The 55,271-nt window shown below is 69.5% G+C and carries 55 protein-coding genes (1 of these 55 running past the window's edge); 31 read left to right on the top strand and 24 right to left on the bottom strand.

Annotation, left to right across the window (positions count from 1 at the left end):
* Positions 1–80 precede the first annotated feature (80 nt).
* Positions 81–1,742, bottom strand: coding sequence for an EAL domain-containing protein (locus ACFSOX_RS16355; protein ID WP_378478988.1), 1,662 nt, complete (start codon positions 1,740–1,742; stop codon positions 81–83).
* A gap of 387 nt (positions 1,743–2,129) precedes the next feature.
* Between ACFSOX_RS16355 and ACFSOX_RS16360 the strand changes: the two genes are divergently transcribed.
* Entirely contained in the window at positions 2,130–2,441 is a 312-nt protein-coding gene (locus ACFSOX_RS16360) for a hypothetical protein (protein WP_378478881.1), read from the top strand.
* Positions 2,442–2,650: 209 nt separating this feature from the next.
* On the opposite strand, the gene ACFSOX_RS16365 is transcribed toward ACFSOX_RS16360, so the two are convergent.
* The gene (locus ACFSOX_RS16365) at positions 2,651–2,929 is read right to left on the bottom strand and encodes a hypothetical protein (RefSeq protein WP_378478882.1); all 279 of its coding nucleotides are present in this window, start codon (positions 2,927–2,929) and stop codon (positions 2,651–2,653) included.
* Positions 2,930–3,179: 250 nt separating this feature from the next.
* On the opposite strand from ACFSOX_RS16365, the gene kce reads away from it, so the two are divergent.
* The gene (kce, locus tag ACFSOX_RS16370) at positions 3,180–4,160 is read left to right on the top strand and encodes a 3,5-dioxohexanoate:acetyl-CoA acetone transferase (RefSeq protein ID WP_378478883.1); all 981 of its coding nucleotides are present in this window, start codon (positions 3,180–3,182) and stop codon (positions 4,158–4,160) included.
* A 132-nt stretch (positions 4,161–4,292) separates the two neighbouring features.
* Here kce and ACFSOX_RS16375 read toward each other — a convergent pair whose 3' ends face one another.
* Positions 4,293–6,017: a methyl-accepting chemotaxis protein gene (locus ACFSOX_RS16375; protein ID WP_378478884.1), complete on the bottom strand. Its 1,725-nt coding sequence runs from the start codon at positions 6,015–6,017 to the stop codon at positions 4,293–4,295.
* 116 nt (positions 6,018–6,133) lie between these two features.
* On the opposite strand from ACFSOX_RS16375, the gene gshB reads away from it, so the two are divergent.
* The 3 genes from gshB (at position 6,134) to ACFSOX_RS16390 (ending at position 8,177) form a co-directional block, all read left to right on the top strand.
* A complete protein-coding gene (gene gshB / locus ACFSOX_RS16380) occupies positions 6,134–7,078 on the top strand; it encodes a glutathione synthase (RefSeq protein WP_378478885.1) in 945 nt (314 codons plus the stop codon).
* 96 nt (positions 7,079–7,174) lie between these two features.
* Positions 7,175–7,495, top strand: coding sequence for a hypothetical protein (locus ACFSOX_RS16385; RefSeq protein WP_378478886.1), 321 nt, complete (start codon positions 7,175–7,177; stop codon positions 7,493–7,495).
* A gap of 76 nt (positions 7,496–7,571) precedes the next feature.
* Positions 7,572–8,177, top strand: coding sequence for a nucleotidyl transferase AbiEii/AbiGii toxin family protein (locus ACFSOX_RS16390; RefSeq protein WP_378478887.1), 606 nt, complete (start codon positions 7,572–7,574; stop codon positions 8,175–8,177).
* A 10-nt stretch (positions 8,178–8,187) separates the two neighbouring features.
* On the opposite strand, the gene ACFSOX_RS16395 is transcribed toward ACFSOX_RS16390, so the two are convergent.
* The 3 genes from ACFSOX_RS16395 to ACFSOX_RS16405 form a co-directional block, all read right to left on the bottom strand.
* The gene (locus ACFSOX_RS16395; protein WP_378478888.1) at positions 8,188–8,370 is read right to left on the bottom strand and encodes a hypothetical protein; all 183 of its coding nucleotides are present in this window, start codon (positions 8,368–8,370) and stop codon (positions 8,188–8,190) included.
* A 140-nt stretch (positions 8,371–8,510) separates the two neighbouring features.
* Positions 8,511–9,605 (bottom strand): c-type cytochrome, encoded by a 1,095-nt coding sequence (locus tag ACFSOX_RS16400; RefSeq protein WP_378478989.1) that lies wholly within the window; start codon positions 9,603–9,605, stop codon positions 8,511–8,513.
* A gap of 28 nt (positions 9,606–9,633) precedes the next feature.
* Complete coding sequence (locus tag ACFSOX_RS16405) at positions 9,634–11,250, bottom strand: Na+/H+ antiporter (protein ID WP_378478889.1); 1,617 nt, start codon at positions 11,248–11,250, stop codon at positions 9,634–9,636.
* Between the two features lie 217 nt (positions 11,251–11,467).
* On the opposite strand from ACFSOX_RS16405, the gene ACFSOX_RS16410 reads away from it, so the two are divergent.
* The 3 genes from ACFSOX_RS16410 (at position 11,468) to ACFSOX_RS16420 (ending at position 13,158) form a co-directional block, all read left to right on the top strand.
* On the top strand, positions 11,468–12,187 hold the full coding sequence (locus ACFSOX_RS16410; RefSeq protein ID WP_378478890.1) for a transglycosylase domain-containing protein: 720 nt from the start codon (positions 11,468–11,470) through the stop codon (positions 12,185–12,187).
* Positions 12,188–12,362: 175 nt separating this feature from the next.
* On the top strand, positions 12,363–12,548 hold the full coding sequence (rpmF, locus tag ACFSOX_RS16415) for a 50S ribosomal protein L32 (protein ID WP_111359959.1): 186 nt from the start codon (positions 12,363–12,365) through the stop codon (positions 12,546–12,548).
* A 199-nt stretch (positions 12,549–12,747) separates the two neighbouring features.
* A complete protein-coding gene (locus ACFSOX_RS16420; RefSeq protein WP_378478891.1) occupies positions 12,748–13,158 on the top strand; it encodes a hypothetical protein in 411 nt (136 codons plus the stop codon).
* A 396-nt stretch (positions 13,159–13,554) separates the two neighbouring features.
* On the opposite strand, the gene ACFSOX_RS16425 is transcribed toward ACFSOX_RS16420, so the two are convergent.
* Together ACFSOX_RS16425 and ACFSOX_RS16430 are read right to left on the bottom strand one after the other, a co-directional pair.
* Positions 13,555–15,081: a TAXI family TRAP transporter solute-binding subunit gene (locus ACFSOX_RS16425; protein ID WP_378478892.1), complete on the bottom strand. Its 1,527-nt coding sequence runs from the start codon at positions 15,079–15,081 to the stop codon at positions 13,555–13,557.
* A 412-nt stretch (positions 15,082–15,493) separates the two neighbouring features.
* A complete protein-coding gene (locus ACFSOX_RS16430) occupies positions 15,494–16,612 on the bottom strand; it encodes a site-2 protease family protein (protein WP_378478893.1) in 1,119 nt (372 codons plus the stop codon).
* A gap of 118 nt (positions 16,613–16,730) precedes the next feature.
* Here ACFSOX_RS16430 and ACFSOX_RS16435 point away from each other — a divergent pair, with 118 nt between their 5' ends.
* The 5 genes from ACFSOX_RS16435 (at position 16,731) to ACFSOX_RS16455 (ending at position 19,863) form a co-directional block, all read left to right on the top strand.
* On the top strand, positions 16,731–17,039 hold the full coding sequence (locus ACFSOX_RS16435; protein WP_378478894.1) for a 4a-hydroxytetrahydrobiopterin dehydratase: 309 nt from the start codon (positions 16,731–16,733) through the stop codon (positions 17,037–17,039).
* Between the two features lie 89 nt (positions 17,040–17,128).
* Complete coding sequence (locus tag ACFSOX_RS16440; protein ID WP_378478895.1) at positions 17,129–17,536, top strand: YkvA family protein; 408 nt, start codon at positions 17,129–17,131, stop codon at positions 17,534–17,536.
* 247 nt (positions 17,537–17,783) lie between these two features.
* A complete protein-coding gene (locus ACFSOX_RS16445) occupies positions 17,784–18,440 on the top strand; it encodes an invasion associated locus B family protein (protein ID WP_378478896.1) in 657 nt (218 codons plus the stop codon).
* Positions 18,441–18,704: 264 nt separating this feature from the next.
* Complete coding sequence (locus tag ACFSOX_RS16450; RefSeq protein WP_378478897.1) at positions 18,705–19,241, top strand: hypothetical protein; 537 nt, start codon at positions 18,705–18,707, stop codon at positions 19,239–19,241.
* Between the two features lie 274 nt (positions 19,242–19,515).
* The gene (locus tag ACFSOX_RS16455; protein ID WP_378478898.1) at positions 19,516–19,863 is read left to right on the top strand and encodes a 4-fold beta flower protein; all 348 of its coding nucleotides are present in this window, start codon (positions 19,516–19,518) and stop codon (positions 19,861–19,863) included.
* A 237-nt stretch (positions 19,864–20,100) separates the two neighbouring features.
* Here the strand turns inward: ACFSOX_RS16455 and hslU are convergent, their stop codons facing one another.
* The gene (gene hslU / locus ACFSOX_RS16460) at positions 20,101–21,408 is read right to left on the bottom strand and encodes an ATP-dependent protease ATPase subunit HslU (protein ID WP_378478899.1); all 1,308 of its coding nucleotides are present in this window, start codon (positions 21,406–21,408) and stop codon (positions 20,101–20,103) included.
* Positions 21,409–21,543: 135 nt separating this feature from the next.
* Positions 21,544–22,119 (bottom strand): ATP-dependent protease subunit HslV, encoded by a 576-nt coding sequence (gene hslV / locus ACFSOX_RS16465; RefSeq protein WP_378478900.1) that lies wholly within the window; start codon positions 22,117–22,119, stop codon positions 21,544–21,546.
* A gap of 320 nt (positions 22,120–22,439) precedes the next feature.
* Here hslV and hisB point away from each other — a divergent pair, with 320 nt between their 5' ends.
* From hisB to hisA, 4 genes are all read left to right on the top strand, one after another.
* A complete protein-coding gene (gene hisB, locus ACFSOX_RS16470; RefSeq protein ID WP_378478901.1) occupies positions 22,440–23,033 on the top strand; it encodes an imidazoleglycerol-phosphate dehydratase HisB in 594 nt (197 codons plus the stop codon).
* 65 nt (positions 23,034–23,098) lie between these two features.
* The gene (locus ACFSOX_RS16475; RefSeq protein ID WP_378478902.1) at positions 23,099–23,587 is read left to right on the top strand and encodes a DUF2628 domain-containing protein; all 489 of its coding nucleotides are present in this window, start codon (positions 23,099–23,101) and stop codon (positions 23,585–23,587) included.
* Positions 23,584–24,234, top strand: a complete 651-nt coding sequence (hisH, locus tag ACFSOX_RS16480; protein WP_378478903.1) for an imidazole glycerol phosphate synthase subunit HisH — start codon at positions 23,584–23,586, stop codon at positions 24,232–24,234. Before ACFSOX_RS16475 ends, hisH begins: the two co-directional genes overlap by 4 nt.
* Positions 24,222–24,971 (top strand): 1-(5-phosphoribosyl)-5-[(5-phosphoribosylamino)methylideneamino]imidazole-4-carboxamide isomerase, encoded by a 750-nt coding sequence (gene hisA / locus ACFSOX_RS16485; protein ID WP_378478904.1) that lies wholly within the window; start codon positions 24,222–24,224, stop codon positions 24,969–24,971. Before hisH ends, hisA begins: the two co-directional genes overlap by 13 nt.
* A gap of 209 nt (positions 24,972–25,180) precedes the next feature.
* Here hisA and ACFSOX_RS16490 read toward each other — a convergent pair whose 3' ends face one another.
* The gene (locus ACFSOX_RS16490; RefSeq protein WP_378478905.1) at positions 25,181–25,924 is read right to left on the bottom strand and encodes a DUF3800 domain-containing protein; all 744 of its coding nucleotides are present in this window, start codon (positions 25,922–25,924) and stop codon (positions 25,181–25,183) included.
* 28 nt (positions 25,925–25,952) lie between these two features.
* Between ACFSOX_RS16490 and hisF the strand changes: the two genes are divergently transcribed.
* The 5 genes from hisF to ACFSOX_RS16515 all read left to right on the top strand — a co-directional run bounded on the left by hisF (position 25,953) and on the right by ACFSOX_RS16515 (position 29,982).
* Complete coding sequence (hisF, locus tag ACFSOX_RS16495; RefSeq protein WP_378478906.1) at positions 25,953–26,744, top strand: imidazole glycerol phosphate synthase subunit HisF; 792 nt, start codon at positions 25,953–25,955, stop codon at positions 26,742–26,744.
* Positions 26,745–26,783: 39 nt separating this feature from the next.
* On the top strand, positions 26,784–27,107 hold the full coding sequence (locus tag ACFSOX_RS16500) for a phosphoribosyl-ATP diphosphatase (protein ID WP_111358777.1): 324 nt from the start codon (positions 26,784–26,786) through the stop codon (positions 27,105–27,107).
* Positions 27,108–27,111: 4 nt separating this feature from the next.
* The gene (coaA, locus tag ACFSOX_RS16505; RefSeq protein WP_378478907.1) at positions 27,112–28,077 is read left to right on the top strand and encodes a type I pantothenate kinase; all 966 of its coding nucleotides are present in this window, start codon (positions 27,112–27,114) and stop codon (positions 28,075–28,077) included.
* 313 nt (positions 28,078–28,390) lie between these two features.
* Entirely contained in the window at positions 28,391–29,425 is a 1,035-nt protein-coding gene (locus ACFSOX_RS16510; protein ID WP_378478908.1) for a hypothetical protein, read from the top strand.
* 5 nt (positions 29,426–29,430) lie between these two features.
* Positions 29,431–29,982, top strand: a complete 552-nt coding sequence (locus tag ACFSOX_RS16515) for a hypothetical protein (RefSeq protein WP_378478909.1) — start codon at positions 29,431–29,433, stop codon at positions 29,980–29,982.
* A 200-nt stretch (positions 29,983–30,182) separates the two neighbouring features.
* On the opposite strand, the gene olsB is transcribed toward ACFSOX_RS16515, so the two are convergent.
* The 11 genes from olsB to ACFSOX_RS16570 all read right to left on the bottom strand — a co-directional run bounded on the left by olsB (position 30,183) and on the right by ACFSOX_RS16570 (position 44,998).
* Complete coding sequence (olsB, locus tag ACFSOX_RS16520; RefSeq protein ID WP_378478910.1) at positions 30,183–31,115, bottom strand: l-ornithine N(alpha)-acyltransferase; 933 nt, start codon at positions 31,113–31,115, stop codon at positions 30,183–30,185.
* Positions 31,116–31,369: 254 nt separating this feature from the next.
* Positions 31,370–33,271: an ATP-binding protein gene (locus ACFSOX_RS16525; RefSeq protein ID WP_378478911.1), complete on the bottom strand. Its 1,902-nt coding sequence runs from the start codon at positions 33,269–33,271 to the stop codon at positions 31,370–31,372.
* A 203-nt stretch (positions 33,272–33,474) separates the two neighbouring features.
* Entirely contained in the window at positions 33,475–36,213 is a 2,739-nt protein-coding gene (locus ACFSOX_RS16530; protein ID WP_378478912.1) for a hybrid sensor histidine kinase/response regulator, read from the bottom strand.
* Entirely contained in the window at positions 36,210–36,689 is a 480-nt protein-coding gene (locus ACFSOX_RS16535; protein ID WP_378478913.1) for a response regulator, read from the bottom strand. Before ACFSOX_RS16535 ends, ACFSOX_RS16530 begins: the two co-directional genes overlap by 4 nt.
* Positions 36,690–36,900: 211 nt before the next feature.
* Positions 36,901–38,439, bottom strand: a complete 1,539-nt coding sequence (locus tag ACFSOX_RS16540) for a YifB family Mg chelatase-like AAA ATPase (RefSeq protein WP_378478914.1) — start codon at positions 38,437–38,439, stop codon at positions 36,901–36,903.
* Positions 38,440–38,546: 107 nt separating this feature from the next.
* Positions 38,547–38,747 (bottom strand): hypothetical protein, encoded by a 201-nt coding sequence (locus ACFSOX_RS16545; protein ID WP_378478915.1) that lies wholly within the window; start codon positions 38,745–38,747, stop codon positions 38,547–38,549.
* Positions 38,748–38,924: 177 nt separating this feature from the next.
* The gene (gene glgA, locus ACFSOX_RS16550; protein ID WP_378478916.1) at positions 38,925–40,385 is read right to left on the bottom strand and encodes a glycogen synthase GlgA; all 1,461 of its coding nucleotides are present in this window, start codon (positions 40,383–40,385) and stop codon (positions 38,925–38,927) included.
* A complete protein-coding gene (glgC, locus tag ACFSOX_RS16555; protein WP_378478990.1) occupies positions 40,382–41,599 on the bottom strand; it encodes a glucose-1-phosphate adenylyltransferase in 1,218 nt (405 codons plus the stop codon). Before glgC ends, glgA begins: the two co-directional genes overlap by 4 nt.
* 171 nt (positions 41,600–41,770) lie before the next feature.
* The gene (gene glgP / locus ACFSOX_RS16560) at positions 41,771–43,471 is read right to left on the bottom strand and encodes an alpha-glucan family phosphorylase (RefSeq protein WP_378478917.1); all 1,701 of its coding nucleotides are present in this window, start codon (positions 43,469–43,471) and stop codon (positions 41,771–41,773) included.
* A 490-nt stretch (positions 43,472–43,961) separates the two neighbouring features.
* Positions 43,962–44,324, bottom strand: a complete 363-nt coding sequence (locus ACFSOX_RS16565; RefSeq protein ID WP_378478918.1) for a septal ring lytic transglycosylase RlpA family protein — start codon at positions 44,322–44,324, stop codon at positions 43,962–43,964.
* A 287-nt stretch (positions 44,325–44,611) separates the two neighbouring features.
* Entirely contained in the window at positions 44,612–44,998 is a 387-nt protein-coding gene (locus ACFSOX_RS16570) for a c-type cytochrome (RefSeq protein WP_378478919.1), read from the bottom strand.
* 230 nt (positions 44,999–45,228) lie between these two features.
* Here ACFSOX_RS16570 and ACFSOX_RS16575 point away from each other — a divergent pair, with 230 nt between their 5' ends.
* Positions 45,229–46,416: an NnrS family protein gene (locus ACFSOX_RS16575; RefSeq protein ID WP_378478920.1), complete on the top strand. Its 1,188-nt coding sequence runs from the start codon at positions 45,229–45,231 to the stop codon at positions 46,414–46,416.
* Here the strand turns inward: ACFSOX_RS16575 and ACFSOX_RS16580 are convergent, their stop codons facing one another.
* Positions 46,417–47,763, bottom strand: coding sequence for a glycosyltransferase family 4 protein (locus ACFSOX_RS16580; RefSeq protein WP_378478921.1), 1,347 nt, complete (start codon positions 47,761–47,763; stop codon positions 46,417–46,419). It abuts the gene before it with no gap.
* Between the two features lie 368 nt (positions 47,764–48,131).
* On the opposite strand from ACFSOX_RS16580, the gene ACFSOX_RS16585 reads away from it, so the two are divergent.
* The 8 genes from ACFSOX_RS16585 (at position 48,132) to ACFSOX_RS16620 (ending at position 54,975) form a co-directional block, all read left to right on the top strand.
* On the top strand, positions 48,132–48,692 hold the full coding sequence (locus tag ACFSOX_RS16585) for a F0F1 ATP synthase subunit delta (protein WP_378478922.1): 561 nt from the start codon (positions 48,132–48,134) through the stop codon (positions 48,690–48,692).
* Positions 48,692–50,221, top strand: coding sequence for a F0F1 ATP synthase subunit alpha (gene atpA, locus ACFSOX_RS16590; protein WP_378478923.1), 1,530 nt, complete (start codon positions 48,692–48,694; stop codon positions 50,219–50,221). Before ACFSOX_RS16585 ends, atpA begins: the two co-directional genes overlap by 1 nt.
* Before the next feature lie 133 nt (positions 50,222–50,354).
* Positions 50,355–51,230 (top strand): F0F1 ATP synthase subunit gamma, encoded by an 876-nt coding sequence (locus ACFSOX_RS16595; RefSeq protein WP_378478924.1) that lies wholly within the window; start codon positions 50,355–50,357, stop codon positions 51,228–51,230.
* 17 nt (positions 51,231–51,247) lie between these two features.
* Positions 51,248–51,472, top strand: a complete 225-nt coding sequence (locus tag ACFSOX_RS16600; protein ID WP_378478925.1) for a hypothetical protein — start codon at positions 51,248–51,250, stop codon at positions 51,470–51,472.
* Between the two features lie 42 nt (positions 51,473–51,514).
* On the top strand, positions 51,515–51,919 hold the full coding sequence (locus ACFSOX_RS16605) for an organic hydroperoxide resistance protein (RefSeq protein WP_378478926.1): 405 nt from the start codon (positions 51,515–51,517) through the stop codon (positions 51,917–51,919).
* 61 nt (positions 51,920–51,980) lie between these two features.
* The gene (atpD, locus tag ACFSOX_RS16610) at positions 51,981–53,426 is read left to right on the top strand and encodes a F0F1 ATP synthase subunit beta (RefSeq protein ID WP_378478927.1); all 1,446 of its coding nucleotides are present in this window, start codon (positions 51,981–51,983) and stop codon (positions 53,424–53,426) included.
* A gap of 127 nt (positions 53,427–53,553) precedes the next feature.
* Positions 53,554–53,952 (top strand): F0F1 ATP synthase subunit epsilon, encoded by a 399-nt coding sequence (locus ACFSOX_RS16615; protein ID WP_378478928.1) that lies wholly within the window; start codon positions 53,554–53,556, stop codon positions 53,950–53,952.
* 123 nt (positions 53,953–54,075) lie between these two features.
* The gene (locus ACFSOX_RS16620) at positions 54,076–54,975 is read left to right on the top strand and encodes a radical SAM protein (protein ID WP_378478929.1); all 900 of its coding nucleotides are present in this window, start codon (positions 54,076–54,078) and stop codon (positions 54,973–54,975) included.
* Between the two features lie 115 nt (positions 54,976–55,090).
* Here the strand turns inward: ACFSOX_RS16620 and ACFSOX_RS16625 are convergent, their stop codons facing one another.
* Positions 55,091–55,271, bottom strand: the 3' end of a protein-coding gene (locus ACFSOX_RS16625) for an amidohydrolase family protein (RefSeq protein ID WP_378478930.1). 1,181 nt of this gene lie beyond the right edge of the window; the window shows 181 of its 1,362 coding nt (coding positions 1,182–1,362); its start codon lies beyond the right edge, outside the window — the gene reads right to left on this strand; its stop codon occupies positions 55,091–55,093.

Below are 55,271 nucleotides of genomic sequence, written 5' to 3' on the forward strand. Positions count from 1 at the left end.
TCGCCTGTCCACAAATCCCCAGCTCCTAAACCACTCAAAATCTAATGGTTGCTACTCGCCACGCACTATTCGCGACGTGATCAGCTCGCCGCGGCGCCGCAGTCCGTCACGCTCGGCCACGGGGGCTCGATCGTGGCGAGGCCGGTCAGGCGGCCCTGCAGATAATCGCAGCCCCACGACGCGAGCAGCGCCGCCGCCTCCTCGTCCTGCACCCATTCGGCGACCGTCTGAAGCCCGAGCCGGTGGGCCAGATCCAGGAAGGTCTGCACGAAGGCGCGGTCGTCCTCCGAGCGCGTGAGGTGCTGCACGAAGGCGCCGTCGATCTTGACGATGTCGACGCCGAGCTTGCGCAGGTTGCGGAACGACGTGTAGCCGGCACCGAAGTCGTCGATCGCCACCCGGCAGCCGAGATCCTTCGCCCGCGCGACGAAACCGCGCGTCTCGTCGAGGTCGTGGATCGCCGCCGTCTCGGTGATCTCGATGATCAGCCGCCGCGCGAGGGCGGGCCGGCCGCGCAGCCCGGCGGCGAGCGCCTCCCACCAGTCGGGATCGCTGGTCGAGGCCGGCGACACGTTGACGCTGGCGACGAGCTGCGGCATCCGGCGCAGCGCGTCGAGCACCAGCTCGAGCACGCGATGGTCGAGCAGCCGCATCAGTCCGAGCCGCTCGGCGATCGGCACGATCTCGCCGACCGGGATCAGCTCGCCGTCGGAGCGGCGGATGCGCATCAGGCACTCGTGGAAGGCGGGCGTCCGTGCGCCCGTGTGCATCACCGGCTCGAAGGCGATGTCGACGCGGCGGTCGTTGAGCGCCGTGATGATCTCGTCGGAGGTGCGCACGCTGGCGCGGCGCAGCGCGTCGCGCTCGACGTTCGGCTGGTAGCCGTGGAACGAGCCGTTGCGCTTCGCCTGGGCGGTCTCCAGCGCCTCCTTGGCGCGGGCCAGCACGTCGCGCACCGAGCGGGCGTGGCGCGGCACCGTCACGCCACCGACCGACGCCGTGACGGCGACCGGCCCGGCCTTGGTCTGGACGACACCGTCGCGCACCCCGGCGAGCAGGCGCTCGGCCGCGATCTTGAGGTCGTCGGGCGTGCACTGCTTGAGGATGATGCCGAACTTGTTGCCCGAGAAGCGGCCGAGATGGTCGCCGCCCCGCATGCGGGCGCGCAGGCGCTTGGCGACCGACGCCACCACCTCGTCGGCGACCTCGTAGCCGTAGGCTTCGTTGATGCGGCCGACATTGTCGATGGCGAGCAGCAGGAAGCCGCAGGAGGCGCGATACCGCACCGTCTCCTCGACGGTCGCGGCCAGCACCTCGGTCAAGTGCCAGCGATTCATCTCGCCGGTGAGGTCGTCGAAGCGCGACAGATAGGTGAGCCGCTCCTCGCGGGCGCGCCGTTCGGTGATCACCCGCACGATGCCGTGGACGCGCGACGGCTCGCCGCGCGAGCCCGCGAACCAACGGCCGACATCCTCGACCCACAAGGGCTCGTCCGGCCGGCCGGGTGGCACCAGCGCGTACTGGACCGAGAAGGGGACGCCCTGGCCGGCGTCGGTCGTGCCCGAGCGCATCACCGCGTCGAACCGGCTCTCCGTCGTGTCGGGCGCCAGCAGGCGGGCGAAGCCGCGGCCGGTCGCGATCGAGGCCGCGTCGGTGACGCCCAGCACGTCGGCGGCGTTGCCGCCCCAGCGCAACCGGTCGGTCGCGACGTCCCAGACATAGGGCACGTCGCCGATCGACATCAGGATGCCGCAGGCGTCGAGGGCGCGCGGACAGGCCGGCGACGCGACCGGCACGGCGGTCGACGCCGACAGCGAGCCATCCGCAGCCGGATGTCCCGATTGCGGGCAGACGGGCGTCTCGTTTCGGGTCACGTCGGAATCGCTTCTCGGAGTGTCACTGGCCAATGGACGGACGAGCGGCGTGGGCGTCAGCCTATCGGGAAATGGTTAAGCAAGTGCTAACGTGGGCTCCGAACGGTGAATCGGGACGAACGCCGCGACCGCGGGCGCGGCGCCGAACCCGTCGCCGGCACGGGCGTTGCGCTGTCGAAGGGAGCGACGGAGCCCTGTCCCGTTCCGCAACAGGACCGTTCCGCAACAGGATCGTTTCGCAACAGGACCAAGACGATGCGGCCGATCGAGAGCGTCTCGCATTTCTCCGCCGTGCTGCGCGACAGCCGCCGGCGCGACGCCGAGGTGCCTGCCGCAGAGCCGGAGCTGCCGAGCCGCGCCCTCGTCCCGGTGACCCGCGATCCGCCGCCGCGGCCGGCCGGGCGCAGCCTCGCCGGCTTCGTCGCCCAGCTCATCGCCACCAATCGCGGCCTGCCGCAGACCCGCGAGCTGCGCCGCGCCGCGCCCGACGAGGCGCAGGCCGCCTACGGGGCGACCGGGCGGGCCACCACGACGACGGCGCCGCGACGCCTCGCCGTCTCGGCCTGACGGCGCGCCGTCCCGGTGACGGCCGCCGCCCGTCCACCGTCGACGACGACATCACCCGACGGACAAGGCCCGCCGGCGGGGGAGCCGGGCGGGCCTTCGAGAGAGGCCGGTACCGCGAGGGGCGTGGGGGGAACGCGCCGATCCCCGACCGATCCCGCCGGCCTGTCGTGCGCCGTCACCCGGTCGGTGACGGCGGACGACCGATGGGATCACCAGCAGACCCGCTTCGAGCCGACATACTGGCCGTAGTAGTTGTGCACCGGAACCCAGCGGCAGCCGCCCGGGCCGTAATAGCCGTAGGCGCCGTAGGGGTGGGCGTAGGCCGACGAGGCGGCGGCGAGGCCGATCGCCGTGCCGGCGACGAGGCCGAAGCCGATCGCCGGACCGAACTTCGGCTTGGCGGCGGCTTCGCCGGTCGAGGCGGCGACGGTACCGGCGAGCGTGACGGCAGCGAGGGCGGCAGCGGCGAGCTTGGTCTTGAACGACATCGTGGTCTCTCCTTCGGCTGGACGCGGCGGCCGCCGCGATTGTCCATGTGTCGCCGCCCCGAAACGCCGCGTTCAGGCCGCCCGGGAGGCTGTGTGAGGAACCTCACACCGGATCTGGTCAGGTCGATCGAACCATGTAAGCTCGCCGTCGGGGGACGCGGCCCGCGAGACAAGACGACCAACACGCCGCGTGCGCCGGGGAGACCGGGACGTCGCCGTCCCAGAACGCATCAACCGAGGAAGACACAGAATGTCGGCCAGCACCGCGGCCAGTGGCGCGACCACTCCGAAGAGCCCCGCACCGAAGAACAAGGTGATCATCTCCTGCGCCATCACGGGCGCCATCCACACGCCGTCGATGTCGCCTTACCTGCCGGTGACGCCGGACGAGATCGCCCAGTCGGCGATCGGCGCCGCCAAGGCCGGCGCCGCCATCGTCCACCTGCACGCCCGCAACCCGGAGACCGGGCGGCCCGACCAGTCGCCCGAGGCCTTCGCCAAGTTCCTGCCGACCATCAAGGCGGGCTGCGACGCGATCGTGAACATCACCACGGGCGGCGCGCCGACCATGCTGGTGTCGGAGCGGGTGCGGCCGGCGGCGGTCCATAGCCCCGAGCTCGCCAGCCTCAACATGGGGTCGTTCAACTTCGCCCTCTATCCCATGCTGAACCGCTTCAAGACGTTCAAGCACGACTGGGAGGCGGCCTATCTGGAGGGCACGCGGGATCTGATCTTCCGCAACACCTTCAAGGACATCGAGTTCGTGCTGGCGACCTGCCGCGACAACGGCACCCGCTTCGAGTTCGAGTGCTACGACATCGGCCACCTCTACAATCTCGCCCACTTCCTGGAGCGCGGCCTGGTTCAGCCGCCGCTCTTCGTCCAGTCGGTGTTCGGGATTCTCGGCGGCATGGGCACGCATCCGGAGGACATCGCCATGATGCGCCGGACCGCCGACCGACTGCTCGGCCGCGACACCTATCGCTGGTCCGTGCTCGGCGCCGGCCGCGCCCAGATGCCGACCGCCGCGATCGCCGCGGCGCAGGGCGGCAACGTGCGGGTCGGCCTCGAGGATTCGCTGTGGATCGGCCCCGGCCAGCTGGCCGAGAGCAACGCCCAGCAGGTGACCAAGGTCCGCCAGATCATCGAGGGCCTCGGCCTCGAGATCGCGACCCCGGCCGAGGCCCGGCAGATTCTCGCGCTCAAGGGCGGCGACAAGGTCGGGTTCTGACGAAACGGCCACCGACGGCCCTGAACCGGGGCGTGCGCCGTGAGGCGCACGAACCCGGAATCCATCGGCGAATTCCGCGTTCTCCGCTGGAGTCCGGGTTCGGCGCGGCGCGTCGCCCCGAAATGCCGGGTCTCAAGCCGCGTGCGACGTGATGCCCGATGCCGGGCGACCGGACACCTGCTGACCCGACACCTGCTCCTGCCCGAGGCGCTCGAAGAACTCCTGGATCGACCGCGCGAGCGATTCGGTGTCGCGGGTGAGGCCGCCGATCTTGTCGAGCACGCCGGCGGCGGAGCGGCTGGTCTCGTCGATCGCCCCGGTGACGCCGGCGATGTTGCCGACCAGGCTCGAATTGCCGTGTGCCGCCATCTGGGCGCTCTGCGAGATCTCGCGCGAGGCGATGTCCTGCTGCTCGACCGCCGTGGCGATCGTGCTGGTCACCTCCGAGATCCGGCGCATGGCCGTGCCGATCTCGGCGACGGCGCTCGCGGCGCTGCGGGTCGAGGCCTGGATGGCGCCGACCTGCTCGGAGATCTCGGTGGTCGCCTTGGCGGTCTGCCCGGCGAGGGTCTTGACCTCCTGGGCGACGACCGCGAAGCCCTTGCCGGCCTCGCCGGCCCGCGCCGCCTCGATGGTGGCGTTGAGGGCGAGCAGGTTGGTCTGCGCCGCGATCGCCTGGATCAGCTGGACGACGTCGCCGATGCGCACGCTCGCCGCGGCAAGGCCCTCGATCTCGCCGACCGACCGCTCGGTCCGCTCGGACGCATCGGCCACGATGGCGGTCGCCTGGCCGACCTGGCGGCCGATCTCGCCGACCGAGCTGGACAGCTCCTCGGCGGCGGCCGCGACGGTCTGGATGCTGCCCGACGCCTGCTCGGTCGCCAGCGACGCGGCGGCGGCCTCGCGGGCGGCGTCGGCCGCCATCCCGGTGATGGACTCGGCGGCGGCCCGCATCTGCCCGGCGTCCCGCGTCACCGACTTCAGAATGTGCTCGACCGACCCGCGGAACGCCTCGATCGCCTCCTGGATGCGCCGGTTGCGGCCGGCCACCGCCTCGCCCTGCGCCTTGACCGCGATGCCGAGCTCCTTGTTGCGGGCCATCGCCTTCTCGAACACGGCGACGGCGCGGGCGAGGGCGCCGATCTCGTCGGCGCGGTCGAGATAGGTGATCTCGCCGGTGTGGCGATCCTCGGCGACCGCCTCGATCGTCCGGGTCATGGTCGACAGCGGCCGCGCCACGGCGCGCCAGATCACCAGCATGCCGGCGATCGCGAAGCCGAGCCCGAGCACCGCGATCGCGTCCTGCAGGAGCTGGCTCGCCTTGGTGCTCGCCTCCAGCTCGCGGGCCTTGTCGGCGCGGGCCGCATAGACCTTGGCGATCTCCTCGAGATCCTTGTTGAGCGCCTGGCGGACCGCCCGGTTGGCGTCGTTGTCGCCCCATTCGCGGCCGGCGGCCGGCGAGATCTCGTTCGCTCGGCGCACCAGCTCGGCGCGGAACTCGCGAAACTGCTGGACCCGCTTGGCGAGCGTCTCGAACTGGGCGGTGTCGTCGGCCCGCACGATGCCGCGCCACTCCTTCATCACGCCGTCGATCTGGTCGTTGAAGCGCAGCAGGCCCTCGCCGTAGCGCTTCACCACCTTGGGATCGGTCGACATGTAGATGCCGCGCGACTCCATCACCACGGCGTAGACGAGGCTGTTGACCCGCTCGATGTTGCGGGCGCCGCGCGCCGCGGCGTCCATCTCGGCGGCGAGCTCGGCCTGCAGCGAGGCGCTGCGGTTGCCGACGACGGCGAGCGCCAGGAGCGTGAGGCCGAGAACGGCGAAGATGGTGTAGAGCTTCGCTGCGATGGACACTCGGGAGAACGCGTGCAACACGGAAGGGCCTCCGGCAGGATTTAGGCGAAGTTTCGCGATCATCTCCGGGTGCCGTTAAGTAACCGTTGTGCCAGCTCCAGGATTGGTGCCTCGACATGAAATATCGCGTGGCCGTGCAGATGGATCCGATCGAGCGGATCAATATTCGGGGGGATTCGACTTTCGCCTTGCTGCTCGAAGCCAAGGCGCGGGGTCACGAACTCGCCTACTACACCCCCGAAAGACTTATACTCCGAGACGGTGATATTTACGCGCGGACTAATTCTTTAGACGTAAGGGACGAGCCCGGTAACCATTTCACGCTCGGCGAGGAGCGGCGCGAGGCGCTGTCGTCCTACGACGTGATCCTGATGCGGCAGGATCCGCCCTTCGACCTCGGCTACATCACGGCGACCCATCTGCTCGAGCGGCTGCACCCGAAGACCTTGGTGGTCAACGACCCGGCGCATGTGCGCAACGCCCCCGAGAAGGTGTTCGTCACCGAATTCCCGGACCTGATGCCGCCGACCCTGGTCACCCGCGACCGCGCCGAGATCCAGTCCTTCCGGGCCGAGCACGGCGACATCGTGATGAAGCCCCTCTACGGGCACGGCGGCGGCGCGGTGTTCCGGGTGACGACCGACGACCTCAATTTCGGCTCGCTCTACGACATGTTCTCGGTGACGTATCGCGAGCCGTGGGTGATCCAGAAGTTCCTCCCGGCGGTCGCCAAGGGCGACAAGCGCATCATCCTGGTCGACGGGGTGTTCGCCGGCGCCGTCAACCGCGTGCCGGCGGCCGACGACCTGCGCTCCAACATGGTGCGGGGCGGCGCCGCCCAGGCCACGGATCAGACCCCGCGCGAGCGCGAAATCTGCGAGCGCATCGGGCCGGCGCTGCGGGCGCGCGGCCTCTTGTTCGTCGGCATCGACGTGATCGACGGCTATCTCACCGAGATCAACGTCACCTCGCCGACCGGCATCCGCGCCATCAAGAATCTCGGCGGCCCCGACATCGCGGCCCTGATCTGGGACACGATCGCCCAGAAGCGGGGCGGCTGACGCGCGGCGGAGAGGGGCGGCCGAACATGGCGCCGCAATCGTTCCGAAATCGGCTATGATGGGCTCGGCGTTTCCCGGACCCGTCTCGGCATCATCATGCGCACCACCCCTGCCGTCGACCGCCGCCGCGAGACCCTCGACGATCTCGCGCGCCGCTACGTGTGGTGGTCCGATGACGCCGGGACGGGCGACGACGTGACCGTCGCCCAGGTCATGAGTCTCGGAACCTATGACGACATTCTCCGGCTCGAGGCCGTGATGGCGCCGCAGGATTTGCGCGCCGTGATGCTGCGGGCGCGTGCCGGCTGGATCGACGCCCGGTCGTGGGCGTTCTGGCGTGGCCGCCTGCTAGCGCAGGGCTGCGCCGACATCCCCGAGGCGCCACCGAAACGGGCGTTCCATGCCGAACTGCTTTGAGCCTCGGCTCGAGGTGCTGCCACCGGCCCAGCACCGTCTGTGGCCGTCGCTCGCGCCGGCGTCGGGGCTCGGCTTCGTGCTCTACGGCGGCACGGCCGTGGCGCTCTATCTAGGCCACCGCACCTCGGTCGACTTCGACTTTTTCCGGGCCGAGCCGCTCGACAAGGATGAGATTTACGCAGCCTTCCCGGCCGTCGCCGACGCGGCGCTCCTGCAGGACAGCGTCGACACCCTGGTCGCGTCCGTCTCGATCGCAGACGAGGCCGTGAAGTTGTCGTTCTTCGGCGGTGTCGATATCGGCCGCGTGGCCGACCCGCTTCAGACTGCCGATGGTGTGCTGTTGGCGGCATCACCGCTCGACCTTCTCGGCACCAAGCTCAAAGCCATACTCGACCGTGCCCAGGCCCGCGATTACCAGGATATCGCGGCCCTGCTCCGTGCCGGCGTCTCGCTGGCGAGCGGCGTCGCGGCGTTTCGCGCCCTGTTCGCCGGGGAACCGGCGACCGTGCTAAGGGCGATCGGCTACTTCGCCGACGTGCCGTCTGTCGCGGCGGCCGACCGCGACATCCTGACGTCCGCCCGCGACGCGGTTCGCGCCCTGCCGGCCGTCGGCGCGACACCCGGGAGCCTCGCTGTCCCGATCGGCCCGTGCTACGCCATCGTCGATCCGTTCGGGCAATGAGCCCGTGCCCTCACCCCAGCGAGAACAAGTCCGGCGTCGCCGTGTCGCGGCCGTAGGGGAGGCGGTACCAGGCGCGCTCCGACCCCCTCACGCTGTCGAGCAGGGTCTCGATGTCGCAGGCCGAGGCCTGCGCCTCCAGGCGCGCCTTGCGGGCCTGCTGCAGTTCGAGACGAAGCGTGCCGATGTCCACCATGTCCGGGCTCCGAGAGAGGCGATGCCCGCCACCATAACGTACCCTATCTGTTCCGTAAATGTTCTTTCCGCTCGATTTCGGGTTGTGTCCGGTTGTGATCGGACTGGAATCGTTCTCGTCGGGGGCGACGGTGGCCCGCGCTATCGCGGCGGCGCCGCGGCCTTCTCGGCCTTCAGCTTGTCGATCGCGGCGCGGATCGGGGCGAACGGGCCGTATTTGTGTTGCTCGGCCGTGAAACCGTCGGCATAGGGGCCGTAGGGCGTGTCGACCGGCTTCAGGAGCAGATCGGGAAAATCCTTGTCGAGGCCGGCGCGCTGCGGGCGCGGCTGCGAGACCATGTAGGCGGCGATGTCCCAAGCGTCGGCGACCGCGAGCTGCGGGTCGAGATGGTCGGTGCCGTGCGGCATGTTGAAGTGCAGGAAGTTGGCCGCCGTGATCAGGCGGGCCATGCCGGCGCCGTCGTTGAAGCTGTCCGGCCCCCACAGCGGCGGCACCATGTAGCCGAGATCCGTGGTCGGCAGGCTGCGGCGGATGCCCCGGCCGTCGGCGCCGTGGCAATCGAGGCAAGCCTTGGCATAGAGCGCCTTGCCGCGCACCGGGTCGGCGGCGCGGTCGAGCTCCGGCATGGCGCCGGACCCGAGCCCGGCGACCGGCTGGCCGGGCCGGTAGCCCTCGGACAGGAACTTCACATAGGCCACGAAGGCCGCCATCTCCGGCCCGTCCTTCGGCAGCGGCCGGCCGTTCAGGCTGCGGGTCATGCAGCTCTCGATGCGGTCCTCGATCGTCACCTCGGCGCCGGCCCGGGCGCTGTATTGTGGGAATGTCTCGAACAGGCCGTAGATCGGCAGGCCGAACTTCTTGGTGCCGGCGTGCAGGTGGCAGTTGCCGCAGGCGAGGTTGTTGCCGGCGAAGCGCTTCGCCGGATCGGCGACCTCCGGCCCGATATGCGCGTAGGTGGCGGTGAAGAGATCGCGGCCGCGGCGCACCAGGCGGGCCGGCGGGTCGTCGGGCAGGGCGCCGATCTCCGGTGCGGTCAGGATGCGGTCCGGTCCGGGCGGCGGCGCGGAGGACGACGCAGACGGTGGCGCGGACTGGGCGAGCGCGAGCCCGGCGGCCGTGACGGCGACGAGCGGGAGCGACAGCACGGCGAGACGGCGCATCGGGGGCTCCGGGTTCGGACGGACGGAGGAACGGGACCGGCGCGCCAGTGTGGCCGATCGCGGTGACGAAAGCATCAACACGGCGCGACCCCGAAGGACGGGGCTACAGCGGCGGGTCGTAGGCCTCCGACTTGCAGGCGATGCTCGCCTCCTCGAGATCCAGCTCGCGCTCGATGCGGCGGCGCGACTCGTCGGTGATCTTGCCGTCCCGCTCCAGCTTGTGGAGATGCACGCGCTCCGCCTCGATCAGCTCGAGTCGCAGCTTCGCGCCGAGCTTGGCGGTGGCGAAGTCCTCGTCGTCGAGGCTGCGCGGCACCACCCGGGTCCGCTGTGCGTTGCGCGCCTCGAGCAGGGCCGAGACGTCCCCGTCGATCGTCAGCCCGTCGCGCCCGGCGATCGCCTCGAGCCGCGCGTGGGCGGCCGCCGCGGCGGAATGGCGGGCGTTCAGCTCCTGCTCGCGGATGATGCGGGCCTCGGCCGTGCCGACCGCGGCGAGGCCGAGCCAGCGCATGACGAGCGGCATCATCAGGCCCTGGCCGACGAGCGTGATGACGATGACGCCGAACGTCACCACGACGATGAAGTCGCGATAGGGGAAGGGCGCGCCCGACTGCAGGGCGAAGGGGAGCGCGAGCGCGGCGGCGAGCGAGACGACGCCGCGCACGCCCACGAAAGCGATCATGAACGGGCGCTGCCAGATCGGCGCCGGGTCGCGGGCTTCCAGCGAAGGGATCAGCCAGCGCGGCAGGTAGATGGCCGGGAACACCCAGACGAAGCGAGCGACGATGCAGATCGCGGTCGTCACGAGAATGCCGGCCGCGATCTCGGAGAGCGAATGCGACTGGATGCGCTCGACGAGCGCGCGCGCCTGCATGCCGGTGATCAGGAAGATGAAGCCTTCGAGCAGATAGACGAACAGATCCCAGAAGAACACGCCCTGCAGGCGCGTCGCGGACGAGATCAGGAGCGGCCCGTTCCAGCTCACATAGAGGCCGGCCGCGACGGTGGCGAGCACGCCGGAGCCGCCGAGATGCTCGGGCACCCAGTAGCAGAGATAGGGCGTCATGATCGACAGCGTGATCTCGACGCGCGGGTCGCGCGCCCAGTGGCGCAGCCGTAGGCTGATCCAGCCGACCGCGATTCCCCAGACGATCTCGCCGACCACGATGGCGCCGAAGGTGCCGGCGGCCTGCGGAAACGAGAAGACGCCGGTGCTCACCGCGGCGACCGCGAAACGGTAGAGGATCAGGGCGGTCGCGTCGTTGGCCAGCCCCTCGCCCTCCAGCACGACGAGGACGCGACGCGGCAGGCCGAGCCGGCGGGCGACGGCGAGCGGCGCGACGACGTCGGGCGGCGACACGATGGCGCCGAGCACGAAGGCGACCGGCCAGGGCAGGCCGATGATGTAGTGCGCGCCGGCCGCCACCGCGACCGTGGTGAAGACGACGCAGCCGAAGGCGAGCAGCGAGATCGAGCGCAGATTGAAGCGGAACTCGCGCCAGCTCATGGCGACGCCGGCCAGATAGATCAGCGGCGGCAGCACGACGAGCAGGACGAATTCGGGGGCGAGCTCGATGGCCGGCAGGCCCGGCACGAAGGCGAGCGCGACGCCGGCGATCACCAGGATGATCGAGGGCGCGACGTTCAGCCGGCGGGCCAGCACGGCGACCGCGACGAGGACGGCGAGGAGGAGCAGGAAGGTCTGGATGATCGCGGTCATGGCGCGGGAAACTGGTCGAGTTTTTCCGCCCGTGCAAGGACGCGGCTGCGATCGGGCGCGAGAGGGGGGCTCGTGGTGACGGATCGGCTCGATGTCCGCTCGTCCCCGCGACGGCGGGAACCCAGGGGCCGCTCGACGCGTGGCCCCGGAACCCCGCCGTCGCGGGGATGTGCGGAGGGTGGGTCGAGTTCGGTGGAAATGACGCTAGGATGAGTCCATGAGCCCTACGATCGCACCGCGGCGCTGGCTCGCCCGTCCCGCCGGCTGGCGCGGCTGGCTGACGCTCGGCGTCGTGGTCGTGCTCGTTCTCCTGCTGCTGCCCTATGTGCTGACGCCGTTCCTGCATGTCGGCCGGCCGGTGTCGACCCTGATGCTCGGGCGCTGGCTGACCGGGCAGCGGGTCGAGCGCGTGTGGGTGCCGCTCGCCGACATCGCCCCGATCCTGCCCCGGACCGTGATCGTCGCCGAGGACGCGCGCTTCTGCGCCCACCGCGGCGTCGATCTCGCCGAGATCCGCGACGCCATCGAGGACGACGGGCTCTTGGGCGCGCGCGGCGCCTCGACCATCTCCCAACAGCTCGCCAAGAACGTCTTCCTGTGGCCGGGCCGCAGCTTCGTGCGCAAGATTCTCGAAGCGCCGCTGGCCGTCTGGATGGATCTCGTGCTCGGCAAGCGGCGCGTGATGGAGCTCTATCTCAACGTCGCCGAATGGGGGCCGGACGGCGAGTTCGGTGCCGAGGCCGGCGCGAGGCGGGCCTTCGGCCGCTCGGCCCGTGACCTCTCGGCTGGCCAGGCCGCCCTGATGGCGGCGATGCTGCCCGATCCGCACCGGCGCAACGGCGCCAAGCCCGGCCCCGGCCTGCGCCGCCTCGCCGGCATCCACGAGCGTCGCGCCGTCAAGGCGCGCGTGGGCTGTGTGGCGGCCGGGCGGCGGTGAGATCGTTCGGCGGTGAGGGGGCGTCGCACCCCCCCGGGCGTCGCGCAGCCTGGTGCCGGCCCCTCGAAAAACCGCTCTAGCCAGCCCGGGGCGCTTGCTTTATAAGGCCCCACTTTCCGGAAAACCGGGCATCGGCGCGTCCTCGCTGCCGGCCCCTGTCGAGGAGACCGCACCCATGGCCGTGCCGAAACGAAAGACCTCGCCCTCCCGCCGCGGCATGCGCCGCTCGGCCGACGCCATCAAGGCGCCGACCTACGTGGAGGACAAGGATTCGGGCGAGCTGCGTCGTCCGCACCACGTCGATCTGAAGACCGGCATGTATCGGGGCCGGCAGATCTTCACCAAGAAGTCCGAGGACTGAGCGGCCGGGTCCGGCGAGCCGGACCCGCGTCGTCGCCCGCCCGCCGCGACCGCGAGAGGTCGCAGACGACGTCCGTGCGCGCCGCGCCCGGGCGTTTTCGGCGTTTCCGGCACGCGCATGCGCCGCGTCACTGGACGGACACGGGCGGCGCGTTTAAGAGGCGGGCCATTCCGCCCCAGGTCGTTTCGAGGATCTGTCGATGTTCATGCTCGGCTTTCCGCTGCTCCTCGTTCCGTTCGCGATCTACAACATCGTCGCCTTCCTGCTGAGCGGTTTCGTCTGGACCGATCCGCTCCTGCAGGTCCGGATGATCTCGCAGGCCGAGTTCGTGCTGACCTTCGGCGACGCCCTGGTCGTCGTGGCGTTGGTGTTCCTGTTCCTGGAGATCGCCAAGGCGACCCGGATGTCGCGCCGCAGCGTGGTCGACCACGTGCTGTCGCTCTTGCTGTTCATCGCCATGCTGATCGAGTTCCTGGTGGTGCCGGAGACCGCCACGGCGACCTTCTTTCTCTTGCTGGTCATCGCGTTCGTCGACGTGATCGCCGGCTTCACGGTGTCGCTGCGCACGGCCCAGCGCGACGTCTCGCTGGAGACGGTGCGGGGCGATTAGAAATCGGGACGGGGACGCACGCCGGCTGCTTCGTTCACGGCCGGCTCTCGAGCCTTCCAAATTGGGTAAAGCCGCGCAGCGCTGGGTTGTGGCCCCGAACAAGCTGGTTAATTCAAGCGGCGAGCAGTCCGATTCCGATTCCGATGAAGAATGGGCTCGGGCGAAGCCGCCCACTCGTGGTGTGATAAGGCGGCACTTCGATAAGCTGATATTCACGTTGCGAGGCGCGCACGGCAATAAATCCACCGAAGGTGCACGGCGAAGCCGGGCCGCGCAGGATGCGAGCCGAGGCGGATCCCGCGTCGCTGCCCCGGAAACCGAAAGGTTCGGGCCGTCGCCTTTCGAGCGACGCGCGTTCGCGCGGTCACCTCGGGGTGACGGATCACGTCGGCGAGCTCACGCCCCCTCGCCGGGTTTGAGTATCCGAAGGATGGTGGCGCTCGACGCGGGCGCCGTCTCTGCGGCCCCGGCCCCGGTCTCGGTCGGCAGCGCCGGCTCGGGTGCGGCGGGCGCGTCGCCGACGAGCGCTTCACCGGCGAGCTGCGCGCGCCGTGCCGTCACGGCCGCGCGCGCTTGATCGAAGGCGAGCGTGTAGGCGGCGAGCGACGCTTGGTCGAGGCCGTCGCGGCGGCCCGGCAGCAGCACGCGGGCGAGGATGTCGTCGATCTCCCGGTCGAGCGTGGCGAGGGCCGCGACCGTCTCGGCCGCATGCGCCTCGCGGATCAGCGCGACCAGCCGCTCGAGCAGCCGCTGCCGGCGCGAGCGGGTGTCGGCGCGCAGATGGCTCGCCAGCCAGGCGAGGCCGGAGCCGACGCCCGACAGCGCCATGGCGCCGATATAGATGAAATCGCTGTAGCGATCGAAGAAGCTCTTCTGATCGTCGTCGATATAGGCAGCGGCGCCGGGATGCGCCGGCACGGCGGCGTCGCGGTCGGTGTCGGGCTTCTCGATGCGGGCCGCCATCGGAAACTCCGACGACAGCGTCTGGCGGGCCATGAAGATCTGCCGCGTCAGGTCGGCGATCGTGTCCTCGGGCACGCTGCGGCGGGCGACGATGTAGTGCTTGAAGCCGATCGTCTCGACGGCGTCGGGCGGCTGCGGGGTCTGGCCGCCGAACACACCCGCCTTCAGCTCGGCCTCCTCGTAGACCGGCATGCGGGCGGCGATCACCTCGGAAGCGCCGATCTCCAGGAAGGTCGGGCCGGTGCGACCGCTGCTGGCCGCCGCGACCGCGCCGGCGACGTGCGGGCTCGCGACCGGGCCGAGCGCCAGAAGCGCGTCGACCGGATGGGCGCGCAGCGCCGAGACGACGTCGCGGGCGTCGAGCGGCACCACCGTCACCTTGTCGGCCGGCACCTGGTACTGGCGCAGGATCGATTCCAGAATCTCGCGGTCGCCCATGCCGGGACCGACGAGCCCGACGCGACGGCCGGCCAGCGCCGCGATGCTGTCGATCTTCGCCGGGGCCGGTGCGGCCGGCTTCGCCGAGGCCTTGGCACGGCGGCGCGGCGCGGTGCGGGCCGGCTCCTCCGACGTCGGCCCGCCGGCGGCGAGCGACCCCTCGGCCGGCACCATCAGCACCGCGACGTTGTCGTGCAGCACCACGACGGCCTGGGCTGCGGCCGGGAAGGCGACGTCGCGGCGGACCACGGCGAGGTCGACCTCGCGGTTCTGCAGGGCGCGGGCTGCGGCGCCGGGTCCGTCCTTGACGATCGGAGCGAGCCGCACCGTGGCGCTGCGGTCGCGGCCGAACTGCTGGGCGATCGCCTGCACGAGCCGCGCGTCCTCGCTGCCGGGCGGCCCGACGGCGATGCGCAGCGTGGTCGGCCGGTCGTTGAAGTAGAACACGCCGGCGACCACGCCGGTGACGACGAACAGGCCGGCGAGCAGCAGCAGCGGCGTCTGCCGCGACAGGATCTTCACGCGCCGCAGCGTCCGCCGCGAGCGCGACGACCGGTCGCGACCTGCTCCGCGCTCCGCCAGGCGGTCGCGAGCCGCCCCCAGGGCGACAGGGCGATGGAGGAGAAACGGCATTCTGGCGGGTCTCCGGCGGGACGCGGGGCGGGCACGGCGGGCGCGAACCGTCGATTTGGTCACGCCGATGCGGCAGCGCAAAGGCACGATCGCGCGAGGCCGACGGTTCCGTTCCGCAGGGTAAAAACCCGGTCGCCTCGATTTCGGTGTTCGCGCCGCGTGCCCCGGACAAGGTGCGTCAGGCGGTCCGGGATCACGGTGCTTTTCGCCCCGGATCCCGGTTCGCGGCGCGTTGCGCCGTGCCCGGGACACGGCACGAGGCAGCATCCGCGGCAGCAACGTCGGGAATGACCAAAAGGTGTTACGCGCCCGCCGCCCGCCCCCAGGGGCCGAGGCGGGTGTTCTTGGGCAGCGCCTCGCGCACCATCAGCATCTCGCCGACCGTCTCGGAGGTGACGAGGCCGATCAGCCGGCCGCTCGCGTCGACGATGCCGACGGCGGGCTTCTGCTTCTCCTGCAGGATCGCGAAGGCGGCTTCCAGGCGGCCGCGATGGCTCATCAGCGGGATGTCGCCGGTCATCACCTCGGCGACCGGCGCCTGCGGGCCGACATCCTTCAGCGCCCGGATCATGTCGGCGCGGCTGAGCACGCCGACCAGCCGCCGCTCGCCGTCGACCACCGGGAACTCCTGCTGGCTGGTGCTCAGGAGAGTCTCGATCGCCGCCTCGATCGGCTCGTCCGGGGCGAGCGTCGCGAACTGGGTGATCATGGCGGCGGCGACCGGCACGTCGCGCGACATCGCCCGGATGGCGACGAGCTGCGCCTCGGAGGCGGCGGCGAGGTACACGAAGATGGCGATGAAGATCAGCATCGGATTGACGAACAGCCCGATGAAGCCGAACGCGAAGGCGGTCGCCTGGCCGATCCAGGCGGCGATCTCGGTCGCCCGCACATGGCCGAGCTTGACGGCGAGCAGCGCCCGCAGCACCCGGCCGCCGTCCATCGGGAAGGCCGGGATCATGTTGAACAGCACCAGGAAGATGTTCACGGCGGCGAGCTTGTCGATCATCGACGCGGCGGTCGAGTCGACGGCGGCGAGGTTGCGGATCGAGGGGTCGGCGCCGCCGACCACGATCAGCAGGAAGGCGATGACCACGTTGACGGCCGGACCCGCCACCGCCACCAGGAGTTCTTCGCCCGGCGCTTCCGGAATTCGTTCGAGCCGCGCCACGCCGCCGATCGGCAAGAGCGTCACGTCGGGCGTCGCCACCCCGAAGGCGCGGGCCGCGAAGATGTGGCCGAACTCGTGCGCCAGCACGCAGGCGAACAAGAGCAGCATGAAGACGAGGCCGGACACCGCCGCGTCGACGCCGCCCTGCGCCCAGCTCGCGCCGAAGATCCAGACGAGGAACAGGACGAAGGTGACGTGGATGCGCACCGCCGTGCCGGCGATCGACCCGATGTTCACGGACCACGGCATCTGCGCCTCCGCTTCCTGCGCGCGAACGCCTCGTCGCCAGCGCCCCTTTCCGGCAGATATGATCGCGCGGCGCCGCCCACCAGACGCGGCCGCGCCCCTGCGACGAGGAGACCCCCCGATGAGCGAGCTTCTTGACCCCGAGCGCCGCCGTGTGGCGCTGGCCGCCCTGCCCGGCTGGCAGGACGCCACCGAGCGCGACGCCATCACCAAGGTGTTCACCTTCGCCGACTTCAACGCCGCCTTCGGCTTCATGAGCCGGGTCGCGCTGGTCGCCGAGAAGCACGACCATCATCCCGAATGGTTCAACGTCTACCGGACCGTGTCGGTGACGCTCGCGACCCACGACGCCGGCGGCGTCACCGAGCGCGACATCGCGCTCGCCGGCGCCATGGAGGCGATCGCGGCGGCGACCGGCGTTCAGCCGTGACGCTGCGTCGCCTCACCGCCCGGACGGCGGGTTGAACCGACCCGCCGAATCCCCATGTCGTCGACGATGCGGACCAGGAGGATGGAACCATGACGGCCACGCGGGCAGGGTTCGGCGGCGACGTGGCGATCGACCCCGCCCGGGCGCGATCCGACCGCTTGCGAACCGACCAGGCGGCGCACGACGAGGAGACGGTGCGGCGCGGCTTCTGGCCGAAGCTGAAGCGAGTCCTCGCCCGGGTTCCGTTCGCGGAGGAGCTGCTGGCCGCCTATTACTGCGCCTTCGACCGCGGCACCCCGCACCACGTCCGGGTCGCGCTCCTCGGCGCGCTCGCCTATTTCGTCATGCCGGCCGACATGCTGCCCGACCTCGTGCCGGCGCTCGGCTTCACCGACGACGCGGCCGTGCTGGCCGGCGTCCTCAAGCTGGTCGTCGCCCATCTCGGCCCGCAGCACCGCGATGCCGCCCGCCACGCCCTCGACGAAATGGCGCGCTAGAGAGCCGCGAATCGGGGCACAGTGGCGCGGGGGCGCCGGGGCGTTCTCGACAGTCCGGGTCACCGGGGCCGCGCGCCGTCGCGCCGGCGGCCGCCCGGACGCGATTCGGGAGTCTGACGGGTTTAGAATGGGACACGACATCCGCAACGGGTCGTCCACCGCGACGACCGCACGCCGTTTCGCGCAAGTTCGTCACGCGCCGGGCCGTTTCGCTCGATTCCGTTTCTCGCGACTCCGTTTCGCGCCGGTGGGTCGGTCGCCACTGACCGCCGTCCTGCTCGCCGGCGCGGCCGGGCTGGTTCTCGCCGGGCCGGCGGCCGCCCAGCTTCCGCCGCCGCCGTCGACCGCGCCGGCCCAACGCCCGGCCCAGCCGCCCAAGCCGAAGCCGCCGGCGCCCCGTCCGCAGGCGCCGGCCACCACCCAGCCGGCGACCCCGCCCGCCGCCGTGACGGGCGGCGCGCAGCCGCAGCTGCTCGGCCAGTACGGCGGCTGGGGGGCCTACACGGCGAGCCCGGGCGGCCGCAAGGTGTGCTTCGCGCTCGCCAAGCCGAGCCGGGCCGAGACGACGCCGCCCAACCGGCCGCGCGACCCCGCCTTCCTGTTCGTCGCCTCGCGGCCGGGCGAGCGGGTCAAGGACGAGATCTCGGTGATCTTCGGCTACGGCTTCAAGCCCAACGCCGACGCGACCCTCGACGTCGGCGGCGCGAGCTTCGCGCTCTACACCCAGGCCGACGGCGGCTGGATCAAGAACGCCGCCGAGGAGGCCCGCCTCGTCGAGACGCTGCGCCGTGCCGGCGATGCCACCATCAAGGGCGTGTCGGCCCGCGGCACCGCCTCGACCGACGTCTATGTCCTGAAAGGCCTCGCCCAGGCCCTCGACCGCGTGGCGCAGGAGTGCCAGTAGGGCGGCCACCCGGTGATCGTCGCGCATGGGCGCCCCCATACGGCTCCGAGACGCGCCTTGGTGTCTGTAGCCAGTCGCGCCCGTCGCTTCGGTGAAAACGGTTTCATCGATGTGCCGCGCCGCGCAGGGCCCGTCGACCTCACTCGGGCAGTATATCGCGGCATGTCGTTGACCCCCTTGTGATCGAGGGGCGTGGCTCGTCTCGGTCGGAGTGCCGTTAATCTTCGCGAACGGCCGCGAGCCCGCGGCCGCGTGGAGGTCGACATGCGGACGATGCTCGGCATTGTGGCGGCAGGACTCGGAGCGGCTTTCGGCGCCGCGGCGCAGGCCCAAGCGCCGGCCGACCCCGGTGCCGGGGGACGCACCGCGGGGCTCGATCGGCCGGGCTGGACCGTGTTCACGGACGGCGCCGGCACGAGGGTCGACGTCCCGGCCGGCATCTTCACCGAACAGGTCGGGCCGGCGCGGCGCGGCGCGGGCGTCGAGCTGCAGTCCGCCGACGGCCGCGCCCGGCTGATGGTCTATGTCGAGCCGAACGACGAAGCCTTCACGCCGGAGCGATTCGTCCGCACCAACCTGAAGGTTCCCGCCGGCGCCCTCGACTATCGCCGCATCACCGACCGCTTCTTCGCCGTCTCGGGCGTGAACGAGGGCGAGATCTTCTACAGCCGCTGCAACTTTCCGGCCCGCGCGTCGGGGCGGATGCACTGCATCTACGTCGCCTATCCGCAGGCCGAGGAGAAGGCCTGGGACGACATCGTGACCCGGATCAGCCTGTCTTTGCGCGGATCGCGCAATTAGCGATCACGATTCGTTAGTCACGGTTACAATCGATCGCGAGCAGAATTTTCCAGGTGTGAGAGATTCTTAGATCGAAATTGGCGATATGAGATAATTCGCACCACCCGAGATGGTGATTGTGCTTGTCTGGGTGGTGGCGTATGGATCGATCACGCACCTCGTGTATGTGTTCTTGCGTTTTTCGCTCACGGCGGAACGTGATATATCACCACGCGGATACGACGCTCGTCCGAACGCCGTGCCGCATCGACCCCCGGACCGAGATCGAACTGCCATGGAACCCCTCTACGACCGCCTGGGCCGCGTGCGCGCCTGGCTCCATGCCGAGCACGCCCGCATCATCAGCCTGCAGGGCAGCCACCTGGCCTCCATCGACGGCCACAGCGTCTACGACAGCAGCGGCCAGCACATCGGCTGGTGGAAGCACGGCCACATGCGTAACACCCGCGGCGCCGTCGTGGTGTGGGCGTCCGACGCCTTCGGGCTCGGCGTCATCCGGCCGCCCCAGATGCCGCCGCCGGCCGAGCCCGAGGCTCCGGTGGTGGAAGGCTTCCAGGCCCGCGCGACGCCGCCCGCGCATCCCGCCCGCAGCGCCAGCTGGGCGGTCGAGTTCCCGTTCTGACGGTTCTGATCTGAACGGATCCGATCGTTCGACCGGACGGCCGGGCCCGCGCGGTACGCGCGCCCGGCGCCGGCGCCTTCTCCCCGCCATCGCCCGATCCTGCGACGACGCGATGCTCAGGATCGCGCGCGAGCACATGTTCGCGCTGTGCGGAACTGCTCCGTCATCCCGGGCTCGCGGACCTCGAGGTCCGCGCCCCGGGATGACGAATGCTGGGAAGACAGCCGCGGACTCGGCTCACAGGATGAACCGGCTCAGATCGGCGTTCTTGGCGAGGTCGGCGACGCGGCTGTTCACGTAGTCGCCGTCGATCACCAGCGTCTCGCCGGCCTTGTCGGGGGCCGCGAAGGAGATCTCGTCGAGCACCCGCTCCATCACGGTCTGCAGCCGCCGCGCCCCGATGTTCTCGACCGTGGAATTGACCGACACGGCGACGTCGGCGATCGCGTCGATGGCGCTCTCCTGGAAATCCAGCGTCACGCCCTCGGTCGCCAGCAAGGCCACGTACTGCTTGATCAGCGACGCCTCGGTCTCGGTGAGGATGCGCCGGAAGTCGTCGCGGGTCAGCGCCTTCAGCTCGACCCGGATGGGCAGGCGACCCTGCAGCTCGGGCAGCAGGTCGGAGGGTTTCGCCAGATGGAAGGCGCCCGACGCGATGAACAGGATGTGGTCGGTCTTGACCGAGCCGTGCTTGGTCGACACCGAGGTGCCCTCGATCAGCGGCAGAAGATCGCGCTGGACGCCCTCGCGCGACACGTCGGCACCGCCGCGGTTCTCGCGTCCGCAGATCTTGTCGATCTCGTCGAGGAAGACGATGCCGTTGTTCTCGACCGTGCGGATCGCCTCCTGCACCACGGCGTCCTGATCCAAGAGCTTGTCGGACTCTTCGGCGATCAGGATCGCGTAGGACTCCTTCACGGTGACCTTGCGGGTCTTGGTGCGGCCGCCGCCGAGCTTGCCGAAGATGTCGCCGAGCGAGACGGCCCCCATCTGGGCGCCCGGCATGCCGGGAATCTCGAACATCGGCATGCCGCCGCCGCCGGCCGCGACCTCGATCTCGATCTCCTTGTCGTCCATCTCGCCGGCCCGCAGCTTCTTGCGGAACGTCTCCTTGGTGGAGGGCGACGCCCCGGCGCCGACCAGCGCGTCGACGACCCGGTCCTCGGCCGCGAGATGAGCGCGCGCCGCGACGTCCTTGCGCTTCTTCTCGCGGGTCAGCGCGATGCCGACCTCGACGAGATCGCGCACGATCTGCTCGACGTCGCGGCCGACATAGCCGACCTCGGTGAATTTGGTCGCCTCGACCTTGATGAACGGGGCGCCCGCGAGCTTGGCGAGCCGGCGCGAGATCTCGGTCTTGCCGACGCCGGTCGGGCCGATCATCAGGATGTTCTTCGGCATCACTTCTTCGCGCAGCTTCTCGTCGAGCTGCAGGCGGCGCCAGCGGTTGCGCAAGGCGATCGCGACGGCGCGCTTGGCGTCGTGCTGGCCGATGATGAAGCGGTCGAGCTCGGAGACGATTTCGCGGGGCGAGAAGTCGGTCATGGTCGCTTGTTTTTCCCGAGGGCCGTCGCCCTTCGAGGCCCGGCTTCGCCGGGCACCTCGAGGTGACGGATTGACTGTCTTCCGTCGTCCCGAGGTGCGCGCGTCGGCGTGCCTCGACGGACGGCGGCCGCGACGTCAGGTCGTCATCGTCTCCACCACGACCTTGTCGTTGGTGTAGACGCAGATCTCGGCCGCGATGGCGAGGGCGCGGCGGACGATCGTCTCGGCGTCCATGTCGGTGTCGACCAGCGCGCGCGCCGCGGCGAGCGCATAGTTGCCGCCCGAGCCGATGCCCATCACGCCGTTCTCCGGCTCCAGCACGTCGCCCGTGCCGGTGAGCACCAGCGACACCTTGGGGTCGGCGACGATCATCATGGCTTCCAGCCGGCGCAGGTAGCGGTCGGTGCGCCAGTCCTTGGCGAGCTCGACGGCGGCCCGCATGAGCTGGCCCGGATACTGCTCGAGCTTGGCCTCGAGCCGCTCGAACAGCGTGAAGGCGTCGGCCGTGGCGCCGGCGAAGCCGCCGATCACGCCGCCGCCGGCGAGCCGGCGCACCTTCTTGGCGTTGCCCTTGACGATGGTCTGGCCGATCGACACCTGGCCGTCGCCGCCGACCGCGACGATGCCGTTCTTGCGGACCGTGACGATCGTGGTGCCGTGCCAGAGGGCGGACGACGCGGGCGGGTCGGACGACGTGTGCGCGGAAGACATCAAGATGAAACCCCGGTGACGCCCTGATCTAGGAGCGGCCCGACCCCTTTGCAACGCGAGGGGAAACTCGGACGTCGGCGCACGGCGGGTATCGGGTGCAGCGGGCTGCGCTGCCCCTCCCCGCGCGCGGGGAGAGATGAAGCGGCAGCGCAAGGGGCGGGTTCGGCGTCCGCACCGCCCCCAGTGGCGGAACCCTGGCCACCCTGATAAAAGGCCGGCGGTTCAGACAAATGGTCGCGGTCGGGCGGAGGCCCGGGGCGCGGCCCCGGCCGGATCCTGTCGCGGATCGGCCGACCGGCCGGCAAGAAGGCGTGTCGTTCATGCGCACCGCAACCGTGAAGCGCACCACCAAGGAAACCGACGTCGAGGTCGCGGTCGATCTCGACGGCACCGGCCAGGCGTCGGTCGACACCGGCATCGGCTTCCTCGACCACATGCTGGACCTGCTGGCCCGCCATTCCCGCATCGACATGACGATCAGGGCCAAGGGCGACCTGCATATCGACCAGCACCACACGGCCGAGGACGTCGGCATCACGCTCGGCCAGGCGGTGAAGCAGGCGCTCGGCGACATGAAGGGCATCGGCCGCTATGCGGACGTCCATCTGCCCATGGACGAGACCCTGACCCGGGTGGCGATCGATATTTCCGGCCGGCCGTTCCTAGTGTTCCGCACGTCGTTCCGGCGGGACAAGATCGGCACCTTCGACACCGAGCTGGTGCGCGAGTGGTTCCAGGCCTTCGCAATGAACGCCGGCATCACGCTCCACGTCGAGACGCTGTCCGGCGACAACGACCACCATATATCGGAGTCGTGCTTCAAGGGGCTCGCCCGGGCATTGCGCTCGGCGGTCGCGATCGATCCGCGGACCCGGGACGAGATCCCCTCCACCAAGGGCAGCCTGGGCGGCTGACGGCCCGGCGCCGACGAGACGCGCGGCCGGACGGGCCGCGGCCGCGACCCAGCGAAGGACACGACATGGCAGTCTATGCAGTGCTGGAGCCCCCCGCCCGGCCGGACGGTCAGCCGGCCGATCCGGTCCGGGTCCGCTTCGTGCGCGACGGCTTCTCCTGGGGCGCCTTCCTGTTCGGCCCCCTGTGGATGACCCGCCACCGGATGTGGCTGGTGCTCGTCTGCTGGGGGCTGGTGATGGCGGGCTTCGGCGTCGCCCATGCGGCGCTCGCGGTGCCCGCCGGGGCACGGCTCGCGGTGTCGGTGCTGATCGCCCTTCTGGTCGGGCTCGAATCGGCGACGCTGCGCCGCTGGACGCTCCTGCGCGGCGGCTGGCGCGAGGCCGGCATCGTCGTCGCCGACGACCTCGAGACGGCCGAGCAGCGCTATTTCGCCCGCCGCGCCGACGCGGCCGGCGATCTCGACCGCGCCTGGAGCGACGCGCCGGCGCCGCGGCTGCGGCCGGCCGGGCGCGGCGTGCTCGGCCTGTTCCCGCTGCCGGGAGCGGGGCGATGACGGTCGCGATCGTCGACTACGGCTCCGGCAACCTGCATTCGGCCGCGAAGGCCTTCGAGCGGGCGGCGCGCGAGAGCGGGCACGACCAGCCGATCCTGGTCACCAGCGATCCCGACGTGGTGCGCGCGGCCGACCGGGTCGTGCTGCCGGGCGTCGGCGCCTTCGCCGACTGCCGGCGCGGGCTCGACGCCGTGACCGGCATGGTCGAGGCCCTTGAGGAGACGGTGCGGCGGCGCGGCCGCCCGTTCCTCGGCATCTGCGTCGGCATGCAGCTGATGGCCGAGCGCGGCCGCGAATACGAGGTCGTCGACGGGCTCGGCTGGATTCCGGGCGAGGTCGACAGGATCACGCCGACCGACCCGTCGCTGAAGATCCCGCACATGGGCTGGAACACGCTGAACGCACTCGCGCCGCACCCGCTGCTCGACGGCATCCCGACCGGGCCGGACGGCCTGCACGCCTACTTCGTGCACAGCTATCACCTGAAGACGGCCGACCCCGGCGATCTCGTCGCGCAGGTCGATTACGGCGGCCCGGTCACCGCGATCGTCGCCGCCGGCACCGCCGCCGGAACCCAATTCCACCCGGAGAAGAGCCAGCGGCTCGGCCTCGCGCTGATCGCCAATTTTTTGAGATGGGCCCCGTGATCCTGTTCCCCGCCATCGACCTGAAGGACGGCCTCGCCGTGCGCCTGGAGCAGGGCGACATGGCGCGCGCCACCATCTTCAACCGCGATCCCGCCGAGCAGGCGCGCCAGTTCGAGGAGATCGGCTTTCAGTATCTGCACATCGTCGATCTCGACGGGGCCTTCGCGGGCAAGCCCGTCAACGCCGCGGCGGTCGAGCGGATCCTTGAGCTGGTCTCGATCCCGGTGCAGCTCGGCGGCGGCATCCGCAATCTCGCGACCGTCGAGGGCTGGCTGGAGAAGGGCATCACCCGGGTGATCATCGGCACCGCGGCGGTGCGCGATCCCGAGCTGGTGAAGACGGCGGCGAAGCGGTTTCCCGGGCGCGTCGCGGTCGGGCTCGACGCGCGCGGCGGCCGCGTCGCGGTCGAGGGCTGGGCCGAGGTGTCGGATCTGCCGGCGCTCGATCTCGCCCGCCGCTTCGAGGACGCCGGCGTCGCCGCCATCGTCTATACCGAGATCAGCCGCGACGGCATGCTGACCGGCCTCGATCTCGACGGCACCATCGCGCTCGCCGAGGCGATCTCGATTCCCGTCATCGCCTCGGGCGGCCTCGCCTCGATCGGCGACATCGAGAAGCTGATCGAGCCGCGCGCCAAGAAGCTCGCCGGGGCGATCGCCGGCCGGGCCCTCTACGACGGCCGCCTCGACGCCAGAAAGGCGCTGGCGCTGCTGAAGAGCGCGGGCGCGGTGTCATGAGCGCGGCTCAATTCATCGAGTCAAATGAATCGGTTGGCGAGAATTTCTCTAATTGGCTGACTCTGTTAAACAATTTCCGACGCGCCATTGACCCGAACGAAGACGCTTATTATATTGCAGGCAAATGGATTGGGGGTTCCCGGTCGGCGCTTGGCCTCGGAGTGATCCGGGGCCATTCGCTTTTCGAGAGGCCGCCCGCGCGCGGCGGATCAGGGGAAGATGCGGATACGGCCCAGCCCCGGTCTGTCGCCGCGCCCATGCACCATCTTTCCAGCGATGATGTCGAAAGCCCGGTTAGGCTGAGCCGGGCGCAGAACTTTCAGGCCGATCGGTCGGGCCGTGAGATCGGCGATCTGCATGCCGGCCGCGTTGGCTTTCTTGTCGACGAAGACAATTTCGAAGTTCGGCAGTTTACGCTGATAGACGTTGCCACCACCAACGATTCGCCGGAACTCGAGCTCGAGCGCCTTGTCCTCTCTGTTGCCACGCCGTTCAAAGACGAAATGAAGCGTTCTTCCGCCGTTGCCCCGCTTTTCCATCAACTCGACCGTTCTCTCGACACAAAACGACAGCGCGAGATGGTAGGGGTTTTCGTCGAAGAGATATTCGTATTTCAATCGCCGCTTGTCGATGACGGAAGCGATCATCCAGACACGCGCTTTGGCGAGCAGCGCGTTCAGATCCTCGAGGAACGATTTGTTTCGATCGGGAACGTTCAAGAACTCGAAGGGCGGCAGCTTCTTCCGGATCTCCCGTTCGTGCAGGATGACGGTGTCGTGCCCGAACCACTTGAACTTGAAGGCATGCACGGCCGGAACGATACGCCGCAAATACGACGCCTTGTCGAACACGCACAGGCAGAGAACAAAGATCGGATAGCCTTCGTCGATCTTGACGAGGCTGTGGTCGCCACTCTCGTCGGCGTAAATGATGAAGTCGCTGAAGTCTGACATCGCGAACCAACTGCACGACGATCATACCATGTTCAAGGTCCGCGTCATTCCCTGCCTCGACGTCAAGGACGGCCGTGTCGTCAAGGGCGTCAACTTCGTCGATCTGGTCGATGCCGGCGATCCGGTCCAGGCGGCGATCGCCTACGATGCCGCCGGCGCCGACGAATTGTGCTTCCTCGACATCACGGCGAGCCACGAGAACCGCGGCACCATTCTCGACGTGGTGCGGCGCACCGCCGAGGCGTGCTTCATGCCGCTGACCGTGGGCGGCGGCGTGCGCACCGTCGACGACATCCGGGCGCTCTTGCAGTCGGGCGCCGACAAGGTGTCGATCAACACGGCGGCGGTGAACAATCGCCGGTTCGTCGCCGAAGCGGCGGAGAAGTTCGGCAACCAGTGCATCGTGGTGGCGATCGACGCCAAGCGCGTGGCGGGGCCGGGCACGGCGGCGCCGTCCGCGCCGGACCGGTGGGAGATCTTCACCCATGGCGGCCGCACGCCGACCGGGATCGACGCGGTCCTGTACGCGAAAGAGGTGGTGGCGCTCGGCGCCGGCGAGATCCTGCTCACCTCGATGGACCGCGACGGCACCAAGTCGGGCTTCGACATCGCGCTGACCCGTGCCATCGCCGACGCCGTGCCGGTGCCGGTGATCGCCTCGGGCGGGGTCGGCACCCTCGATCACCTGGTCGAGGGCATCCGCGACGGCCACGCGACCGCGGTGCTGGCCGCCTCGATCTTCCACTTCGGCACGTTCACGATCCGGCAGGCCAAGGCCCACATGGCCGCGGCCGGCCTGCCGATGCGCCTCGATCCCTGAAAATATTCGCGAATTTCTCTTCCCACGGACCTGACGACCATGAGCGCCTTCACGCTGCACGACCTCGAGGCCATCATCGCGTCGCGCGCCGCGGCGAGCGCCGAGACCTCCTACACGAAGAAGCTGCTCGACAAGGGCGCCGCCCATTGCGCCAAGAAGATGGGCGAGGAGGCGATCGAAGTGGTGCTGGCCGGCGCAGGGGAGACCCGCGATCGCGTCGTCGCCGAGGCGGCCGATCTCCTGTACCATCTGCTGGTCCTGTTGAAGGCCCGAGACATTTCGATCTCCGAGGTCGAGGCCCTGCTGAAATCCCGTACGGCGCAATCCGGACTCGACGAGAAGGCCTCACGGAAGGATGCCTGACCCGATGGATCAGCTCGTCGTTCCCCGCTCCGACACGCAGCTCTCGCCCTACCGGGTGTTCTCCCGCGACGAGTGGGCGGCGCTGCGCGAGGACACGCCGATGACGCTGGAGCCGGCCGAGGTGATCCGGCTGCGCTCGGTGCACGACCGGCTCGACATCGCCGAGATCGAGGAGATCTATCTCCCGCTCTCCCGCCTCCTGTCCCTCTACGTCGCCGCGACCCAGAAGCTGTTCCGGGCGCAGCAACGCTTCCTCAATACGGTCGACGCCAAGGTGCCCTATGTGATCGGCGTCGCCGGGTCGGTGGCGGCCGGCAAGTCGACCACGGCGCGCGTCCTGCAGGCGCTGCTGGCGCGCTGGACCAACGTGCCGAAGGTCGATCTCGTCACCACCGACGGCTTCCTGTTTCCAAACGCGGTGCTGCAGCAGGAAGGCCTGATGGACAAGAAGGGCTTTCCGGAGAGCTACGACCTGCCGGGGCTCTTGCGCTTCCTCTCGCACATCAAGGCCGGCCGCCGGCCGGTGCGGGCACCCGTCTACTCGCATCTCGTCTACGACGTGGTGCCCAACGAGTGGATCGAAATCGACCGCCCCGACATCCTGATCGTCGAGGGCGTCAACGTGCTGCAGACCGGCCGCCCGCCCAAGGACGGCAAGGCGATCCCGTTCGTCTCCGACTTCTTCGACTTCTCCGTCTACATCGACGCCGACGAGGACGTGCTGCACCACTGGTACGTGAAGCGGTTCCTCGCCCTGCGCTCGACCGCGTTCCGCGACCCGAAGTCCTACTTCCGGCGCTACTCGCAGCTCACCGACGACGAGGCGGTCGCCATGGCGACCGACATCTGGACGCGCATCAATCTGGTCAATCTGCAGGAGAACATCCTGCCGACCCGCCAGCGCGCCGACCTGATTCTGAAGAAGAGCGAGACGCACCGCATCGCCGAGGTCGCGCTGCGGCGGCTGTGAGGTTGTCGGGTTGCTCGGCGAACTCTGAGGCTGGTGCGTGCCGCCCTGTTCTTCTCGCCGCGAGGCTGAGGAGATCTCTCTCGGGTTGCGGTACATTTTTCCTCTTGCTTGCGCTGCGAGCGGATCAAAAGCATTGGCTGTCATCGAAATGCAACCGAGACGGGCATAATAGAGGTTGCTCGATTCGGTGGGATGGGTGGCACCGATGGCAAATTGCCTTCTTCCCTTTCAAGAGGGTCGTTTCGATTACAATGAATGCTTTTTCGGGATTGGAGGGTTTCTAACCCCCGAGTCGAACGAAGAAAAGCATATGATGAGCCTTTACCTGCAAGTGCTCACTGAAGAGATGGCGAAACGAGGCGTTTTATTCGGAGGTGATAAGCCCCTCCGTTGGCTAGAGCCGGGCATCGGCGACGGATCGTCTACGGCGAAGTTCATAAAAGCGATGTCTATGTTCCATAGCGCAGGGTTCATCATCCATGGCTCTGACTATCAACTGAATTCGATCGAGCGGGCTCGTATCAATCTAACCGCTCTTCAGGGGACAAATATCCGGATTGGAGAGTTGAGTGTACGGGATGCCTTTTCTGGCGAGCCACTGGCGTCGGAAAAATGCGATTGCGCTATGCTGTCGCATTTTATCTATCACCTAAAAAGCCAGCTCGACGGCAGACGCTTCACTGCATTGGAAATGGATTTGGCATTGCGGCGCCTTATTGGTGCGGTAATGGATTCGCTTAATGGAGGTGGGGTGGCATTCGCTTTCCATGAGGGTGCCGCTTCGGACATGTTTGGAAAACTCGGCGTCGAATATGGTTCGGCGATGAATGATGCGCCGGACCGAATCCGCAAAGCTGCCGACGCGATCGGAAAGCCAACAATAAGCATGATGCTGGAATCTAATTTGTACTTTCCGGATCTGACTCAAGAAGTGTTATTTAACTTGAAGTCAATTGATAATTGGCGAGGCCATTCGGAAGGCACGCCGGAAGCCAGTTGGATAAAGAAGTTTCTCTTTGCCTTGCACAACACGCGGAACGAAAGTCAGTCCGGCGAACCCGTCAAGGAGGGAGGTGTTCGAGACCTGGACAAGCTCCCATCGACCCGAGGGAATCCGTCGCGGATGGGCGATGCGATTGACCGTCTCGTGGAATTGTTTACTCGCGATGAGTACGGGCCGCATATCGTCATTCGCTCCGAGATGCAAGTGATTCTGAACGATCAAGCGTATGCCGACGTTGTCGGGGCAGCCTTTGTCGAGGTCGAAAAACGACTCCCGGACATTCGCCGCGCCGCCCGGTCCGCAATGCTTGCTGCGAGATTGTGCAAAACCCATTTATCCGGGTAAGATTCATGCTGAGATTATATATCCGCACCCTTAACGGACTAACATCGAACGCTTGGCAATTGTTCGCTCGGTTGTTGCCAGGCAACGAATCAATCGATTCAAAATTCGAGGCGCTGAGATCAGGAAAACTCAAGCAACAGACAACTATCGACGAAATATATAAGCTTCTTAATATCCTTGATTCAAAAGCCTCTGCGCTGATGCGGTATAATGGCATCATACTAGCGGTTATAACATTTTCGACTCACGCGGGACAGCCGTTCAGCAAGCTCGTTTATGCAATCGTATTCTTAACCCTGGCCTCGATCTTTTCGTGCTTGATGGTGGTTGGTGTCTTCTGGAACCTGCTGAGCTACATCGAGCCCGCCAAATTCACCGACGACGCGGCACCGATTGAAGGTTCTGGAGATTTGACTAAGGAAGCCAATTCGTTGAGAAAGCTCCTTTTGTTGCGCGAGACTGCCTATCAAACCGCGTGGTGGTCCGCGCTGTTGGTGTCTCTTTTGCTAGCGGTATATTTTATTCGGAACTGGGATCCGTGGACGTTGCCGTCATAAGCAACTTTCCGGAGGGCGAGCACTAGCTGCGCACCCATATATAGTCGTCTACAAATTTGAGACACGAGCCGTCGGCTTTCGGTATGCAGCCTCGCTCAGTGCGTGGTCGCAACATCTCGTCATGCGGCTAAGGCTCTATTCAGCCTGGGTTACTTTCCCAGCACGCTTTCAGGACGAGTCGGAACGCGTGAACGCCGGCTTCACGCCGCGTGGCGTTCGGCGCCGGCGCCGAAGTGGCCGATGTAGCGGGTGTTGATCAGGCTCACCGGCAGGATCACCAGGATGTCGGTGGTGCCGAACTGGTGGTCGATCACGGCGCCGTCGCCGATCACGGCGCCGAGCCGCAGATAGCCCTTCACCAGCGGCGGCAGCGCGTGCAGGGCGGCCTTGGGATCGACGCTCTCCTTCGCCATGCGGTCGAGCGACACGTAGCGGCTCGCCAGCGCGCGGGCCCGCCATGCCTCGGGGGCGGATGCATGGTGATGCAGGAACGACAGCGGCAGCGCGAGCGCGTTCGGGTCGGTGCCCTCCAGGCTGGCGCAGCCCAGCATGACGTCGACCTTGTGGCGCAGCACATAGGTCCAGATGCCGTGCCAGAGGAGCTCGACGGTGCGCTTGTTGCGATAGGGCGGCAGCACGCAGGAACGGCCGAGCTCGAGGAACTTCAGGCCGCGGTGTCGCGCGATCAGCGGCGCGATGTCGAACTCGGCGGCCGTGTAGAAGCCGCCGCGGCGCTCGGCGATCTCCTGGCGCAGCAGCCGATAGGTGCCGACGACCGCCGGTCCGTGGCGGGTCGGCTTGTCGTGATCGAGCACCAGGAGATGATCACACAGCGCGTCGTAGGGATCGACGTCGCGTCGCGCCAGCATCGTCTTGGCGTCGGCGACCGCCGACATCTCCTGATAGAACACGTCGAAGCGCAGGCGCTGGGCGCGGCGGATCTCGGCGGCCCGGTGGGCGAGCCGCACCTCGAGCGAGCCGATGCGGCCGAGCGTCTCGTCGCTGCGGGTCAGGCGCGGATCGGAGACGCGCAGGCCGCCATAGGCCTTGAGCGCCGCGAGCTTGGGAACACCGGCACCGGGGCGCGGAAATCCGACACGACCGAACAGGCGCTTCGGAGGGATTTCGCGCATGGGAAAAGGCATCGACGGCTCCCGGACACGGAGGCTCGGCCCGGGCGACCGCCACGAGTCGCGGCTCCCAGCCGATCGTCGTGAATAAGCTGCCGCGACCACGGTTTTGTGACACGGACGCGTTCAATGCGACAGTTGTACACCGTGCGGCTGCGGGGTGACAGCGTCACGGGAGCGACATGATTTCGCGACGTGATCAGACCGGCGGCGCGCCGAATGCCGTGCCGCCGCGCCGCCGGCGCGCGCCGGGCCGATCAGGCGGCCCGCACGGCGCCCTTCGGGCCGGCGGCGAGCAGCGCCTCCAGCCGGTCGCGCTCGAGCGGCTTGACCAGCACGGCGTCGAGCCCGGCCGCCTCGTAGGTCGCGGGATCGGCCGGCGAGGCGTCGGCCGTGAGCGCCGCGATCAGGGCCGGAGAACGACCCTGCTCGGCCTCGTGGGCGCGGATCTGCCGCGTCGCCGCGAGGCCGTCGACGCCGGGCATGTGCAGGTCCATCAGAATCACGTCGAAGGCGCGTCCGCCGTGCGCCGCCTCCCGCCACGCCGCGACGGCGGCGAGGCCGTCGCCCGCGACGGTGACGCGATGGCCGAGCCGTTCCAGCAGGGCGCGGACCAGCAGCGCATTGATAGGATTGTCCTCGGCGACCAGCACGGTGCGCGACGATCCACGAGCGACGGCATCGGCCCGCGGCGCGTCCGGCGTCGGCGCCGGCGCCGACGCCGGCGTTGCGTCGGGGGCCGCGTCGGCGGCGTCCGCCGCGGCGGCTGCGGCGCCGAGTCGCACGGCCAGCGAGGCGGCCCGCACCGGCTTGATCAGATAGTCGGTGAAGCCGGCCGCCTCGAAGCCGGGCAGCTCGCCGCGCTCGGTCGGCCGCAGCATCACCAGGCGCCGTGACGCGGCGCGCAGCTCGGGGACGAGGGCGGCGGCCGCCGCCGTTCCGATGCCGCGGTCGACCAGGACGGCGTCGCAGCCCTCGCGAGCGAGAGCCACCGCAGCCTCGGCCGGTGCGGCCAGGGCCGTGCGGGCGCCCCAGGCATCGAGCTGGCGGACCAGGGCCGCCACGGCGCGCGGGTCGGCGGTGACGACCAGCACGCCGCGTCCGGACAGGTCGGGCGACCTGGTCGTCGGGGCCGCACCGCCGGCCGCCGGCAGGGGCAGCGTCACCCGGAAGGTCGCGCCGGCGCCCGGTGCGCTGTCGACCGTGACGGTGCCGTCGAGTCGCGCGACGAGGCGGCGCGTGATGGCGAGGCCGAGCCCGGTGCCGCCGAAGCGGCGGTCCGCTCCGTCATCGGCCTGCTCGAACTCGCCGAAGATGCGCTCCTGAGCGTCGGAAGCGATGCCGATGCCGGTATCCTGCACCGAGACGGTGACGGTCCCGGGCGCCGCGCCCGGCGCGGCCGTCACCGTGACGCTGCCGGCCGGCGTGAACTTCACGGCGTTGCCGACGAGGTTGAGCAGCACCTGGCGCAGCCGCGCGTCGTCACCGACCACCACGGCCGGCACGGCCGGGTCGACGAAGGCGGCGATCTCGACGCCCTTGTCGTGCGCCCGCGGGGCGACCAGCTCGACCACCGACTCGACCAGTGCGACCAGACCGAACGGCCGGGCCGTCACGGTGATGCGGCCCGACTCGATCTTGGCGAAGTCGAGAATGTCCTCGATCAGGACCATGAGGGCGCGGCCCGACGTCCTCACCGCGTCCACATAGGTGGCCTGGGCCGGCGTGAGCGGGGTGTCGCGCAGCAGCTCGGACATCCCGAGAATGCCGTTCAGAGGCGTGCGGATCTCGTGCGAGACGGTGGCGAGGAAGCGGTTCTTGGCGCGGCCCGCTGCCTCGGCCTCCTGGCGCACGACGGCAAGGGCGCGTCGCGCCCGGGTCTCGGCGTCGATCAGCTCCCATTCGCGGTCGGCGAGCGCCTCGATGCGGTCGTCGCGTCGCGCGATTGCGCGGCGCAGCCGGGCGTCGTCGTGCAGGAAGAGGGCGAGCGCCGCGGCGGCGGCGAGCGCCGATGCGATGACGAGGCCGGCGACGAGGCGCGGCTCCGGGGCCGCGGGGGCCCGGAGCAGGACGAGGCCGACCAGGACGCCGAGCAGGATCGACGTCGTGCCGAGGATCAGGGCGGCGGGGCGGACGGATCGTTCGAGCCTGTCGTGCATCGGCGCCTTCGTTCCCGGCCCGCCGTCGCGCCGTCTCGAGCGGCGCGCCCGGGGCCGGATCCCGGCAGCGGCCGTGCTTCGGGATAGCACCGGAATCTTGCTGATCTGTTGTCGTGCCGGGCCCGCGTCGGGCCGGGCCCGCGCCAGCGGGTCTCGGCCTCCGTGCTCGGCATGCTCGGCGTGCTTGGGGCGGCGATGCGCCGTCAGGCCGCGGCGGCGAGGGCGACCAGATGCGTGCGGGCGTGCGCGAGAGCGGTGTCGAGCCGCGCGATCTGGACCCGATAGTCTTCGGCCGAGATGGTCGCGGCGGCCCTCTCGAGCTCCGCCGCCAGGGCCGCCACCGCGGCCGCGCCCATGGTGGCGGCCGCGCCCTTGAGGGTGTGCGCCTCGACCGCGATGGTGTCGCGGGCGAGCTCGGGGAACAGGTCGCTCATCCGCGCGAGCCGCGCGTCCGACTCGCGCAGGAACACTTCGACGGCGAGCGCGAGCCCGTCCTCGCCGATCTCCTCGGCCAGCATCGCGAGCATGGCGCCGTCGATGGCCTGGTCGGGATCGCCTCCGCTCGCCGGGCCGCCCGCTGGCCGGGCCGGGCCGTCGCCCGGACCCGTGCCCGCCTGCGGCATCGTCGGCAGCGGAACCGCGCCGTCGGCCACCCGAGGCTCGGCCACCCGAGGCTCCACCCCGCGCTGCTCGACGACGTCGAGCAGCGCCTCGATCAGGGCCTGCTTGCGCAGCGGCTTGGCGACGAAGCCGGTCATGCCGGCGGCACGGCAGATCTTGATGTCCTCGGGATAGGCGTTGGCCGTGATGGCGACGATCGGCACGCCGTCGTTCGGGCCGCCGCGCGCCCTGATCGTCTGCGTCGCCTCGAGCCCGTCCATCTGGGGCATCCGCACGTCCATCAGAACGGCGTCGTAGCGGGTCTCCGCGACCGCCGCCACGGCTTCGGCGCCGTCGCCGACGAGCCGCGGCACGATGCCGAACTCCTTGAGCATCTTCACGGCGACGAGCTGGTTGGTCGGATTGTCCTCGGCGATCAAGAGGCGCAACGGCCGACCGAGCGCCGCGAGCCTCTCCCGGAAGGCGGCCAGGATCCAGGCGTCGTCGCCGCGCGGCTCGCCGACGAACGAGTCGGACCAGGCGAGGGCCAGGCGGACCCGGAACGTGGTGCCGACGCCCTCGGCCGACTCGACCCCGATGGTGCCGCCCATCTGGTCGACGATGTGCTTGCAGATGGCGAGCCCGAGCCCGGTGCCGCCGAAGCGGCGGTTGATCGACGGGTCCGCCTGGGTGAACTTGTCGAACAGGAACGGAATGCGGTCGGCCGCGATGCCCATGCCGGTGTCGGCGACGATCCATTCGATCTCGGCCCGCTCCGCGTCGCAGCCGAGGCGGCGCACGGCGACGCGGATCTCGCCCCGGCACGTGAACTTCACGGCGTTGGACAACAGGTTCAGCAGCACCTGGCGGAGCCGCCCGGCGTCGCCGATCAGGGCCGCCGGCAGGTCGGGCGCGATCGCGGTGTGGATGACGAGGCCGCGATCGGCGGCGCGCTTGCCGACGATGCTGACGGCGTTGTCCACCAGGGCCGCCGGCGAGAACGGAATCGCCTCGAATTCGAGCTTGCCGGCCTCGAGCTTGGAGAAGTCGAGGATATCGTTGAGGATGCGCAGGAGATTGTCGCCGGCGTCGTGCAGCGCGGTGACGCAGACGCGCTGCTCGGCGTCGAGGTCGCTCTCCATCAGCGTCGCGGCGAGCCCGAGCAGGGCGTTCATGGGCGTTCTGATCTCGTGGCTCATGGTGGCCAGGAAATCCGACTTCGCCCGGTTGGCCGCCTCGGCCGCCTTCTCGCGCTCGCGCATCAGCTCCGCCTCGGCGCGGGCGCGGGCGTTCTCGGCCGCCATCTGATCGGTACGGGCCTTCACGGCGCGAGTCTGCTCGTTCCACCACAGCGCGATCGACAGCGCTGCGACGATGACGATCACGGCGCCGATCACCGAGAGGAACACCGACAGCCGCACCACCGCGTGCCAGCCGGCCAGCGCGTGGTTCTTCGTGGTGGTGGCGACCATCACCAGCGGATAGCTCTTCAGGGGCCGCACCGCGACGACCCGCTCCTGGCCGTCGAGCGGACTGACGAGGTGCTCCGTGTAGGCGCGCTCGCCGCCGTCGCGGATCGCGAAGGACTTGCCGATCAGCGGCACGCGAGGATGGCGCATCAGCAGGACGCCCTCGCGGGTCATCAGCGCGATCGAGTCGTGCTCGGACAGCGACACGGCGCGATAGAGCTGCTCGAAATGGTCGAGCGACAGGGTCGCCGACATGATGCCCATGAAGCTGCCGTCGTAGGCGTCGAGCCGTCGGTGCAGGCCGACCAGCCATTCGCCGGTGACGCGGCTCTGCACCGGAGCCCCGATGATCGAGTGCGGGAGGCGCTCGGTCTGCAGACGCAGGAAATGCTCGCGGTCGGCGATCGACAGAGCCGGGGTCGGCCAGAAGCGCGAGAAGTTGACCAGCGCGCCGCTGCTGTCGAACAGCGACAGCGCCTCGAGCTGCGGCACCACGGTCGCCTTGGCGCGCAGGATCGTGTGGGTCGACAGGCCCGACAGCCGCCGGCCGAACTCGGCCCGGTCGTTCGACACCGCGTCGGGAACGTGCTCGAGCAGCGCGCTGAGGGTCAGATCGACGGATTGCAGCGCGCGGTCGGCCTGCTCGGCCATGATGGCGCTGCGCTGGGTGAGCGACTGCTCGGCGGCGGCGAGCGCGCTTTCGCGCAGATTGCCGAGCACCAGCGCGTTCATCCCGACGATGGTCGCGATCATGAACACGGCGCCGGCGATCAGGCCGGCGAAGGGCCGCGAGATCTTGACCGGGCCGCCGCCGCCGCTGCGCGTGGCGGCCCGGCCGCTTGCAGGACCGGGGGGGCCGCCCGGCGGGGTCACGTCGACCAGCCGGCCGGCGCGAGACCGACGGCGTCGCGCTGGCGAATCTCCAGCAGGATGGCGCGGAGCTGGGCGAGATCGACGGGCTTCGGGAGCGTGCGGCAGACGTTCAGGCTGAGCAGGTTCGCCATCGCCGCGGTCTCGCGCCGGATCGTCTCGTTGGAGCTCGACACGATGACGATCGGGGTCTTCAGATCCAGGGCGGCGACGGCGTGCAGCACCTCGGCGCCGCCGTGGCAGCCGAGTGTGAGATCGAGGCTGATCAGCGTGAAGGTGTGCCGCTCCAGCAGGGCGACGGCCTGCTCGTAGGACGCGGCGTCGACGACGTGATAGCCGGCCCGCTGCGCCACCCGGCCGATGATCATCCGGTGGACGGTGTCGTCGTCGATGACGAGGAGCGACGGCATCGGCGGTCCGCCGGCCGTGCCGGGCTCGGTTTCGGCCTGCGCTGAGTTCGGCTCGCTGCGGTCCGGCATCCTGCGTCCCCGACGTCTTGCCTCGTCGCCCATCGTGGCAAGGAAGCGGAAAGATTCGATTAAACCAGGGGTGGCGGTCAATACGCCCGTCACAGCCCGAACAGGCGAGGAATCGATCTAGCCTGAACCGGCGAGGGCGCCGCGCGAAGGGACGGGGTCGCGTCGTCGCGCCGGCGCGCCTCGCCGGAGGACAGCGGACGGGCAAAAACGCTCAGGCGGCGCGGCGCACCTCGTCGACGCGCGTCCGATAGGCGAGCGCCTCGGCGACGTGGACGCGGCCGACCCGCTCGGCCCCGGCGAGGTCGGCGAGCGTGCGGGCGACCCGCAGCACCCGGTGATAGCCGCGCGCCGACAGCCGCATCGCGTCGGCGGCCTCGCGGATCAGCGCGAGCCCGGCCTTGTCGGGGGTCGCGACCTCCTCCAGGAGGCCGCCCTGTGCCTGCGCGTTGGTGCGCACATGCGGAAAGCCGAGCGCCTCGTAGCGCTGCGCCTGCAGCTCGCGCGCCAGCGCCACCCGGGCCGCGACCGCGGCGCTGCCTTCGGTGGCCGGGGGCAGCGCAAGGTCGGCGGCGCTCACCGCCGGGATATCGACATGCAGATCGATGCGGTCGAGCAGCGGGCCGGAAAGGCGGCCCTGATACTCGGCCGTGCAGCGCGCGATCGGCCCCCGCCGGCAGGCGAAGCCGGGCTCTCCGGCGCGGCCGCATTTGCACGGGTTCATGGCGGCGACCAGCATGAAGCGGGCCGGATAGGTGACCCGGTGATTGACCCGGGCGATCGCCACCTCGCCGGTCTCCAGCGGCTGGCGCAGCGATTCGAGCACCCGCGGCTCGAACTCCGGCAGCTCGTCGAGGAACAGGACGCCGTTGTGGGCGAGCGAGATCTCGCCGGGCCGTGCCTTCAGGCCACCGCCGACCAGGGCCGGCATCGAGGCGGAGTGGTGCGGGCTGCGGAACGGCCGTCGGTCGCTGAGCGCTCCGTCGCGGATCTCGCCCGCGACCGAGGCGATCATCGACACCTCCAGGAGCTCGACCGGCGACAGCGGCGGCAGGATCGACGGCAGCCGCGCGGCGAGCATCGACTTGCCGGCCCCCGGCGGGCCGATCATCAGCATGTTGTGGCCGCCGGCCGCGGCGATCTCGAGGGCCCGCTTGGCGTTCTCCTGGCCCTTGATGTCGGCGAGGTCGGGGAGCGCGGCCGCCGCCGCGCGAATCCGCGGCTGCGGCCGCGTGAGCACCTGCGTGCCCTTGAAGTGATTGGCCAACTGGATCAGCGAGCCGGCCGCGACGATCGTCATGTCGGGACTCGCCCAGGCGGCCTCCGGGCCGCAGGCGGCCGGGCAGATCAGCGCGTCGCCGCGCGCGTTGGCGGCGATCGCGGTCGGCAGCACGCCGGCGACCGCGGCGATCGAGCCGTCGAGCCCGAGCTCGCCCAGCACCGTGTAGCCGTCGAGCGCGTCGGGCGGGATCGCCCCGATGGCACCCATCAGGCCGAGCGCGATCGGGAGATCGTAATGGCTGCCCTCCTTGGGCAGGTCGGCCGGGGCGAGGTTGACGGTGATGCGCCGCGCCGGCAGCGCGAGCCCCGACGCGACCAGCGCCGCCCGCACCCTTTCGCGCGCCTCCGAGACGGCCTTGTCGGGCAGGCCGACCACGTTGAAGGCCGGCAAGCCAGGGGCGACCTGAACCTGGACGTCGACGGCCCGCGCCTCGATGCCCTCGAACGCCACGGTCGTCACCCGCTGCACCATGCCACCGCCCCCGAACTCGGAATGCCCGCCAGGGTAGCAGGGTGTCGTCGGTGCGGCAAGAACAATTAGGGAACAGCGCGGGAGGGCGACCGGCGGCGCCCCGCCGGTCAGTTCAGCCCGGAGCGCGGATAGACGAAGGCGAGGAGCGTCAGCAGGGACGAGCCGAGCACCGCGCCGGCGGGGAGCGGATTGCTGGCGACGACGTTGAAGAGGGTGAGGCCGAGGTCGTGCATCGGAAAGCCGTCATTGGCGCGGGTGGGCCGGCCGGAGGCCGGATCGTCGAGCGCGTGCGGGGTCCGATCGAACAACCAGGCGACGTCGTGTGCTCGTCCAGGAGCCCCTGTCTACATCAAGGATGTCGCCGAACCGTGAATCGCGCCGGCATGGCCGTCCTGCGGCGGCCGCCATGCGTTTCGGGGAGGGCTCGATGAGCAGAGGCGGTGCCGCGGGGGCTTCCGCCCGAGGTGGATCCACGGGTCGGACGCCTACCGCCGCCGCTCGGCCATCAGGGCGCGGTAGAGGGTGGCGTAGCGCCGGGCGGAGCGGCGCCAGGAGACGTCGGCCCGCATGGCGTTGCGCTGGACGCGGCGCCAGACCTTGCCGTTGCGCCACAGCGCGGTGGCGCGCAGGACCGCCGCCTCCAGCATGCCGATGGTCGGGCGGAACTGGATGCCGGTGCCGACTCCCTCGGCGATCGCCATGTCGTTGCAGTCGATCACGGTGTCGACGAGCCCACCGACATGGCTGACCACCGGCACGGTCCCGTAGCGCAGCGCGCACATCTGCGACAGCCCGCACGGCTCGAAGCGCGACGGCATCAGGAGGGCGTCGGCGCCGGCCTGGATCAGATGAGCGAGCGCCTCGTCGTAGCCGATCACGCAGGCGACGCGGCCCGGATGGATGCGGGCGGCGTCCAAGAACGCCTGCTGCAGGTTGCGCTCGCCGGAGCCGAGCACGACGAGCTGCGAGCCGGTGGCGAGCAGCGTCGGCAGCACCTCGACCAGCATGTCGAGGCCCTTCTGCCAGGTCAGCCGGCTGACCACGCCGAACAAGAGCGCGTCGTCGGTGGCGAGCCCCATGCGCTTCTTCAGCTCCGCCTTGTTGGCGATGCGCGGCGCGATTCGACGGGCGTCGAAGGTGGCGGCGATCAGCGGATCGCGGCCCGGATTCCACACCGTGTCGTCGATGCCGTTGAGGATGCCGGAGAGCCGCTCGGTGCGGCCGCGCAGGAGCCCGTCGAGGCCCATGCCGAACTCGCGGGTGCGGATCTCGGCCGCGTAGGTCGGCGACACCGTGGTGATCCAGTCCGAGAGCGCGAGGCCGGCCTTGAGGAAGCCGATCTCGCCGTGGAACTCGACCCCGTCGATCGAGAACGCCGGCGGCGGCAGCGCCAGGGCGGACAGGAGCGACGCCGGGAACAGGCCCTGGAAGGCGAGGTTGTGCACCGTCATCACGGTGCGGGGCCGGCGCTCGAACCGGTAGCGCAGATAGGCGGCCGAAAGCCCCGCCTGCCAGTCGTGGGCGTGCAGCACGTCCGGCCGGAAGGCCGGCACCTCGCCGGCGCCGAGTCGCGCCGCCATCAGGCCGAGCGCGCCGAACCGGATCGCGTTGTCGGGCCAGTCGCGGCCGTCCGCCGCCATGTAGGGATTGCCGGGCCGGTCGTAGAGATGCGGCGCGTCGATGACGATCAGCTCGAGCTGCCTGGCGCGGCCGTGCAGGAGGCGGGCCGGGCCGCCGAACAGGTCGTCGACGGCGAGGATCGGGCTCACGTCGCGCAGCGCCGCCATCACGTCCGGATAGCCGGGGATCAGCGTGACGGTGCGGACGTTCTCGGGGGCGAGCGCCGCCGGCAGTGCGCCGGCGACGTCGGCGAGACCCCCGGTCTTCACGAAGGGGAAAATCTCGGAGACGACGGACAGGACGTGGATCGGCGTCGCTGCGATCACAACCGATCGATCATCTGCTGGGTGATGAGACAGATGCCGTCCTCGGTGCGACGGAACCTGTCGGCGTCGAGCTCGGGATCTTCGCCGACGACGAGCTTGGGCGGGATCACGGTGCCCTTGTCGATCACGACGTTGCGCAGCCGCGCCCCGCGCCCGATGTCGACCTGCGGGAGGATCACCGAGTTCTCGACGAAGGCATAGGAGTGCACGCGCGCTCCGGTGCCGACCAGCGAGCGCCGGATCGAGGCGCCCGAGATGATGCAGCCCCCGGCGACCAGCGAGGCGATCGCGGTGCCGCGGCGGCCCTGCTCGTCGTGCACGAACTTGGCCGGCGGCGTGATCTCGGCATAGGTCCAGATCGGCCAGTTGTGGTCGAACAGGTCGAGCTGCGGCACCACGGCGGTGAGGTCGATGTTCGCTTCCCAGTAGGCCCCGATGGTGCCGACGTCGCGCCAGTAGACGGCCGTCTCCTCGCGCGAGCGCACGCAGGAGCGCGAGAACGGATGCGCCACCGCCTTTCCGTACTTGACCAGATACGGGACGATGTCTTTGCCGAAGTCGTGCGTCGAGTGCGGATCCTGGGCGTCGCGGCGCACCTGGTCGATCAGGAACTTGGTGTTGAAGACGTAGATGCCCATGCTGGCCAGCGCCAGCTCCGGGTTGCCCGGCATGTGCGGCGGCTTCGGCGGCTTCTCGACGAAGTCGACGACGACGTCGTTCTCGTCGACGTGCAGGACGCCGAAATGGACCGCCTGCTTGAGCGGCACCTCGATGGTCGCGATGGTGATGTCGGCCTTCTGCTCCACGTGCTGCTGGAGCATCGGCTCGTAGTCCATCTTGTAGATGTGGTCGCCGGCGAGCAGGACGATGAACTCGGGATTGTAGCTCTCGATGATGTCGAGGTTCTGGTAGACGGCGTCAGCCGTGCCGGCATACCAGCTGGCGCCGGCGATGCGCTGGCTCGCCGGCAGGATGTCGAAGCTCTCGTTTCGCTCGGGGCGGAAGAAGTTCCAGCCGCGCTGCATGTGGCGGATCAGGCTGTGCGCCTTGTACTGGGTCGCCACCGCGATGCGGCGGATGCCCGAGTTGAGCGCGTTGGACAACGTGAAGTCGATGATCCGGGACTTGCCGCCGAAATAGACCGCCGGCTTGGCGCGGTTGTCGCACAGCTCGTGCAGCCGGCTGCCGCGGCCGCCGGCCAGCACATAGGCCATGGCGGAACGGGCGAACGGCCCCGGCGTGGAATGTACAATCGGCACGGAATTGCCTCGTTCAGGTTGCGAAACGCATCGTCGAAATCTCCCGGCCGGGTCGCCCGCGCAGGACCGGCCCGCGCGGCGCCTCCGGTATCACGTGACCGACGCCGGCAGGGCCGGCGCATCCGGCTAGGAGCGCAGATAGGCCTCCGTCGAGTAGCGCCGCATCATGCGGGCCGAGTTGAACACCGCACCGATCTTGGCGATCGTCTGCTGCATCATCCAGATCCACCGCGCCCGATCGTCGTGATAGAGCGGCAGCACGGTCGATTCGAGCTTGTCGTACATGGCGGCGGCGTGCGCCTCGGGCGACGGGTCGCTGCCGTCGCTACCGATCGCCCAGCCGGTCACGCCTTCCTCCCAGCCCTCGAGCCACCATCCGTCCAGCACGCTGAAGTTCAGGACGCCGTTGAACGCCGCCTTCATGCCGCTCGTCCCCGACGCCTCGAGCGGGGGCACCGGATTGTTCAGCCATACGTCGCAGCCGGAGACGAGCTTCATGGCGATGGCGATGCTGTAGTTTGGCAGGAACGCCATCGGAATGTCTTTGATCGATCTCATGTGCTGGTGGATCGCCCGGATGCGCGCCTTGCCTTCGAAGTCGCGCGGATGGGCCTTGCCGGCCATCACCACCTGGAACCGGCGCCCACCGGCGATCGCCTTGAGCCGTTCCACGTCGTGGAACAGGAGGTCGGGCCGCTTGTAGCCGGTCATCCGGCGGGCGAAGCCGATCAGCGGCACGTCGGGGTCCATCTCGACCCCGGTGGTCGTCCGCACGTGCTCGATCAGCTCGCGCTTGGCGCGCTGGTGGGCGTCCCACAGGGCGTCGGGCGGCACCTGGTCGGCCTTGAGAAGATCTTCGAGCTCGTAGGCCCAGTGCGGCGCGATCGGCTTGAACAGGTCGGCGATCGCCGGATGCATCCACATCGGCACGTGCGCGCCGTTGGTGACGGTGCGGATCTTGTAGGCCGGGAACATCTTCTGCGCCGTCTCGGCGTGCCGCCGGGCGACGCCGTTGGCGTAGCGCGACAGGTTGAGCGCGAGCTGCGTCATGTTGAGATGGTCCGGACCGGCGAGCAGCTTGAGCTGATCGATCTCGATCAGGTCGCCGACGATCGCCTGCACGTCCTCGTAGGAGAACCGGTCGTGGCCGGCCTCGACGGGCGTGTGGGTGGTGAACACGCACTTCTCGCGCACCGCGTGGACGTCGTAGCTGAACGGCTCGGGGATCCCGGGAATGCGGTTGATGCGGTGCTGGTCGAGCAGGGCCAGCGACAGGAACGCCGCGTGGCCTTCGTTGAGATGATAGGTGTCGATGGTGAAGCCGAGCGCGCGCAGCACCCGCACGCCGCCGATGCCGAGCACCACCTCCTGCTTGATGCGATCCTTCTCGTCGCCGAAATACAGCCGGTTGGTGATGATGCGGTCGCGCGGGTCGTTCTCCGGCACGTTGGTGTCGAGCAGCAGCACCGGGATTTGGAAGCCGCGCGGCGACTTGAGGTCGTAGAGCCAGGGCCGGATCCACACCTGCCGGCCTTCGATCGCGACCGCCACCATGGCGCCGATCGGGGTCGCCCAGTCCTCCGGGTTCCAGGGATCGGGACCGTCGATCTGGTTGCCCTCGGCGTCGATCTCCTGCTTGATCGAGCCTTCGCGCGAGGCCAGCGTCACGAACACCATCGGCAGGTCGAGGTCGGCGGCGGAGCGCGCCGCGTCGCCGGCGAGCAGCCCGAGGCCGCCCGAATAGGTGTGCATCTCCTGCCGGATCCCGACCTCCATCGAGAAGTAGGCGATGCGGTTGACGGACAGGTAGCGCGCGACCTCGATCATTGCAGCTCCGCGAGAATGGGCTTCGGAAACGGTCGGATCCGGCCGGAGGCCGGTCGTCACGCGGCGCGCGAGGGCACCGGGCGCGGTCGGATGGGGCGGCGAGCGGGGCTCCGGCAGAGGCCGGGCGTGGACGGCCGCGATTCTCTGGACGATCGAAGCCTGGACGATCGAAGCCTGGACGATCGAAGCATCGCGGATCGAAGCATCGGGTCGGCCCTCTCTCGCGCAGTCGCCATGGATGCGCTGCACCCAAGAGTCGGCGTCGCGCGCACCCGGACTCCTTTGTCGCACACTATCGGTCCGCGGCGCAAAGGTCTCTTCGCGGCTGCGCGACCGTGTCGCCGCAGCGCGGTGAGGCGCATCGTCGGGCGACCGTGGGCGATCCCTCCCGCGGCTGTCGGTGCGGTGCAACATCGCGATGCCGGTGACGTGAAAAGAAAAGGGGCGCCGCGGTGCGGCGCCCCTCGATCCGGATCGGCCCGGCGACGGATCAGTCGCGGCCGAGCACCGCGATCGACACCGGCGCGAGGCCGTAACCCATGCCGATCGACCGCGCCGCGGCGGGCGTCAGGTCGATCACCCGGCCGCGCACGAACGGGCCGCGGTCGTTGATGCGGACGACCACCGACTTGCCGGTCCGGCGGTGGGTGACGAGCACCCGCGTCCCGAAGGGAAGATGCTTGTGGGCGGCCGTCATGCCCCCGGCATGTGCGCGCTCCCCGTTGGCGGTCCGACCGCCCGAATAGACCGAAGCAATGCCCGACTGGGTGAAGGCCTCGGCGCGAGTCGAAAAATTCAAGACAGCGAATAGTGCGATCAATACCGCGAGACACCGTACAAAGTTCATCGCCATGCGCTGTATAGTCCCCTTGTTGTTGCGTGAAGGGCCGCCTTTAATCGGGCAAATGTGCGCACAAGATGGCAGCGATGCCGCGCTGCATCACGAAGTATTTCTTAAAATTACAGAGGAGGACTCGGTTGAGTCTGGCCGGCTTGCGACTCGGCGTGCGGCGCCCTCACGTCGTTGCCGGCCGGCGCGGGCGGTCCGCCGCCACGGAGGTCGGGAGCCGCACTGCAAAACGAAAGCGCGCCGCGGCAGGACCGCGGCGCGCCAGACGTCGGACGAGAAACGGGGCGGGCTTACTTTTTCTTTCCGTCCGGCCCGTACTGGATCAGGAAGGCCCAGAGATCGTCCTGCTCCTTGTCGTTCTTGATGCCGGCGAACACCATCTTGGTGCCCGGGATCTTGGCGCGCGGGTCGGCGATGTAGGACTTGAACGTCGCCTTGTCCCAGGTCAGCCCGGAGTTCTTGTTGGCGTCGGAATAGTTGAAGCCCGGGATCTGACCGCTCTTGCGGCCCTCGAGGCCGTTGAGCACCGGACCGACCTTGTTGGTCGCGCCTTCGCCGATGTTGTGGCAGGGGGTGCACTTGCGGAACGACACGGCGCCGGCCGCGACGTCCTGGGCGGCGGCGATCCCGGTCGTGGCCGCCAAGGCGAATGCGATAACGAACGCTCTTGAGATCATTGTGCCTTCTTCCCTCTTGGTTCCAAACGGACGATCGGACGAGCCGGCCGGGTTGCGGGATCCGGCCACACGACGAAGGGCCCGCCAGCAAAAGACCAGAAGCTTGTCGAAAATCAAGCGGCTCTGAAGTCCCGGGTTCCGCTTCGGTCGGCGAAGGTCCAGGGAAGAGCGGCACGGAACCGGGCGGTGTGCGCCCGTTCCGATCGTGACTCCTCCCGCCTCGAGGTCGCATGACCCCCGTCCCGCGTGTCGCTCCCTGTTCCGGCCCGGCTCTGCTGAGCTACGGCTTTCGGCCGTTCTTCCTCGCCGGCGCGCTGTTCGCCGGTCTCGCCGTGCTCGTGTGGATGCCGGTCTACGAGGGCCGCATCGCCATCGACACCGTGTTCGCGCCGGTCGACTGGCACGCCCACGAGCTTCTGTTCGGCTATGTCGCCGCGGCGGTGACGGGATTCCTGCTGACCGCGATCCCCAACTGGACGGGCCGGCTGCCGCTCGCCGGTCCGCCGCTGCTCGTGCTGGTGCTGGTTTGGCTCGCCGGCCGGATCGTCGTCTCGTTCGGCGGGGCGCTCGGCTGGGCCGTGGTGGCCGTGATCGACGTCGCCTTCCTGCTGCTGGTGCTCGCCGCCGCGGGCCGCGAGGTGATCGCCGGCAAGAACTGGCGCAACCTCCGCGTCCTGGTGATCGTCGCGGTGTTCGCCGCCGCCGACGTCGTCGTCCATGTCGAGGCGCAGGTCCGCGGCGAGGCGGTGCTCGGGCGGCGGCTGGCTCTCGCCGCGATCGTCATGCTGATCGTGCTGATCGGCGGCCGCATCGTCCCGAGCTTCACCCGGAACTGGCTGGTGAAGGCCAATCCGGGCCGGCTGCCGGCGCCGTTCGGGCGACTGGACGCGGGGGCGATCGGCCTGTCGGTGCCGGCGCTCGCCGCCTGGCTCGTGGCGCCCGACGGATGGGTCACGGCGGTGCTGCTCGGGCTCGCCGGGGCCGTCCAGGCGGTGCGGCTCGCGCGCTGGGCCGGCGATCGCACCGGGCGCGACGCGCTGGTCATGATCCTGCACCTCGGCTACGCCTTCATCCCGCTCGGTTTCCTGTTGCTGGCCGCGGCCGCACGGTGGTCGGTCGTGCCGGAAGCCGCCGGCATCCATGCCTGGTCGGTCGGCGCCGTCGGGGTGATGACGCTCGCCGTGATGACGCGGGCGACCCGCGGCCACACCGGCCGCGCCCTGGAGGCGCCGCCGTCGACCCGCGCCGTCTATGGCGCGGTCGTCGTCGCGACCGGCCTGCGCATCCTCGCCGCACTGCTTCCGGACATGGCCTCGCCGCTCCTGTGGGCCGCGGCGCTCGCCTGGGTCGCAGCCTTCTGGGGCTTCGGCGCCGTCTACGGCCCGATGCTGCTCCGCCCGCGTCTGGGAAAGGAGTGATCAGGGCGCCGGGCGGACCACCGCCTGCGACGGGTCGGCCGCCCGCGCCGCGTCGGTGGCGGCCAGCACGTCGGCGGCGGTGTCGTCCCAGCCGACCAGGCGGAATTTTTCGGCGATCGTCGCCTCGGCCCGCGCCAGCGCCGCGTCGTCGTCGAGCAGCGTCTCGATCGCGCGCCGCCAGGCCGCGACATCGGTCGGGTCGAGATGCAGGGCGGCGCCCTGGCTCGCTTCCGGAATCGCGGTGGCCGTGGAGGCGAGGCAGGCCTTGCCGAGCGCCTGGCTCTCGACCACGGGCAGGCCGAAGCCCTCGGAGATCGACGGGAACACCGTGAACCGGCAGTTGGCGTAGAGCCAGCGGAGCTGGCGGTCGTCGACATTGCTGAGGAAGCGGACGACGGGTGCGGCGTCGCGATCCGCCGTCACGGCGGCGACCAGCGGCGCACCGTCGCGGCCGATCCGCCCGGCGATCACCAGCGGCGGCACCCGTCCGGCGCGGGCGCGCGCCAGCGTGCCCCAGATGTCGGTCAGCAGCCGGTGGTTCTTGCGCCCCGTGACGTCGCCGACGGTGAGCACGTAGCCGCCCGAGGGCAGGCCGTCGACCGGCGGCAGGTCGGGTTCGGGCGGGCCGAGGCGGTGGCCGAGCCGGATCACCGAGAGCGGCGGCATCGCCATGCCCCGCTGCGCCGCATGCGCCGCCAGCGTGTCGGCGCTGAATTGCGAGATCGACAGGACGAGCGCGGCATGACGCAGGATGAACTCGCTCGACGGGATGTCGGCCGCATCCGGATCGTCGATGCGCGGGTCGCCGGGCGGCAGGGTGCCGAGGAGATCGTAGAACACCGTCGCCAGCCGCAGGCCGAGCCGGCGGCGCAACGCGATCAGGTAGGCGAAGTCCTGCCGCTGCAGCTCGCCGGGCAGCAGGAGCCAGGCGCCGGCCGGGAAAATTTCGGCCGCCCCGGCGATCGGCGCGACGGCCGCGACCACGGCCCGCCGCCGGCGGCGGAAGCGGTCGCGGATCTCGGTCCGCACGAACCGCTCGAGCCGGCGGCCGAGCTGCAGCAGCGGGTGCGACCGCCAGGCCGGCCGCAGGGTGCGGCGCCGCTCCGGCTCGGTCGCGGCCCGCGCCACGGCGAGCGCCTCCTCGGCCGTGACGGCGACGAACCGATGGGCGGCCGGATCGAACCGGCAGAAGCGGAGGTCGTCGCGGCCGGCGATCGCCCGCTCGGCGAGCGCCCCGACCAGCTCGCGCTCGACCCGCACGGTGCCGTGCGCGATGCGGCCGCGCTCCTGAAAGGCGGTGGTGAGATCGACGAACAGCGGTGGCGGGGAGGACGGGAGCGGGGACATGAGGCGCGACGCAGGACACGGCGCGGCGCTCGCGGCGCCGCGCCGTGTCCATATAGGATAAGGTGCGGACAGGGAACCGGCGCGGTGTCCGCGAGGCCCGTGGCGATCTTCTCCGAACGCGCCGCGCCGGAACGCGGCGGCCGCCGTCGGGGCGGCCGTTCGGGTGGGCGGTTGGCCGCTCTCACGGGCCGTTCGCCGTATTGCACCGCCCCCGGGCCTGTGTTAGCAAACCCGCGGCTTTTCAACGGGGCGTGGGCCGCTCCGGACGCCCCAATCAATCCTGGTCCCGCCGACATTCCAGGGGCTTGCGCGCATTCCGCGGAAGGCGCGTCGGGATCCTGGATGCCTGAACGCCGAAAGAGAGCGCCGTGGCAGCAGACGATCCGATCGTGGCCGGAATGGCAGGGCGTTACGCGACGGCCCTGTTCGAGCTCGCCTCCGAGACGGGCACGCTCGATGCGGTGAGCCGCGATCTCGACAGCTTCGAGCGGCTGCTCGACGGCAGCCCCGATCTGCTGCGTCTGGTCCGCAGCCCGGCCTTCACGGCCGAGGAGCAGACCCGGGCCGTCACGGCGGTGCTCGCCAAGGCCAAGATCGGCGGCACGGCGGCGAACTTCCTGCGCCTCGTCGCGCACAATCGCCGCCTGTTCGGCATCCGCGACATGATCCGCGACTTTCGTGAGCTGCTCGCCCGCCACCGCGGCGAGGTCACGGCGACCGTGACGGTCGCCGAGCCGCTCGCCGACGCCCACAAGGCGGAGATCAAGAAGGCGCTCGACGCCGTCACGGGCAAGAACGTCAAGATCGAGGTGCAGGTCGATCCCGCCATCATCGGCGGGCTCGTGGTGAAGGTCGGCAGCCGGATGGTCGACGGCTCGCTCCGGACCAAGCTGAATGCAATCAAGCACGCGATGAAAGAGGTCGGCTGATGGACATCCGCGCCGCAGAGATTTCTGCGATCCTCAAGGAGCAGATCAAGACCTTCGGCCAGGAAGCCGAGGTCTCCGAGGTCGGCCAGGTTCTCTCCGTCGGCGACGGCATCGCCCGCGTCTACGGTCTCGACAACGTTCAGGCCGGCGAGATGGTCGAGTTCGAGAACGGCGTGCGGGGCATGGCCCTGAACCTCGAGATCGACAATGTCGGCATCGTGATCTTCGGCAACGACCGCGAGATCAAGGAAGGCCAGACCGTCAAGCGCACCCGTGCCATCGTCGACGTGCCGGTCGGCAAGGGCCTGCTCGGCCGCGTCGTCGACGCGCTCGGCAACCCGATCGACGGCAAGGGCCCGATCGAGGCGACCGAGCGCCGCCGCGTCGACGTGAAGGCGCCGGGCATCATTCCGCGCAAGTCCGTGCACGAGCCGATGGCGACCGGCCTCAAGGCCATCGACGCGCTGATCCCGATCGGCCGCGGCCAGCGCGAGCTCGTCATCGGCGACCGCCAGACCGGCAAGACCGCGATCGTCCTCGACACCATCCTCAACCAGAAGCCGCTCAACGCGACCGGCGACGAGAAGATCAAGCTCTACTGCGTCTATGTCGCGGTGGGCCAGAAGCGCTCGACCGTCGCGCAGTTCGTGAAGGCGCTGGAGGAGAACGGCGCGCTCGAATACTCGATCGTCGTCGCCGCCACGGCGTCCGACCCGGCCCCGATGCAGTACCTGGCGCCGTTCGCCGGCTGCACCATGGGCGAGTACTTCCGCGACAACGGCATGCATGCCGTGATCTTCTACGACGACCTGTCCAAGCAGGCCGTCGCCTATCGCCAGATGTCGCTGCTGCTGCGCCGCCCGCCCGGCCGCGAGGCCTATCCGGGCGACGTGTTCTATCTCCACTCGCGCCTGCTCGAGCGCGCCGCGAAGATGAACGACGAGAACGGCTCGGGCTCGCTGACCGCGCTGCCGGTCATCGAGACGCAGGCCAACGACGTGTCGGCCTACATCCCGACCAACGTCATCTCGATCACGGACGGCCAGATCTTCCTGGAGACCGACCTGTTCTACCAGGGCATCCGCCCGGCCGTGAACGTCGGCCTGTCGGTGTCGCGGGTGGGCTCCTCGGCCCAGACCAAGGCGATGAAGAAGGTCGCCGGCAAGATCAAGGGCGAGCTCGCGCAGTATCGCGAGATGGCGGCCTTCGCGCAGTTCGGCTCCGACCTCGACGCGACCACGCAGCGCCTGCTCAACCGCGGCTCGCGCCTCACCGAGCTCCTCAAGCAGGCGCAGTTCTCGCCGCTGAAGATGGAGGAGCAGGTCGTCGTCATCTACGCCGGCGTCAACGGCTACCTCGACCCGCTGCCGGTGGCGAGCGTGAAGTCCTTCGAGCAGGGCCTCCTCTCGCTGTTCCGCACCAAGTACGAGGACGTGCTGAACACGATCCGCGACAAGCGCGATCTCGACGACGCGACCGCCGCCAAGGTGAAGTCGATCATCGACGAGTACGCCAAGACCTTCGCGTGATCGCGAGCGTCATGGCCGGGCTCGTCCCGGCCGTCCACGTCCGAGGGCGTGGGTGAGCGACGCACGTGGATGCCCGGCACGAGGCCGGGCATGACGAGACCGAAGCCGGACCGGGCGCAAAGGTGACCACGGAATGCCGAGCCTGAAAGACCTGCGAAACCGGATCGCCGCGACCAAGGCGACGCAGAAGATCACCAAGGCCATGCAGATGGTCGCCGCCTCCAAGCTGCGGCGCGCCCAGGCGGCGGCCGAGGCCGCGCGGCCCTATTCGGAACGCATGCAGCGCACGCTCGGCAACATCGCCGCCTCTGTGCAGAACAATCCGGAAGGTCCGAAGCTGCTCGCCGGCACGGGTCGTGATCAGGTGCATCTGCTGCTCGTCTGCACGGGCGAGCGCGGCCTGTGCGGCCCGTTCAACTCGGCGATCGTGCGGCTCGCCCGCGACCGCGCCAATGCGCTGCTCGCCGAAGGCAAGACGATCAAGATTCTCTGCGTCGGTCGCAAGGGCTACGATCAGCTCAAGCGGCTGTTCGAGGACGAGATCATCGACGTGATCGATCTGCGCGCGGTGCGCCAGATCCGCTTCGAGAACGCCCACGAGATCGGCCAGCGGGTGATCTCGCTCTACGAGCAGGGCGCCTTCGACGTCTGCACGCTGTTCTACTCGCGCTTCAAGTCGGTGATCGCGCAGGTGCCGACCGCCCAGCAGATCGTGCCGGCCGTGTTCGAGGGCACCGCCGCGAACGGCCCGGCGCCCGTCTACGAGTACGAGCCGGACGAGGAGCAGATTCTCGCCGAGCTGCTGCCGCTCAACATCTCGGTGCAGATCTTCAAGGCGCTGCTGGAGAACGCCGCCTCGTTCTACGGCGCCCAAATGACCGCGATGGACAACGCCACCCGCAACGCCGGCGAGATGATCCGCAAGCAGACGCTGAAGTACAACCGCACCCGCCAGGCGATGATCACCAAGGAGCTGATCGAGATCATCTCCGGCGCCGAGGCACTGTAGCGGAACCGGGGCACGGCATGAGCGATGGCACCGACAATCTCGTGCTCGAGCAACTGCGGCGCATCCGCGCGTCGCAGGAGCGGAGCGAGCTCGACCTGGCGGTGCTGAAGGCGCGTGTCTCCGGCCTCGAGCAAGTGACCGGGCAGATCCTGACGCTGATGGGAACCATGAATCAGCGGATGGATCGGTTCGACGAGCGACTGGGGCGGATCGAGCGGCGGCTCGACCTCGCCGAAGCCTGAGCGCGGCGGACCCCGCGAACCGGAACCGAACGGGAGACCCCCATGGCCTACAAGACGACGGCGACGACGAGCGGCGGCCGCAACGGCCGCGCCGTGCTGGAGAACGGGGGCCTCGGACTCGCGATGGCCTTCCCGAAGGAGCTGGGCGGCAACGGCGACGGCCACAATCCGGAGCAGCTCTTCGCGCTCGGCTGGTCGTCCTGCTTCGGCCAAGCGATCCTGGCGCTCGCCAAGAACCACGGCGTCGACGGCCAGGCCGCCAAGGTCACGGTATCGATCGGCATCGACAAGGACGACGTGAGCTTCGCGCTCACCGCCGACATCAAGGTCTCGATCCCGGGTGCCGACAAGGACAAGGTCCAGGCGCTGGTCGAGGACGCCCACCGCATCTGCCCGTATTCCCGCGCCACCCGCAACAACGTGCCGGTCACGCTGACCGTCGTCTGAGCATCATTCGCGATCTGCTCGGACCGGGTCGTGCCGCGGTTCGAGTCGCAAGGAGACATCCATGGCCACCCAAGCCTCATCGGTCGGTAAAGTCACCCAGGTCATCGGTGCCGTCGTCGACGTGCAGTTCGAGGATCACCTGCCGGCGATCCTGAACGCGCTCGAGACCGACAACCAGGGCAACCGGCTGGTGCTCGAGGTCGCGCAGCATCTCGGCGAGTCGACGGTGCGCACCATCGCCATGGACACCACCGAGGGCCTGGTCCGCGGCCAGTCGGTCACCGACACCGGCCTGCCGATCGCCGTGCCGGTCGGCGAGGGCACGCTCGGCCGCATCATCAACGTGGTCGGCGAGCCGGTCGACGAGGCCGGCCCGATCGCCGCCACCGAGCGCCGCCCGATCCACGCCGAGGCGCCCGCCTACACCGAGCAGTCGACCGAGTCGCAGATCCTGGTCACCGGCATCAAGGTCGTCGATCTGCTCGCGCCCTACGCGAAGGGCGGCAAGGTCGGCCTGTTCGGCGGCGCCGGCGTCGGCAAGACCGTGATCATCCAGGAGCTGATCAACAACATCGCCAAGGCGCACGGCGGCTACTCGGTGTTCGCCGGCGTCGGCGAGCGCACCCGCGAGGGCAACGACCTCTATCACGAGTTCATCGAGTCCGGCGTCAACAAGGATCCGCACGAGACCAAGGGCGACACCAAGGGCTCCAAGTGCGCCCTGGTGTTCGGCCAGATGAACGAGCCGCCCGGCGCGCGCGCCCGCGTCGGCCTGACCGGCCTGACGCTGGCCGAGTACTTCCGCGACCAGGGCCAGGACGTGCTGTTCTTCGTCGACAACATCTTCCGCTTCACGCAGGCGGGCTCGGAGGTGTCGGCGCTGCTCGGCCGCATCCCGTCGGCGGTGGGCTACCAGCCGACGCTGGCGACCGACATGGGTGCCCTGCAGGAGCGCATCACCACGACCACCAAGGGCTCGGTCACCTCGGTGCAGGCCATCTACGTGCCGGCCGACGACCTGACCGACCCGGCGCCGGCGACCTCGTTCGCGCATCTCGACGCCACGACCGTGCTGTCGCGCTCGATCGCCGAGAAGGGCATCTACCCGGCCGTCGATCCGCTCGACTCGACCTCGCGCATGCTCGACCCGCGGGTGGTCGGCGAGGAGCACTACGCGGTCGCCCGCCAGGTCCAGCAGGTGCTGCAGCGCTACAAGGCGCTCCAGGACATCATCGCGATCCTGGGCATGGACGAGCTCTCGGAAGAGGACAAGCTGACGGTGGCGCGCGCGCGAAAAATCGAGCGATTCCTGTCGCAGCCGTTCCACGTCGCCGAGGTGTTCACCGGCACGCCGGGCGTGTTCGTCGATCTCGCCGACACGATCCGCGGCTTCAAGGGCCTGTGCGAGGGCAAGTACGACCACCTGCCGGAGGCCGCCTTCTACATGGTCGGCACCATCGAGGCGGCGGTCGAGAAGGGAAAGCGGCTCGCGGCGGAAGCCGCGTAAGGCGCGGCTTTCGAGCGAACAGCGAGTGGCGAACAGCGAATAGGGGAGTAGCGAAGCGGGAAGAGCGGCAGCGGATGGTCTCCGACCCTATTCGCTGTTCGCCATTCGCCCTTCGCTAAGGTCAACCATGTCCACGTTCCATTTCGAGCTCGTGTCGCCCGAAAAGCTGATGTTCTCCGGCGAGGTCACCCAGGTGGACGTGCCGGGCGAGGAGGGCGACTTCGGCGTGATGGCCGGTCACGCGCCGTTCGTCGCGACGCTGCGGCCCGGCGTGCTCACCGTCTACGGCGAGAACGCCCCCACGATGATCGTGGTGCGCGGCGGCTTCGCCGAGGTCGGGCCGAACGGCCTCACCGTGCTGGCCCAGGAGGTCATCCCGGTCGACGAGATCCAGCCCGACGTGATCCGCCAGGCGATCGAGGACGCCAAGGAAGACGTCGCCGACGCCAAGGACGACCGCACCCGCGACAAGGCGACCGAGCGCCTCGCCCAGCTGGAAGTCCTGAAGGACGCGCTCGGCCACTGAGCCCAGTCGCGCGGTCGGCCCCAGCGTTTCGCGATCCTCGGCCGGCCTCGTGCCGGCCGCGTGCGTTTCCGGCGTGTTCGCGCTATGATGGCGCCGTCCGTGTCGCGCCGACGGCCACCGCCCATGACCTACGCGCCCCTGCAGTACGACGCGCCGCTCTACCGGCCCCCGAGCGAGGCCCGCAACCTGATCATCCAGGCGACGATCGGCTGCTCGTTCAATCGCTGCACCTTCTGCGCGATGTACAAGTCGAAGCAGTTCCATGCCCGGCCGCTCGCCGACGTCTACGACGACATCGCCGCGGCGGCCCGCTGGTGGCCGGACGCCGACCGCATCTTCCTCGCCGACGGCGATGCGCTGGTGCTGCCGACCGAGACGCTGGGGGCGATTCTCGACCGCCTCGCCGCGACGTTCCCGAAGCTCGAGCGCGTCTCGTCCTACGCGACGCCCATCAACCTGACGCAGAAGACGCCGGACGAGCTGCGGATCTTGCGCGCCAAGGGCTTGACCCTCGTCTATGTCGGGGTCGAGTCGGGCGCGCCGCGCATCCTGTCGCGGATCCGCAAGGGCGCGACGCCGGAGCGCATCGCCGAGGCCATGAACCGAGCCCGCGACGCCGGCATCGCCGTGTCGGCGACCGTCATCCTGGGTGTCGGCGGCAAGCATCTCTGGCGCGAGCATGTGGAGGGGACCGCGGCCGTGATCAACGCGGCGCCGCCCGCCTACCTCTCCACGCTGCAGCTGCGCCTCGGCGAGGACGAGGTGGAGGAGTTCGTCACCCGCTTCCAGCGCGACGGCACGCGGTTCGAGTGGCAGGACGACGCCGGCGTGCTCGCCGAGCAGGAGGCGCTGCTCGAAGCGCTCGACCCGCCGGCGCCCGTGGTGTTCCGCTCCAACCACGCCTCGAACTGTCTTCCGCTCGCCGGCACGCTGCCCGACGATCGTGATCAGTTGTTGCAGATCGTCGCAGCGGCCCGAAAAGGCGCGCCGATGTTGCGCCCGGAGTTCTTGCGGGGGCTGTGAGCGTCAACGCATTCCGCCTCGTCATGCCCGGCCTTGGGCCGGGCATCCACGGCTTGCAGCGATGCGGAGCTCGAGAAGGTGGATGGCCGGGACGAGCCCGGCCATGACGAAATCCTCAGATCACCATCCGGCTCACCGCCCGCCGCGCCTCGGCGAAGAGAGCCGGCAGGTCGAGCCCGGGGATGCGACCGTCCTCGACGATCAGGCGGCCGTTGCAGAAGCCCCATTTGACGTGGGCCTGACCGCCACCGGCCACGGGTGCGATGGCGGGGTCGTGCAAGCCGGCGTAGCGCGGG

The sequence above is a fragment of the Rhodoplanes azumiensis genome, from assembly GCF_042682915.1.
Taxonomy (GTDB): domain Bacteria; phylum Pseudomonadota; class Alphaproteobacteria; order Rhizobiales; family Xanthobacteraceae; genus Rhodoplanes; species Rhodoplanes azumiensis.

Coding starts and splice junctions, on each gene's coding strand:
- ACFSOX_RS16355 (WP_378478988.1), bottom strand. CDS start 1,742: ATGTCGATCGGCGACGTGCCCTATGTCTGGGACGTCGCGACCGACCGG.
- ACFSOX_RS16360 (WP_378478881.1), top strand. CDS start 2,130: ATGCGGCCGATCGAGAGCGTCTCGCATTTCTCCGCCGTGCTGCGCGAC.
- ACFSOX_RS16365 (WP_378478882.1), bottom strand. CDS start 2,929: ATGTCGTTCAAGACCAAGCTCGCCGCTGCCGCCCTCGCTGCCGTCACG.
- kce (WP_378478883.1), top strand. CDS start 3,180: ATGTCGGCCAGCACCGCGGCCAGTGGCGCGACCACTCCGAAGAGCCCC.
- gshB (WP_378478885.1), top strand. CDS start 6,134: ATGAAATATCGCGTGGCCGTGCAGATGGATCCGATCGAGCGGATCAAT.
- ACFSOX_RS16385 (WP_378478886.1), top strand. CDS start 7,175: ATGCGCACCACCCCTGCCGTCGACCGCCGCCGCGAGACCCTCGACGAT.
- ACFSOX_RS16395 (WP_378478888.1), bottom strand. CDS start 8,370: ATGGTGGACATCGGCACGCTTCGTCTCGAACTGCAGCAGGCCCGCAAG.
- ACFSOX_RS16400 (WP_378478989.1), bottom strand. CDS start 9,605: ATGCTTTCGTCACCGCGATCGGCCACACTGGCGCGCCGGTCCCGTTCC.
- ACFSOX_RS16405 (WP_378478889.1), bottom strand. CDS start 11,250: ATGACCGCGATCATCCAGACCTTCCTGCTCCTCCTCGCCGTCCTCGTC.
- ACFSOX_RS16410 (WP_378478890.1), top strand. CDS start 11,468: ATGAGCCCTACGATCGCACCGCGGCGCTGGCTCGCCCGTCCCGCCGGC.
- rpmF (WP_111359959.1), top strand. CDS start 12,363: ATGGCCGTGCCGAAACGAAAGACCTCGCCCTCCCGCCGCGGCATGCGC.
- ACFSOX_RS16420 (WP_378478891.1), top strand. CDS start 12,748: ATGTTCATGCTCGGCTTTCCGCTGCTCCTCGTTCCGTTCGCGATCTAC.
- ACFSOX_RS16430 (WP_378478893.1), bottom strand. CDS start 16,612: ATGCCGTGGTCCGTGAACATCGGGTCGATCGCCGGCACGGCGGTGCGC.
- ACFSOX_RS16435 (WP_378478894.1), top strand. CDS start 16,731: ATGAGCGAGCTTCTTGACCCCGAGCGCCGCCGTGTGGCGCTGGCCGCC.
- ACFSOX_RS16440 (WP_378478895.1), top strand. CDS start 17,129: ATGACGGCCACGCGGGCAGGGTTCGGCGGCGACGTGGCGATCGACCCC.
- ACFSOX_RS16450 (WP_378478897.1), top strand. CDS start 18,705: ATGCGGACGATGCTCGGCATTGTGGCGGCAGGACTCGGAGCGGCTTTC.
- ACFSOX_RS16455 (WP_378478898.1), top strand. CDS start 19,516: ATGGAACCCCTCTACGACCGCCTGGGCCGCGTGCGCGCCTGGCTCCAT.
- hslU (WP_378478899.1), bottom strand. CDS start 21,408: ATGACCGACTTCTCGCCCCGCGAAATCGTCTCCGAGCTCGACCGCTTC.
- hslV (WP_378478900.1), bottom strand. CDS start 22,119: ATGTCTTCCGCGCACACGTCGTCCGACCCGCCCGCGTCGTCCGCCCTC.
- hisB (WP_378478901.1), top strand. CDS start 22,440: ATGCGCACCGCAACCGTGAAGCGCACCACCAAGGAAACCGACGTCGAG.
- ACFSOX_RS16475 (WP_378478902.1), top strand. CDS start 23,099: ATGGCAGTCTATGCAGTGCTGGAGCCCCCCGCCCGGCCGGACGGTCAG.
- hisH (WP_378478903.1), top strand. CDS start 23,584: ATGACGGTCGCGATCGTCGACTACGGCTCCGGCAACCTGCATTCGGCC.
- hisA (WP_378478904.1), top strand. CDS start 24,222: ATGGGCCCCGTGATCCTGTTCCCCGCCATCGACCTGAAGGACGGCCTC.
- ACFSOX_RS16490 (WP_378478905.1), bottom strand. CDS start 25,924: ATGTCAGACTTCAGCGACTTCATCATTTACGCCGACGAGAGTGGCGAC.
- hisF (WP_378478906.1), top strand. CDS start 25,953: ATGTTCAAGGTCCGCGTCATTCCCTGCCTCGACGTCAAGGACGGCCGT.
- ACFSOX_RS16500 (WP_111358777.1), top strand. CDS start 26,784: ATGAGCGCCTTCACGCTGCACGACCTCGAGGCCATCATCGCGTCGCGC.
- coaA (WP_378478907.1), top strand. CDS start 27,112: ATGGATCAGCTCGTCGTTCCCCGCTCCGACACGCAGCTCTCGCCCTAC.
- ACFSOX_RS16510 (WP_378478908.1), top strand. CDS start 28,391: ATGAGCCTTTACCTGCAAGTGCTCACTGAAGAGATGGCGAAACGAGGC.
- ACFSOX_RS16515 (WP_378478909.1), top strand. CDS start 29,431: ATGCTGAGATTATATATCCGCACCCTTAACGGACTAACATCGAACGCT.
- olsB (WP_378478910.1), bottom strand. CDS start 31,115: ATGCGCGAAATCCCTCCGAAGCGCCTGTTCGGTCGTGTCGGATTTCCG.
- ACFSOX_RS16525 (WP_378478911.1), bottom strand. CDS start 33,271: ATGCACGACAGGCTCGAACGATCCGTCCGCCCCGCCGCCCTGATCCTC.
- ACFSOX_RS16535 (WP_378478913.1), bottom strand. CDS start 36,689: ATGCCGGACCGCAGCGAGCCGAACTCAGCGCAGGCCGAAACCGAGCCC.
- ACFSOX_RS16540 (WP_378478914.1), bottom strand. CDS start 38,439: ATGGTGCAGCGGGTGACGACCGTGGCGTTCGAGGGCATCGAGGCGCGG.
- glgC (WP_378478990.1), bottom strand. CDS start 41,599: ATGGCCTATGTGCTGGCCGGCGGCCGCGGCAGCCGGCTGCACGAGCTG.
- glgP (WP_378478917.1), bottom strand. CDS start 43,471: ATGATCGAGGTCGCGCGCTACCTGTCCGTCAACCGCATCGCCTACTTC.
- ACFSOX_RS16565 (WP_378478918.1), bottom strand. CDS start 44,324: ATGGCGATGAACTTTGTACGGTGTCTCGCGGTATTGATCGCACTATTC.
- ACFSOX_RS16570 (WP_378478919.1), bottom strand. CDS start 44,998: ATGATCTCAAGAGCGTTCGTTATCGCATTCGCCTTGGCGGCCACGACC.
- ACFSOX_RS16575 (WP_378478920.1), top strand. CDS start 45,229: ATGACCCCCGTCCCGCGTGTCGCTCCCTGTTCCGGCCCGGCTCTGCTG.
- ACFSOX_RS16580 (WP_378478921.1), bottom strand. CDS start 47,763: ATGTCCCCGCTCCCGTCCTCCCCGCCACCGCTGTTCGTCGATCTCACC.
- atpA (WP_378478923.1), top strand. CDS start 48,692: ATGGACATCCGCGCCGCAGAGATTTCTGCGATCCTCAAGGAGCAGATC.
- ACFSOX_RS16595 (WP_378478924.1), top strand. CDS start 50,355: ATGCCGAGCCTGAAAGACCTGCGAAACCGGATCGCCGCGACCAAGGCG.
- ACFSOX_RS16600 (WP_378478925.1), top strand. CDS start 51,248: ATGAGCGATGGCACCGACAATCTCGTGCTCGAGCAACTGCGGCGCATC.
- ACFSOX_RS16605 (WP_378478926.1), top strand. CDS start 51,515: ATGGCCTACAAGACGACGGCGACGACGAGCGGCGGCCGCAACGGCCGC.
- atpD (WP_378478927.1), top strand. CDS start 51,981: ATGGCCACCCAAGCCTCATCGGTCGGTAAAGTCACCCAGGTCATCGGT.
- ACFSOX_RS16615 (WP_378478928.1), top strand. CDS start 53,554: ATGTCCACGTTCCATTTCGAGCTCGTGTCGCCCGAAAAGCTGATGTTC.
- ACFSOX_RS16620 (WP_378478929.1), top strand. CDS start 54,076: ATGACCTACGCGCCCCTGCAGTACGACGCGCCGCTCTACCGGCCCCCG.